This window comes from Allobosea sp., from assembly GCF_035999205.1.
Classification (GTDB): Bacteria; Pseudomonadota; Alphaproteobacteria; order Rhizobiales; family Beijerinckiaceae; genus Allobosea.
The window spans coordinates 56135-111875 of record NZ_DASYHA010000015.1 but is presented as its reverse complement, the minus strand read 5'-3'; the positions used below and the strand labels follow the sequence as shown (position 1 = coordinate 111875).

57 protein-coding genes (1 of these 57 only partly in view) are annotated in these 55741 nt (G+C 66.5%); 25 read left to right on the top strand and 32 right to left on the bottom strand.

Annotated features, from left to right (window positions below; genetic code table 11):
• Together VGN82_RS04890 and VGN82_RS04885 are read left to right on the top strand one after the other, a co-directional pair.
• Positions 1–834, top strand: partial view of a murein L,D-transpeptidase family protein gene (locus VGN82_RS04890; RefSeq protein WP_327525868.1) — the 3' portion only. Its footprint begins 594 nt before the window's first position; 834 of the gene's 1428 nt are visible here — the last part of the coding sequence; the start codon falls outside the window, past its left edge; its stop codon occupies positions 832–834.
• Positions 835–1043: 209 nt separating this feature from the next.
• On the top strand, positions 1044–1961 hold the full coding sequence (locus tag VGN82_RS04885; protein ID WP_327525867.1) for a TorF family putative porin: 918 nt from the start codon (positions 1044–1046) through the stop codon (positions 1959–1961).
• A gap of 101 nt (positions 1962–2062) precedes the next feature.
• Here the strand turns inward: VGN82_RS04885 and VGN82_RS04880 are convergent, their stop codons facing one another.
• Complete coding sequence (locus VGN82_RS04880; protein ID WP_327525866.1) at positions 2063–2518, bottom strand: MarR family winged helix-turn-helix transcriptional regulator; 456 nt, start codon at positions 2516–2518, stop codon at positions 2063–2065.
• 69 nt (positions 2519–2587) lie between these two features.
• Between VGN82_RS04880 and VGN82_RS04875 the strand changes: the two genes are divergently transcribed.
• Positions 2588–3580 carry an alpha/beta fold hydrolase gene (locus VGN82_RS04875; protein ID WP_327525865.1) on the top strand — a complete coding sequence of 331 codons (993 nt, stop codon included), beginning with the start codon at positions 2588–2590 and terminating at the stop codon, positions 3578–3580.
• Here VGN82_RS04875 and hemH read toward each other — a convergent pair.
• Positions 3496–4521: a ferrochelatase gene (gene hemH / locus VGN82_RS04870; protein WP_327525990.1), complete on the bottom strand. Its 1026-nt coding sequence runs from the start codon at positions 4519–4521 to the stop codon at positions 3496–3498. The genes VGN82_RS04875 and hemH overlap by 85 nt on opposite strands.
• Before the next feature lie 199 nt (positions 4522–4720).
• On the opposite strand from hemH, the gene VGN82_RS04865 reads away from it, so the two are divergent.
• From VGN82_RS04865 to ung, 3 genes are all read left to right on the top strand, one after another.
• The gene (locus VGN82_RS04865; protein WP_327525864.1) at positions 4721–5431 is read left to right on the top strand and encodes a hypothetical protein; all 711 of its coding nucleotides are present in this window, start codon (positions 4721–4723) and stop codon (positions 5429–5431) included.
• A gap of 92 nt (positions 5432–5523) precedes the next feature.
• Complete coding sequence (locus VGN82_RS04860) at positions 5524–7044, top strand: bifunctional metallophosphatase/5'-nucleotidase (RefSeq protein ID WP_327525863.1); 1521 nt, start codon at positions 5524–5526, stop codon at positions 7042–7044.
• The gene (gene ung, locus VGN82_RS04855; protein ID WP_327525862.1) at positions 7041–7739 is read left to right on the top strand and encodes a uracil-DNA glycosylase; all 699 of its coding nucleotides are present in this window, start codon (positions 7041–7043) and stop codon (positions 7737–7739) included. The genes VGN82_RS04860 and ung overlap by 4 nt, the downstream gene beginning before the upstream one ends.
• Positions 7740–7773: 34 nt before the next feature.
• Here the strand turns inward: ung and VGN82_RS04850 are convergent, their stop codons facing one another.
• From VGN82_RS04850 to VGN82_RS04815, 8 genes are all read right to left on the bottom strand, one after another.
• Positions 7774–9006, bottom strand: a complete 1233-nt coding sequence (locus tag VGN82_RS04850) for a phenylacetate--CoA ligase family protein (protein ID WP_327525861.1) — start codon at positions 9004–9006, stop codon at positions 7774–7776.
• Positions 9007–9021: 15 nt separating this feature from the next.
• A complete protein-coding gene (locus VGN82_RS04845) occupies positions 9022–9702 on the bottom strand; it encodes a zinc metallopeptidase (RefSeq protein ID WP_327525860.1) in 681 nt (226 codons plus the stop codon).
• A gap of 31 nt (positions 9703–9733) precedes the next feature.
• The gene (locus VGN82_RS04840; RefSeq protein ID WP_327525859.1) at positions 9734–10579 is read right to left on the bottom strand and encodes an ABC transporter ATP-binding protein; all 846 of its coding nucleotides are present in this window, start codon (positions 10577–10579) and stop codon (positions 9734–9736) included.
• Positions 10580–10737: 158 nt separating this feature from the next.
• On the bottom strand, positions 10738–12069 hold the full coding sequence (locus tag VGN82_RS04835; RefSeq protein ID WP_327525858.1) for an ABC transporter substrate-binding protein: 1332 nt from the start codon (positions 12067–12069) through the stop codon (positions 10738–10740).
• Between the two features lie 104 nt (positions 12070–12173).
• Positions 12174–13253, bottom strand: a complete 1080-nt coding sequence (locus VGN82_RS04830; protein ID WP_327525857.1) for a branched-chain amino acid ABC transporter permease — start codon at positions 13251–13253, stop codon at positions 12174–12176.
• Between the two features lie 10 nt (positions 13254–13263).
• Positions 13264–14178: a branched-chain amino acid ABC transporter permease gene (locus tag VGN82_RS04825; protein ID WP_327525989.1), complete on the bottom strand. Its 915-nt coding sequence runs from the start codon at positions 14176–14178 to the stop codon at positions 13264–13266.
• Positions 14179–14395: 217 nt separating this feature from the next.
• Positions 14396–15211, bottom strand: a complete 816-nt coding sequence (locus tag VGN82_RS04820; RefSeq protein ID WP_327525856.1) for an ABC transporter ATP-binding protein — start codon at positions 15209–15211, stop codon at positions 14396–14398.
• Positions 15208–17193 carry an AMP-dependent synthetase/ligase gene (locus tag VGN82_RS04815; RefSeq protein WP_327525855.1) on the bottom strand — a complete coding sequence of 662 codons (1986 nt, stop codon included), beginning with the start codon at positions 17191–17193 and terminating at the stop codon, positions 15208–15210. Before VGN82_RS04815 ends, VGN82_RS04820 begins: the two co-directional genes overlap by 4 nt.
• A 397-nt stretch (positions 17194–17590) precedes the next feature.
• Here VGN82_RS04815 and VGN82_RS04810 point away from each other — a divergent pair, with 397 nt between their 5' ends.
• Entirely contained in the window at positions 17591–17794 is a 204-nt protein-coding gene (locus VGN82_RS04810) for a hypothetical protein (protein ID WP_327525854.1), read from the top strand.
• 76 nt (positions 17795–17870) lie between these two features.
• Here the strand turns inward: VGN82_RS04810 and VGN82_RS04805 are convergent, their stop codons facing one another.
• Positions 17871–18545 (bottom strand): Crp/Fnr family transcriptional regulator, encoded by a 675-nt coding sequence (locus tag VGN82_RS04805; RefSeq protein WP_327525853.1) that lies wholly within the window; start codon positions 18543–18545, stop codon positions 17871–17873.
• Positions 18546–18767: 222 nt separating this feature from the next.
• On the opposite strand from VGN82_RS04805, the gene VGN82_RS04800 reads away from it, so the two are divergent.
• The 4 genes from VGN82_RS04800 (at position 18768) to VGN82_RS04785 (ending at position 23770) form a co-directional block, all read left to right on the top strand.
• Positions 18768–19415 carry a DUF1007 family protein gene (locus VGN82_RS04800; protein WP_327525852.1) on the top strand — a complete coding sequence of 216 codons (648 nt, stop codon included), beginning with the start codon at positions 18768–18770 and terminating at the stop codon, positions 19413–19415.
• Between the two features lie 9 nt (positions 19416–19424).
• On the top strand, positions 19425–20447 hold the full coding sequence (locus VGN82_RS04795) for a nickel/cobalt transporter (protein ID WP_327525851.1): 1023 nt from the start codon (positions 19425–19427) through the stop codon (positions 20445–20447).
• Between the two features lie 142 nt (positions 20448–20589).
• Entirely contained in the window at positions 20590–22083 is a 1494-nt protein-coding gene (locus VGN82_RS04790) for an amidase (protein WP_327525850.1), read from the top strand.
• A gap of 106 nt (positions 22084–22189) precedes the next feature.
• A complete protein-coding gene (locus tag VGN82_RS04785) occupies positions 22190–23770 on the top strand; it encodes an ABC transporter substrate-binding protein (protein ID WP_327525849.1) in 1581 nt (526 codons plus the stop codon).
• 156 nt (positions 23771–23926) lie between these two features.
• Here the strand turns inward: VGN82_RS04785 and VGN82_RS04780 are convergent, their stop codons facing one another.
• The 7 genes from VGN82_RS04780 to VGN82_RS04750 form a co-directional block, all read right to left on the bottom strand.
• Positions 23927–25525 (bottom strand): gamma-glutamyltransferase, encoded by a 1599-nt coding sequence (locus VGN82_RS04780; RefSeq protein WP_327525848.1) that lies wholly within the window; start codon positions 25523–25525, stop codon positions 23927–23929.
• Between the two features lie 187 nt (positions 25526–25712).
• On the bottom strand, positions 25713–25844 hold the full coding sequence (gene cydX / locus VGN82_RS04775) for a cytochrome bd-I oxidase subunit CydX (protein ID WP_327525847.1): 132 nt from the start codon (positions 25842–25844) through the stop codon (positions 25713–25715).
• 20 nt (positions 25845–25864) lie between these two features.
• Positions 25865–27022, bottom strand: coding sequence for a cytochrome d ubiquinol oxidase subunit II (cydB, locus tag VGN82_RS04770; RefSeq protein WP_327525846.1), 1158 nt, complete (start codon positions 27020–27022; stop codon positions 25865–25867).
• 7 nt (positions 27023–27029) lie between these two features.
• Positions 27030–28607, bottom strand: coding sequence for a cytochrome ubiquinol oxidase subunit I (locus VGN82_RS04765; protein WP_327525845.1), 1578 nt, complete (start codon positions 28605–28607; stop codon positions 27030–27032).
• A gap of 70 nt (positions 28608–28677) precedes the next feature.
• Positions 28678–30372, bottom strand: a complete 1695-nt coding sequence (locus VGN82_RS04760) for an amino acid ABC transporter ATP-binding/permease protein (protein ID WP_327525844.1) — start codon at positions 30370–30372, stop codon at positions 28678–28680.
• Positions 30369–32057, bottom strand: coding sequence for a thiol reductant ABC exporter subunit CydD (gene cydD, locus VGN82_RS04755; protein WP_327525843.1), 1689 nt, complete (start codon positions 32055–32057; stop codon positions 30369–30371). The genes VGN82_RS04760 and cydD overlap by 4 nt, the downstream gene beginning before the upstream one ends.
• Positions 32054–32629, bottom strand: a complete 576-nt coding sequence (locus VGN82_RS04750) for a GbsR/MarR family transcriptional regulator (protein WP_327525842.1) — start codon at positions 32627–32629, stop codon at positions 32054–32056. The genes cydD and VGN82_RS04750 overlap by 4 nt, the downstream gene beginning before the upstream one ends.
• A 184-nt stretch (positions 32630–32813) precedes the next feature.
• Between VGN82_RS04750 and VGN82_RS04745 the strand changes: the two genes are divergently transcribed.
• Complete coding sequence (locus VGN82_RS04745; RefSeq protein WP_327525841.1) at positions 32814–34070, top strand: aminopeptidase; 1257 nt, start codon at positions 32814–32816, stop codon at positions 34068–34070.
• A gap of 75 nt (positions 34071–34145) precedes the next feature.
• Here the strand turns inward: VGN82_RS04745 and fliP are convergent, their stop codons facing one another.
• The 11 genes from fliP to VGN82_RS04690 all read right to left on the bottom strand — a co-directional run bounded on the left by fliP (position 34146) and on the right by VGN82_RS04690 (position 41287).
• Positions 34146–34883, bottom strand: coding sequence for a flagellar type III secretion system pore protein FliP (fliP, locus tag VGN82_RS04740; protein ID WP_414644203.1), 738 nt, complete (start codon positions 34881–34883; stop codon positions 34146–34148).
• The gene (locus VGN82_RS04735; protein ID WP_327525840.1) at positions 34880–35389 is read right to left on the bottom strand and encodes a flagellar basal body-associated FliL family protein; all 510 of its coding nucleotides are present in this window, start codon (positions 35387–35389) and stop codon (positions 34880–34882) included. Before VGN82_RS04735 ends, fliP begins: the two co-directional genes overlap by 4 nt.
• Complete coding sequence (flgH, locus tag VGN82_RS04730) at positions 35389–36093, bottom strand: flagellar basal body L-ring protein FlgH (protein ID WP_327525839.1); 705 nt, start codon at positions 36091–36093, stop codon at positions 35389–35391. The genes VGN82_RS04735 and flgH overlap by 1 nt, the downstream gene beginning before the upstream one ends.
• Complete coding sequence (locus VGN82_RS04725) at positions 36090–36623, bottom strand: MotE family protein (RefSeq protein ID WP_327525838.1); 534 nt, start codon at positions 36621–36623, stop codon at positions 36090–36092. The genes flgH and VGN82_RS04725 overlap by 4 nt, the downstream gene beginning before the upstream one ends.
• A 219-nt stretch (positions 36624–36842) precedes the next feature.
• A complete protein-coding gene (flgI, locus tag VGN82_RS04720; RefSeq protein WP_414644202.1) occupies positions 36843–37961 on the bottom strand; it encodes a flagellar basal body P-ring protein FlgI in 1119 nt (372 codons plus the stop codon).
• Positions 37961–38425 (bottom strand): flagellar basal body P-ring formation chaperone FlgA, encoded by a 465-nt coding sequence (flgA, locus tag VGN82_RS04715; RefSeq protein WP_327525837.1) that lies wholly within the window; start codon positions 38423–38425, stop codon positions 37961–37963. The genes flgI and flgA overlap by 1 nt, the downstream gene beginning before the upstream one ends.
• Positions 38426–38438: 13 nt before the next feature.
• The gene (gene flgG, locus VGN82_RS04710; protein ID WP_327525836.1) at positions 38439–39227 is read right to left on the bottom strand and encodes a flagellar basal-body rod protein FlgG; all 789 of its coding nucleotides are present in this window, start codon (positions 39225–39227) and stop codon (positions 38439–38441) included.
• A gap of 12 nt (positions 39228–39239) precedes the next feature.
• Positions 39240–39587: a flagellar hook-basal body complex protein FliE gene (locus tag VGN82_RS04705; protein WP_327525835.1), complete on the bottom strand. Its 348-nt coding sequence runs from the start codon at positions 39585–39587 to the stop codon at positions 39240–39242.
• On the bottom strand, positions 39587–40006 hold the full coding sequence (gene flgC, locus VGN82_RS04700) for a flagellar basal body rod protein FlgC (RefSeq protein WP_327525834.1): 420 nt from the start codon (positions 40004–40006) through the stop codon (positions 39587–39589). The genes VGN82_RS04705 and flgC overlap by 1 nt, the downstream gene beginning before the upstream one ends.
• A gap of 54 nt (positions 40007–40060) precedes the next feature.
• Positions 40061–40441 (bottom strand): flagellar basal body rod protein FlgB, encoded by a 381-nt coding sequence (flgB, locus tag VGN82_RS04695; RefSeq protein ID WP_327525833.1) that lies wholly within the window; start codon positions 40439–40441, stop codon positions 40061–40063.
• Positions 40442–40612: 171 nt separating this feature from the next.
• The gene (locus VGN82_RS04690; protein WP_327525832.1) at positions 40613–41287 is read right to left on the bottom strand and encodes a response regulator transcription factor; all 675 of its coding nucleotides are present in this window, start codon (positions 41285–41287) and stop codon (positions 40613–40615) included.
• Between the two features lie 447 nt (positions 41288–41734).
• Here VGN82_RS04690 and VGN82_RS04685 point away from each other — a divergent pair, with 447 nt between their 5' ends.
• The 13 genes from VGN82_RS04685 (at position 41735) to VGN82_RS04625 (ending at position 52184) form a co-directional block, all read left to right on the top strand.
• Positions 41735–42991 (top strand): flagellar hook protein FlgE, encoded by a 1257-nt coding sequence (locus VGN82_RS04685; protein WP_327525831.1) that lies wholly within the window; start codon positions 41735–41737, stop codon positions 42989–42991.
• 31 nt (positions 42992–43022) lie between these two features.
• A complete protein-coding gene (gene flgK / locus VGN82_RS04680) occupies positions 43023–44525 on the top strand; it encodes a flagellar hook-associated protein FlgK (protein WP_327525830.1) in 1503 nt (500 codons plus the stop codon).
• Positions 44526–44529: 4 nt separating this feature from the next.
• A complete protein-coding gene (locus tag VGN82_RS04675) occupies positions 44530–45579 on the top strand; it encodes a flagellar hook-associated family protein (protein ID WP_327525829.1) in 1050 nt (349 codons plus the stop codon).
• Between the two features lie 143 nt (positions 45580–45722).
• A complete protein-coding gene (flaF, locus tag VGN82_RS04670) occupies positions 45723–46070 on the top strand; it encodes a flagellar biosynthesis regulator FlaF (protein ID WP_327525828.1) in 348 nt (115 codons plus the stop codon).
• Positions 46071–46092: 22 nt separating this feature from the next.
• Complete coding sequence (gene flbT, locus VGN82_RS04665) at positions 46093–46557, top strand: flagellar biosynthesis repressor FlbT (protein ID WP_327525827.1); 465 nt, start codon at positions 46093–46095, stop codon at positions 46555–46557.
• A gap of 63 nt (positions 46558–46620) precedes the next feature.
• Entirely contained in the window at positions 46621–46899 is a 279-nt protein-coding gene (locus VGN82_RS04660; RefSeq protein ID WP_327525826.1) for a flagellar hook capping FlgD N-terminal domain-containing protein, read from the top strand.
• A 10-nt stretch (positions 46900–46909) separates the two neighbouring features.
• Positions 46910–47176, top strand: coding sequence for a flagellar biosynthesis protein FliQ (fliQ, locus tag VGN82_RS04655; RefSeq protein ID WP_327525825.1), 267 nt, complete (start codon positions 46910–46912; stop codon positions 47174–47176).
• A 52-nt stretch (positions 47177–47228) separates the two neighbouring features.
• A complete protein-coding gene (gene flhA, locus VGN82_RS04650) occupies positions 47229–49334 on the top strand; it encodes a flagellar biosynthesis protein FlhA (protein ID WP_327525824.1) in 2106 nt (701 codons plus the stop codon).
• Positions 49334–50083, top strand: a complete 750-nt coding sequence (fliR, locus tag VGN82_RS04645) for a flagellar biosynthesis protein FliR (RefSeq protein ID WP_327525823.1) — start codon at positions 49334–49336, stop codon at positions 50081–50083. The genes flhA and fliR overlap by 1 nt, the downstream gene beginning before the upstream one ends.
• Positions 50084–50089: 6 nt before the next feature.
• The gene (locus tag VGN82_RS04640; RefSeq protein ID WP_327525822.1) at positions 50090–50503 is read left to right on the top strand and encodes a hypothetical protein; all 414 of its coding nucleotides are present in this window, start codon (positions 50090–50092) and stop codon (positions 50501–50503) included.
• Between the two features lie 86 nt (positions 50504–50589).
• The gene (locus VGN82_RS04635; protein WP_327525821.1) at positions 50590–51231 is read left to right on the top strand and encodes a rod-binding protein; all 642 of its coding nucleotides are present in this window, start codon (positions 50590–50592) and stop codon (positions 51229–51231) included.
• A 6-nt stretch (positions 51232–51237) separates the two neighbouring features.
• On the top strand, positions 51238–51732 hold the full coding sequence (locus tag VGN82_RS04630; RefSeq protein ID WP_327525820.1) for a hypothetical protein: 495 nt from the start codon (positions 51238–51240) through the stop codon (positions 51730–51732).
• The gene (locus tag VGN82_RS04625; protein WP_327525819.1) at positions 51729–52184 is read left to right on the top strand and encodes a hypothetical protein; all 456 of its coding nucleotides are present in this window, start codon (positions 51729–51731) and stop codon (positions 52182–52184) included. The genes VGN82_RS04630 and VGN82_RS04625 overlap by 4 nt, the downstream gene beginning before the upstream one ends.
• 212 nt (positions 52185–52396) lie before the next feature.
• Here VGN82_RS04625 and fliI read toward each other — a convergent pair whose 3' ends face one another.
• The 3 genes from fliI to VGN82_RS04610 all read right to left on the bottom strand — a co-directional run bounded on the left by fliI (position 52397) and on the right by VGN82_RS04610 (position 55614).
• Positions 52397–53719 carry a flagellar protein export ATPase FliI gene (gene fliI / locus VGN82_RS04620; protein ID WP_327525818.1) on the bottom strand — a complete coding sequence of 441 codons (1323 nt, stop codon included), beginning with the start codon at positions 53717–53719 and terminating at the stop codon, positions 52397–52399.
• A gap of 78 nt (positions 53720–53797) precedes the next feature.
• Positions 53798–54520: a flagellar basal-body rod protein FlgF gene (flgF, locus tag VGN82_RS04615; protein WP_327525817.1), complete on the bottom strand. Its 723-nt coding sequence runs from the start codon at positions 54518–54520 to the stop codon at positions 53798–53800.
• A gap of 2 nt (positions 54521–54522) precedes the next feature.
• Complete coding sequence (locus VGN82_RS04610) at positions 54523–55614, bottom strand: DUF1217 domain-containing protein (protein WP_327525816.1); 1092 nt, start codon at positions 55612–55614, stop codon at positions 54523–54525.
• Positions 55615–55741: the final 127 nt, after the last annotated feature.

Sequence of the window (55741 nt, the reverse complement as noted above, 5' to 3'; positions counted from 1 at the left end):
GATTCCAACATCGCCTTCTGGAAGAACCTGAAGGAAGGCACGGACTATTTCGAGATCACCAGGGACGAACCGCAGGTCGGCGTCACCGGCGGTCGCTATGTCTTCAATGGGGGCGGCGCGGCCGTCGCCCAGGCTGTGCAGCAGAAGCGCCAGCAGGACGAGTCCGAGATCGCAGCGCTCGTCGCCAAGGGCACGCCTGCCGTCAAGCTGGTCTATGACGATGGCGATCAGCATTCGTCCTTCAAGAGCGCCCTCGTCGCGAACGGCTCCGAGTCCCTGAACCGCTCGGCCTCCTGGGGCTCGCGCGATGTCGGCATCAGCCGTCCGGACGCGCTCACGGTTGGACCGCGCGTCGCCGTTCTCGACGACAAGGGCAAGACGACGGCCACCTTCCGTGCAACCTCGGCCGACAACGACGCCGTGCTTGCCGCCGCCTCGGCGGCTGCCCCCGAGCCGGCAAAGCCCGAGCCTGCAAAGCCGGAGCCGGCCAAGGCGCAGGCCGCGCCCAAGCCGGCCGCTGGCACGGCCGCGACTCAGGTCGCGCGGGTCCTGCCCGGCAATGCCGCGCCGCTCCCCGCCGCCGCCGCGTCCACGGGTTTCGCGACGGCTTCCGAGGAGAGCGTGCCATTCTACCGCCGCGCCCTCAGCTTCGTGCCGCTGATCGGCGGATCGGCCCCCGCCGAGCCCCAGGCCTCCGCGCCGGTTGCTTCGGTCGTGCCGTCCACGCCGACCAATGTCCGCGCGCCCCTGCCGCCGCGCCGCACCGACAAGTTGCGCACGACGCAGCTGGAACAGCCGGATGCAGCGTTCGCCAGTCAGCGGATCACCCGCTAGGAACGACCGCGACGTGACGGAAATGCAACATCACGTCGCTTTGTCGGCTTAGACTATTTCTCAGGCGCAAAGGCCCCGCTCCGCGGGGCCTTTTGCTTAAGAACTATGCATCCTGCCGAAAAGCTTGCCTTGCCGAGAATCAAAATCGCTCGCCTAGATTGTGGCGGAAACGGGCCGGAATTCGCGGCCCGACTGGCACGGAGCATCTAATGGTCTTCGATTTCGTCCGTTCTTCGGTCACTGGCCTAACCCTATCGCTCGCTGCCTTCGCTGGCGCTGCGCAAGCCGCCGATCTTCCCAGCCGCAAGGATGCGCCGGTCGCTCCGATCCCGCCGAGCATCACCTGGATCGATGTCGCCGTCAGCATCAAGGGCATGACGGACTACAACTTCCGCGGTATCTCGCAGACCGATCGCAAGCCCGCCGTCCAGGGCGGCGCCGAGCTGCAGATCTACGACAACCTGTTCTACCTCGGCGTCTATGCCTCGAATGTCGACCTGGCGACCCGTCCGGACGCCGAGATCGATTTCTACGGCGGTATCCGTCCGAAGTTCGGCGATCTGACCGTCGATCTCGGTGTCTGGCAGTATTACTATCCGGCCGAGAAGGCGTTGATCGACGCCGGTGGCGTGCACTGGACCCCGAAGAACACCGACTACACGGAAGTCTACGGCAAGCTCTCCTACACCTTCGGCGGCAGCCTGACGGTCGGCGCCAATGTCTTCTACGCCTGGGACTGGCTCGGTACCGGCGCGACGGGCACCTATGGCTCGATCACCGCGAAATATGCCCTGCCCTTCCTCGAGGGCCTCGCGGTCTCCGGCGAGCTCGGCCGCTACTGGCTCGGCACGACCAATCAGGCGATCTGGTCGACCACGCCGCCGACCAACCTGCCTGACTATACCTACTGGAACGCCGGTATCTCCTACACCTGGAAGAACATCACCGCCGATGTTCGCTACCACGACACCGACCTCTCCAAGGCCGACTGCTTCCTCCTGACGGCGGATCCGCGCGGCATCAACAACGGCACGGGCCGGTCGAAGTGGTGCGGCGCGACCGTCGTCGGCACGCTGTCCTTCGACATCACCGCGAGCAGCGTCGGCATCTTCGCTCCGGCCAAGTAAGCCGCCTGCGCAGCAGGCCGCCTCTCGGCCGAGCCTGCCTCAGGAATCGAAAAGGCCGCTCGCAAGAGCGGCCTTTTTCCATTCTGGCCCGGCTGCCTCAGTCACTTCTCGAGCGCAGCCGCAATCCTGCGCATCATCTCGCCGATCGAATCGCATTCGGCGTCGCTGAGCACGGTCATCATCGCCTCGAGCCTGGCGACATGGATGGCCATCGCCTTCTCGGTCAGCTCATTGCCCTCCGGCGTCAGCCAGAGCCGCCGGACGCGCCGGTCGGTCTCGTCGCTGCGCCGCTCGATCAACCCGCGGCGCTCGAGTTCCGGCAGCAGCATGCTCATGGCGCTGCGGCCGACGAGCAGCTTCTCGGCGAGCGCCTGCTGGGTCAGCCCCGGCACATGCGCGATATTGGCGAGCACGTCGTAATGCGCGAGCTGGATTCCGAGCGGCGCCAGCGCCTCGCCGAACACCTTCTTCCAGAGCTGATGCACCCGTGCGACCGCGATCCAGTTGCGGAAGCGCGGCAGCTCCCAGGGCAGAAGGCGGGCCTTCTCCTGAGGCATAGACGTCTCTTGCTTTTTGTTCATGAATGAACATACTCGTTCATGGCTGAACAAATCAGGGTTGACGCCATGGCCACCTCGCTCCTCCGCTTGCTCAGGCCTATCGTCCACGTCTCGGGCATCGTGGCGCCGGGCCTGACCGGCCGCATAGCCTTCAAGGCCTTCTGCACGCCGCCCCGCCGCAAGCAGGGAACCAATCGCACGCCCGCGGTCAAGCCCGCCGCTAGCCGGCTCGACGCCGCGATGCACATATCGGTGCCGTATCCATGCGGCTCGGTCGCGGCCCACCTGTTCGAGCCGGCTACCGAAGGCCAGGCCGAGCCGGCCCCCAGTGTGATCCTGCTCCATGGCTGGACCGGCGAGGCTGCCTTCATGAGCGCCTTCGTGACGCCGCTGCTGCGCGCCGGCTTCCGGGTCGTTGCCTTCGATCTGCCCGCCCATGGGCAATCGACCGGCGCCGAGCTCAACCTGCCGATCGGGGTGGCGAGCCTCGCCGCCGTCGCCCGAGCCTTTGCCCCCGTGCATGCGATCGTCAGCCATTCCTTCGGCGGCTCGATCGCGCTTGCGGCGCTCGCCGGCACCATCCCCGCGCAGCCGCGCGTCATGGCGGAGCGCCTGGCGATGATCTCGCCGCCCGCGTCGATGGCGGAGGTCACGCGCTGGTTCGGCACGGCGATCGGGCTTGGCCGAACCGGACAGAGGGCGCTGGAGGCACGTATCCATAGCGTCGCCGGCGTGCCCGTCACGGCCTTCGAGGGCGCCGATCAGCTCGCGCGCTTCGGCAAGCCGACGCTGCTGCTTCATTGCCGCGATGACCGCGAAGTGCCCTTCGCCCATGCCGAGGAATTGGCCGGGGCCGGCCCCTTCGTGCGGCTCGAAGCGTTGCAGGGGCTCGGCCACCGCCGCATCCTGCAATCACGCCATGTCGCGGCCGCCGTCGCGGATTTCGTCGCCGGACGGGCCGACCGGCGATCGGGTCAGACCCAGCCCATCAGCTCACGCCTGACGACCGCCTCAATCGTGTCGATGCCCTCTGGCGAAGCGTTCAGGCAGGGGAGATAGGCGAACTTCTCGCCGCCATTGTGCAGGAAGATCTCGCGGTTCTCGCCATCGAGCTCCTCGAGCGTCTCCAGGCAATCGGCCGAGAAGCCCGGCGCGACGATCGCCATCGACTTGGTTCCGGACTGGGCGAGCGCCTTCACCGTCTCGTCGGTATAGGGCTGCAGCCATTCATCAGGGCCGAAGCGCGACTGGAAGGTCATCCGGAAGCGCTCGGTGCTGAAGCCGAGTTCCTCGCGCAGCAGCCGCCAGGTCTTGGCGCATTGGCAGTAATAGGGATCGCCCTTGAGCAGATACTCCTTCGGCATGCCGTGGAAGGAGCACAGGATCACCTGCGGCTCGAAATCGAGCTTCGCGAGCGACGCCCGCATCGAGGCGGCCAGCGCCTTGATATGCGCCGGATCATCGAAATAGGGCGGCGCAACCCGGACCGCCGGCTGCCAGCGCATCGTCATCAGGGCACGGAAGGCCTGGTCGCAGGCCGTGGCCGAGGTCGGCGCCGCATATTGCGGATAGAGCGGGACCATCAGGATGCGGTCGCAGCCCTGTTCGAGCAGCGCCTTCAGCCGGCTCTTCACATCGGGAAAGCCGTAACGCATCGCCCAGTCGAAGACGACGCGATCCCCAAACTCGGGAGCGAGCCGCGCCGCAAGCTGCTCGGTCTGCGAGCGCGTGATCGTCTTGAGCGGGCCCTCATCGCGCTCGGTGTTCCAGATCGAGGCGTAGTCCTTGCCCTTGCGGCCGGGACGCACGGTCAGGACGATCAGATTCAGGATCGGCCACCATTTCCAGCGCGGTTCCTCGATCACGCGCCGGTCGGAGAGGAATTCCTTGAGATAGGCCCGCATTGGCCAGTAGCCGGTGCCCTCCGGCGTGCCGAGATTCATCAACAGGACGCCGATCCGCCCGGCCCGCACCACCGGATGGTCGGCGGGCTTCGGCATCTCGTGTTGCAGGGCGGCCGGCTTGGCCTCGAAGGTCGTGTCCAGGGCTTTCATGGACCTGTGATTTAGACGAGTTCCGGCCTTCGTCCAATGCCGTCGCGGCAGGTGCGACACCGGCGATCGGTCTTGCACAGAGCGGGGAACGGGCAGAGCATCGATCGGTCGCCAGCCCGATACCCGATGCGCAGGGAGGGATGCCATGCCGCCGCCCACAGCCAAGGGCCCCGCTTTCGAGATCAAGAGCCGGATTGTCCACGCAAATACGGTGGTCGTGCCCAAGGGACGCTACGCCATCAAGCCGCCGAAGGGGTTGACCGCCAGTGACCTGCGCCTGCCGAAATTCGTTCGGCGCGAGGACATGATGAAGCTCCTGAGCGGCACGCAGAAGAACAATCCGGGCCAGCTTGCCTCGGTTCACGGTCTGGTCACCGCCGAGTTCGCAGTGGCTTTTCCCGATATCGACAAGCAATGGCTGCGCAGCGTTGGCCCCCAGAACCGCGTCACATGGCGCTTCCAGGGCGGGGAGGTCGTTCTGGAGGTGACGATCTCGGTGCACGTCCTCGAGGATGATCGCCCCCTCGACAAGGACCGCCTGAGCCAGAAGCTCTTCGCCGTCATCTGGGAGCACGAGCTGCTGCACGTGCTCGACGACATCGAGATCGTCCGGGACTGGTTGCCTGGCCAGGTTCGCGAGGATGAATGGAGTCGCAAATACCTGATCGGGGCGCAGGAGCTGCCCGATTCCACCTTCGAGCACTACATCCGCAAGGACAATCTCACAGTCTGGTTCAGGGACGGGCCATGGCTGACCGAGCGCAATCGCCGCGCCGGGATCCGCGACTCGGCCGCGAACTACGCCCACGTCAGCGACGAGATCAACACCATCCGTAGCCAGATGACCAATCGCTAGAGCCGTGCGGCGAGCCGCTTGATTGGAACGGCTCGACACTGCGATATTGCCCGCGACGTCACATCATCGCGCCTTCGCTGGGGAAATCACTCATGACCAAGCTGACTCGCCGCAACGCGCTTGGCGTCATCGCCGCCCCGGCGACACTCGCCGCGACCGCACCAGCCGCGATTGCCCAGACGCCCGCGCCGGCCTTCACGCTGCTGCTGCTCAACGACATCTACAAGATGAGCGACGACAAGGGCCGCGGCGGCTTCGCGCGCGCTGCCGGCATCGCCAGGGCCGAACGCGCCAAGGGCGTGCCGGTCCTGTTCTGCCATGCCGGCGACTGCTACTCGCCCTCGCTGATGTCGGGCTTCGACCAGGGCGCCCATATCGTCGCGATGCAGAACAAGATGGGCATCGACGTCTTCGTGCCCGGCAACCACGAGTTCGACTTCGGCAAGGAAAACTATCTCAAGCTCGTGGCGGCACAAAGCTACCCGACCTTCGCCGCCAACCTGCGTGACGCCGCCGGCCAACCTCTGCCTGGCCACAAGGACAGCCAGATCTTCGAGCTCGGCGGCGTCAAGGTCGGCGTCATCGGCACCGCCTATGACCCGACGCCGCAGATCTCCAATTCCGGCGACCTGAAATTCTCCTCGACCATGGAGGCGCTGCGGCGCGAGGCCCGCACCCTGAAAAGCCAGGGCGCCGACATCCTCGTCGCCGTCGTCCATGCCGACCGTGCCATGGACAACGAGATCGTGCGCTCGCGCGTCGTCGACATCCTGCTCACCGGCCACGACCACGATCTCGCCATCGCCTATGACGGCAAGGTCGTGATGGTCGAGTCGAACGAGGAGGGTAACTACGTCACCGCGATCGACATCGCCGTCAGCGTGCGCGGCGAGGGTGCCGCCCGCCAGGTGTCCTGGACGCCCACCTTCCGCGTCAACGATTCGCGTGGCGCGACGCCTGATCCCGACGTCGCGGCGCTGGTGAAGGGCTACGAGGCCGAGCTGTCGAAGGAACTCGATGTCGACGTTGCGGTGCTCGCCGCCCCGCTCGATTCGCGCACCGGCGTCATCCGCACGCAGGAAGCCGCGATCGGCAACCTGATCGCCGACGCGATCCGTTCCGGCACCGGCGCGCAGCTCGCCATCACCAATGCCGGCGGCATCCGCGCCAACAAGCAGTACCCGATCGGCCACAAGCTGACCCGCCGCGACGTGCTGAGCGAGCTGCCCTTTGGCAACGCGACCGTGATGGTCGAGATCACCGGCAAGGACGTGAAGGATGCGATCGAGAACGGCCTGCGCGACGCTCCGCAGGGTGCGGGCCGCTTTCCGGTGGTCTCCGGCCTGAAGTTCGAGGCCGATCTGAAGCAGCCGCAGGGCTCGCGCGTCACCGCTGTGACGGTCGATGACAAGCCGATCGATCCGGCCGCCAAATACACCGTCGCGTCGAACAACTTCATGCTCGAGGGCGGCGACGGTTACACCGCGCTGGCGCGCGGCAAGACGCTGATCGGTCTCACCGACGGCAAGCTGATGGCCAATGAGGTGATGGTCTATCTGCGCAGGCTGGGCACGATCGACGCCAAGGTCGAAGGCCGGGCCGTCCTGAAGTGAGCAGCTCGACCGCGCTCGCGACCTTTCTCGCGAGCGAGCAGGCCAGGGACTGGCGCCGGCTTCCCGTCTTCGCACCCGGCGCCCAGGCCGAACGTGCCTGCGCGGCCGCCGATGCCGAGCGCGTGGCCGGCCATGTCGTCGCACCGGCCCCCGAACGCGTCTTCGCCGCGCTGGCGCTGACACCGCTCGACGGCGTCCGCCTCGTCATCCTCGGGCAGGACCCCTATCCGACGCCGGGCCACGCCAACGGGCTCGCCTTCTCCTATGTCGGCCCGCCGCCACTGCCGCGCTCGCTGGTCAACATCTATCGCGAGCGCAGCGATGATCTGGGCCTCGCCCCGCCGACCGACGGCGACCTGACAGCCTGGGCGCGACAGGGCGTGCTGTTGCTCAACACCGCGCTGACAGTCCGCGAGGGTGCATCCAAGGCCGGCTCGCACCTCCTGTTGGGCTGGGGCGCCGTGACCGACGCGATCATCTCCGCAGTCTCGCGCGACCGCCCCCACGTCGTCTTCATGCTCTGGGGCAGCCCGGCCCAGGCCAAGCGCGCCCTGATCGACGAGAGCCGGCATCTGGTGATCGCCTCGGCGCATCCCTCGCCGCTCTCGGCGCGGCGGGGCTTCTTCGGCTCACGGCCGTTCTCCAAGGCGAATGCCTGGCTGACGGCGAAGGGGGAGAAGTCGATCGACTGGTGAGGCCGGCGGACAGTGCTGCCGGATCCGCGATCCGTCAGCCCACCGGCCGCTCGTCGGCGATAACCTTGCCGTCGTTCGGCAGTGCCCCGAGCGGCAGGATTTCGACCGCACCGCGCAGCTTGGTGATTTGCTGCAGGCTGGCGGAAACCGCATCGACCAACCCTTCGGGCTCGGCATAGATTTCGGCCTTCAGCGTCATCGTGTCGACCTCGTCGGCCCGACCGACGACGAGCCGGAGCTTGTGGATCTCGCTGTGACGCTTGGCGATCTCCGCGACCTGCTCGGGCCGCACGAACATGCCCTTGATCTTGGCCGTCTGGTCGGCGCGGCCCATCCAGCCCTTGATCCGGGCGTTGGTCCGGCCGCAGGCGCTGGCGCCGGCCATCACCGCCGTGAGATCACCGACGGCGAGCCGGATCTGAGGGTGATGCGGGTCGAGATTGGTGACGACGATCTCGCCGACCTCGCCCTGCTCGATCGGATCGCCGGTGCCGGGCCGGACGATCTCGACGATCAGGTTCTCGTTCAGCACCATCCCCTCCCGCGCCGACGTCTCATAGGCGATGATGCCGACATCGGCAGTTGCATAGAGCTGATAGGCGTCGATGCCGCGCTCGCGCACCCAGGCCTGGAGCGAGGGTGGGAAGGCGGCTCCCGAGACGGCCGCCCGCTTGATGCAGGAGATGTCGATGTCGCGGCTCTCGGCCGCCTCGATCAGGATCTTCAGGAAATCCGGCGTGCCGGTATAGGCGCTCGGCCTGTAGGCGGAGATCACCTCCATCTGCTGTTCGGTATTGCCGGGTCCGGCCGGGATGACGGCGCAGCCGAGCGCCCGCGCACCCGAATCCATGATGAAGCCCCCCGGCGTCAGATGGTATCCGAAGGTGTTGAGGACGATGTCACCGGCCCGGAAGCCCGCCGCGAACAGGCCCCGAGCCGCGCCCCAGGGGTCGCGGCCGGTGCCCTCGGGCTCGAAGATCGGTCCGGGCGAGGTGAACAGCCGCCCGAAAGCGCCAGGCTGGCCGGGAACGAATCCGCCGAAGGGCAGCGCCTGCTTCTGCAAGGCCGGAAGTTCGGCCTTGCGCAGCACCGGCAGGGTCGAGAGCGCGTTGCGGTCGGTGATATCCGCGGGATCGATGCCGGCCAGCCGCTCGGCATAGGCCGGCGCCTGCATCGCGGCAACGAGCACGGCTGGCAGCCTCGCAAAGAGGTCGGCCTCGCGAGCGTCGGGGGAGCGGGTCTCCAGATCGTCGTGATGCGCGCTCATGGGTTTCGTCCCGGTTCAGCGGATAATGCGCGGGAAGCGCAGGAAATTGAGCAGGCCGATCAGTGCACCGGCGACATAGGTGAAGGCCGCAGCGCGCAGCACGCCGCGCGCCGCCGGCACGTCGGCCTGATCGAGGTAGCCCTCGGTCGTGAGGATCGGCAGCGCCTTGCCGAAGCTGGCGTCGAGCTCCAGCGGCAACGTCACCAGATGCACGACGAGCCCGACGCCGAGCATCGCGATCGCGATGCCGAACTGGATCAGCCCGATCGCCGGCACATGGGTGATCGCCATGACGAGCGGGACCGTCAGCAGCACCGCCATCGCGATCTTGTCGAAGACACCGAGGAAGCGCGCCAGCATGGTTCTGAGCGCGAACAAGGTGCTGCCCTGGGCGTGCTGGATCGCATGGGCGACCTCATGGGCGGCAACTGCGACGGCCGTGATCGAGCGCCCGTCATGGTTCTCCGGCGATAGCCGCACCGCCTGCGCGATCGGATCATAGTGATCGCCGGCCGCCGTGCTCTCGACCTTGACCGCGCCAAGCTGGAAGCGGTCGAGCAGATGCCGGGCCAGTTCGCCACCAGTCCCCGGCAGATCGGGGCGAGGGGTTGCGTGTCTGCTCATCTCGTTGCGCACCCAGGCTTGCGGCCCGAAGATCAGGAGAATGACGGCGATGGCGAGGATGGCGTAGAGCATCGCTGCGCTATAGCGCCTGCCGGCCCATCGGTCATGACAGCCAGCGCTTGCGGCGCTTGTAGCTCTTGACCTCGCGGAAGGATTTCTTGTTGCCCTCGGCGACGCCGAGATAGAACTCCTTCACGTCCTCGTTCTCGCGCAGCATCCTGGCCTCGCCATCCATGACGACGCGGCCCGTCTCCATGATGTAGCCATAGGTGGCGTAGCGCAGCGCCATGTTGGTGTTCTGCTCGGCGACGAGGAAGGAGACGTCTTCCTCGGCATTGAGCCTGCGGACGATCTCGAAGATCTCCTCGACGATCTGCGGGGCGAGGCCCATCGACGGTTCGTCGAGCAGGATCATCTTCGGCTTCGACATCATGGCCCGGCCCACCGCGCACATCTGCTGCTCGCCGCCCGAGGTGTAGCCCGCCTGTGAATTGCGGCGTTGCTTCAACCGCGGAAAGAGCTCGTAGATCTTCTCGAGATCGCGCTTGATCGCGGCATTGCCGTCGCGGCGGGTGAAGGCTCCGGTCAGCAGGTTCTCCTCGATCGAGAGATGGCCGAAGCAGTGCCGGCCCTCCATCACCTGGATGCAGCCCCGCCGCACGAGCTCGTTCGGTGACATCCTGTCGACGCGCTCGCCTTCGAACACGATCGAGCCCTTCGTGACCTCGCCGCGCTCGGCCTTGAGCAGGTTCGAGATCGCCTTCAGTGTCGTCGTCTTGCCTGCCCCATTGGCGCCGAGGATTGCGACAATGCCCTTGCGCGGCACCTGCAGCGAAACGCCCTTCAGCACGAGGATGACGTGATCGTAGATCACCTCGATGTTGTTGAGCGACAGGATGTTGTCGCTGGCGGTCGCGGCGGCTGGTTGTTCCAGTGTAGCGGTCGACATCTCGCGCTCCTTCCTTCCCCCCTCGCAGGAGAAGGTGGCCCGGCGTCTGCCGGGTCGGATGAGGGATGGACGGATGAGGGCAGAGCGAGCCGGCCCTCATCCATCTGCTTCGCGGGCACCTTCTCCCCCGAGGGGAGAGGGTTCAGTCTCTCGTCACGTCAGGACGATTTCTCGCAGGACTCCGTCCGCTTCGGCCAGTTGCCGGCCTTGTCGGTGTAGTCCTTGGCGTTGGCCTCGATCAGCGGCCGGACCTCGTCCTTGAGCGGCTCCAGCCACTCGCCGGGCTTGGTCCATTTCGTGCCGTCCCACTCCGCGACATAGGCCTTGCTGTGGCCGGAATGGTCGGAGCAGGAGATCGTCGTCGGCGTGGCGAAGCCCTCCATGCCGATTTCCTTCAGACGAGCCTCGGTGATGTTGAGGGTCTCCAGGCCGCGGCGCATGTCCTCGGCGTTGACGACCTTCTTGCCGGTCAGCTTCTGCGCGTTGCGCATCGCCTCGACCACGAGCATCGAGTTGTAGACGCCGCGGTTGTAGAGGTTCTCGCCGACCTTATCCTTCGCCGCGAGGCTCTTGCCCTTGTCGACGACGTATTTCTGGATGTCCTGGATGACCGGGAAATTGGTGCCGGCCGCGTTCAGGTTGAGCGACTTGTAGCCCTTCGCTTCCGGTCCACCCGCGCGTGCGTCGTCGTCGCCGCCAGCCCACCAGACGCCGACCAGCTTGTTGATCGGGAAGTTGTTCTTGATCGCCTCCTTGACCGCGGTCGGGTTCATCGCGCCCCAGCCCTGGTTATAGAGGTAGTCGGGCCGGTCGCGGCGGATCGAGAGCCAGAGCGAACCCTGGTTCTGCATGTCGGCGGCGGCCACCGGATAGAGCTTGACCTCGAAGCCGTACTTCTTGGCGAGGTTCTCGAGCACCGGAATCGGCTCCTTGCCGAAGGGCGCGTCGAGATGGATCAGGCCGAGCTTCTTGCCCTTGAGCTTGTCCATGCCGCCGAGCTCGGCGGCCATGTGCTTCACCATCAGCGAAGCGCCGTCCCAATAGGTGAAGGGCGGGATGAAGACCCAGGGGAAGCTGTTGCCGTCAGCCGAGGCCGAGAGGCCGTAGGCCATCGACAGGATCGGGATCTTGTCGATATGGGCACGCGGGATGGCGGCGAGCGTCGCGCCCGTCGACCAGGGCGAATAGACGATCGTATTCTTCGACTTGGCCTGCTCGTAGCACTCGATCGACTTCTTGGTGTCGTAGCCGGTCTCGCACTCCTCATAGACGATCTTGACGCCGCCGACGCCGCCATCGCGCTCGTTGATCATGGTGATGTAGTCGCGCATGCCGTCGCCGATCGGGATCCCCGATCCGGCAAAGGGGCCGGTGCGGTAGGCGTTGTTGGCGAAATAGACGCTGTCCTGTGCCGCGGCCGGAGCGACCGCGCCAGCCGCAGCGAGCAGGGCGCCGAGGGCCGCCCCCTTCATCAGATTGCTGGTCTTCATCGAGTTCCTCCGTTCGTTTCCTCCCGATCGGCTTTTGCCGGATCGGTCTTTCAGCGCCGGCGCTTCAGCGTCGCCGGTCGTTTCTTGGGTCGTTACCCTCAGCCTCAATAAGGGAACGGCCACGTCCGCAATTTCTGCTTCCCGATCTGCCAGAGCCGCGCCAGCCCGTGCGGCTCGACGATCAGGAAGATGATGATCAGCGCGCCGACCAGCATGAAGGTGACGTGTTCGGCGGTGGCGCCTGACATCGGAACGCCCAGCGCGGGCAGGCCGAATTTCATGATCGTCGGCAGGCTGGCGATGAAGGCCGCCCCGAAGAAGGAGCCGATCAGCGAGCCGAGCCCGCCGATGATGACCATGAACAGGATGTTGAAGGAGAGGCGGATGGTGAAGACGTCGTTCGCTTCGCCGCCGCCATACCAGAGGAAGATCATCATCGCCCCGGCGACGCCGGCATAGAAGGACGAGACCGCGAAGGCGAGCAGCTTGGCGTTGAGCAGCTTGATGCCCATCAGCTCGGCGGCGATGTCCATGTCGCGGACCGCCATCCAGGAGCGACCGATCTTGCCATGGACGAGGTTCGAAGCGAACCAGGTCAGCGCCACGACCAGGACGAGGCACACGAAGTAGCGCGTCTCGGGCGCAGCCGAGGCACCGGTGACGGGAATGCCGAAGAGCAGGCGTTGCGGCACCTCGATCGCGCCCGATGCGTTGTAGTTGAACAGCCAGGGCACGCGCACGAAGGCCCATTGCAGGAAGAACTGCGCGGCGAGCGTCGCGACGGCGAGATAGAAGCCCTTGATCCGCAGCGAGGGCAGGCCGAAGAGCACGCCGATCCCGGCCGAGAACAGCCCCGACACCAGGATCAGGACGATGATGTTCACGCCAGGAAAGAACGTCGTCAGCTTGTAGCAGGCATAGGCACCGACCCCCATGAAGGCTGCCGTTCCCAGCGAGATCAGGCCGGTATAGCCGGTCAGGATGTTGAGTCCGATCGCCGCCAGCGAAAACACCAGAAAGGGGATCATCACAGAGGTGATGAAGAAGTCATTGGCGAGCATCGGGATGCCGATGAAGGCGATGGCCAGGATGATGGCCAGGCCGATCCGGTCCTGCCGGATCGGGAACACGGCCATGTCGGCCTGGTAGGTGGATTTGAACTGGCCGGCCTCGCGGTAGAACATGTCCCGGCCCTCAGATGCGTTCGATGATCTTGTCGCCGAACAGGCCCTGCGGCCGGAACAGCAGGAAGCCCAGCGCGATGAAATAGGCGAGCCAGCTCTCGATGCCGCCGCCGACCAGCGGCCCCCAGTAGAACTCGCCCATCTTCTCGCCGATGCCGATGATCAGCCCGCCGATGATGGCGCCGGGGATCGAGGTGAAGCCGCCCAGGATCAGCACCGGCAGCGCCTTCAGCGCCACGATCTCGAGCGCGAAGGAGACGTCCGAGCGCGCGCCCCACATGATCCCGGTGATCAGCGCGACGATGCCGGCGGTGAACCAGACGATGACCCAGATCTGGTTCAGCGAGATGCCGACCGAGAGCGCCGCCTTATGGCTGTCCGCGACCGCGCGCAGCGCCCGCCCGATGCGGGTGTACTGGAAGAAGGCCGCGAGCACCGCGATCATCACCGAGGCGATGATCGCGGCAGCAATGTCGATCTTCTGCAGCGAGACGAGCCCGCCGAACAGCTTCAGATCGACCGCGCCCTTGGGCAGCCAGAGCTGGTCCGCGATCATCTGCTTGGGATTGCCGCCGAAGACGGATTCGCCGAGCCCGATCAGGAAATAGGTGATGCCGAAGGTCGCCATGAACAGGATGATGTCGGGCTGGTTGACCAGCGGGCGCAGCACCACGCGCTCGATCGCGACCGCGAGCACGAACATCACGCCGAGCGTCAGGATCACCGCCAGGAACGCCGGCACGCCCTTCTCGTAGAGCCCGACCAGCGTCAGCGCCGCAAACACCACCATGATGCCCTGGGCGAAGTTGAACACGCCCGACGCCTTGAAGATCAGCACAAAGCCGAGCGCGATCAGCGCGTAGAGAACGCCGGAGACCAGCCCCTCCCAGACCGTCTGGGCGAGGAGATCGGGCGCTGCGACCATCTGGTCGAACGGGTCGATGAAGATCTTGTGGAGCGTGCCCGAGCCGTCGAGCCGCGCCCCGAGGATCGCGGCGACGACGATAGCGGCAAGGATCAGCCCGGCCTTGATCCAGCCATTGGCGAGGAGGTTCGGCATGGGCCGCACGGCGACGTCGCTCATGGGTTTGCTCCGTTGCACCCGGCACGGCTGAAAAAGGCTGGCTGCATGGCGGCACTCATCAATGCGCCACTCCCAGATAGGCATCGATCACCTTCTGGTCGGCCTTCACCTCGCTGGGCGTACCGTCGGCGATCTTGCGGCCGTATTCGAGCACGACGACACGGTCGGAGAGGTCCATCACGACCCCCATATCGTGCTCGATCAGGGCGATCGTGGTGCCGAACTGCTGGTTCACGTCGAGAATGAAGCGGCACATGTCCTCCTTCTCCTCGAGGTTCATGCCGGCCATCGGTTCATCGAGCAGGAGCAGTTCGGGCTCCATCGCCAGCGCCCGGCCGAGCTCGACCCGCTTTTGCAGGCCGTAGGGCAGCTTGCCGACCGGGAGCTTGCGGATGTGCTCGATTTGCAGGAAGTCGATGATGTCCTCGACCACCTTGCGATGCTCGATCTCCTCGTTCATCGCCGGACCATGGCGCAGCGCCTGCCAAAAGAAGCCGCGCTTCATCTTCAGCGTGCGCCCGGTCATAATGTTGTCGAGCGTCGACATGCCCTTGAACAGCGCGACGTTCTGGAAGGTGCGGGCAATGCCGGCCGCCGCTGCGCGATGCGGCTTCATCTTGTGCCGGCGCTCGCCCTTGAAGGTGATCTGCCCCTCCTGGGGCTGGTAGAACCCGTTGATGCAGTTCAGCATCGAGGTCTTGCCGGCGCCGTTGGGGCCGATGATGGCCCGCACCTCGCCCTTGCGGATGTCGAAGGAAACGTCCGAGATCGCCTTCACCCCGCCAAAACGGAGCGAGACGTTCTGGACGGCGAGCAGGACCTCGCCCTTCTCGCGGATCGGTTCGCCGGTCACGTTCATCGTTGCCGCGTTCATGCCGCCCTCGCAGGAATCTGGCGCTCGGGCGCGCTCACCGGGTAGGTCTTGGCGTCACGCACCTTGACCCGCGCCGAGATCAGGCCCTTGCGCCCGTCCTCGAAGGTCACCTCGGTCGAGATGTCGGCGGCATCGGAGCCGTCATAGAGGGCGTTCACCAGCGGCGCATAACGCTCGGCGATGAAGCCGCGCCGGACCTTTTGTGTCCGCGTCAGTTCGCCGTCATCGGCATCGAGTTCCTTGTGCAGGATCAGGAAACGCTTGATCTGCGCTCCCCCCATCAGCGGCTCGGCTGCGAGCGAACGGTTCACCTCGTCGACATGCTCCGCGATCATGTCGTAGACGAGATCGTGCCCGGCGAGCTCCTGATAGGAGGCGTAGACGACGTTATTGCGCTCGGCCCAGTTGCCCACCGCCGTCAGGTCGATGTTGAGCGCCACGGTGGCGTAGTCGCGCCCCTGCCCGAAGGCCACGACCTCCTTGATGTTGGGATAGAACTTCAGCTTGTTCTCGATGTATTTTGGCGGGAACAGGTCGCCGCTGTTCAGTTTTCCGACATCCTTGGCCCGGTCGATGATCTTGAGATGGCCTTCGTCGTCGAAGAAGCCGGCATCGCCCGAGCGGACATAGCCGTCGGCGGTCATCGTCTCGGCGGTCTTGTCGGGATCCTTGTAGTAGCCGCCGAAGATCGAGGGCGACCGGTAGAGCACCTCGCCATTGTCGTCGATGCGGATCTCGACCAGCGGCGCCGGGCGACCGACCGTATCGGCCCTGATCTCGCCGTTCGGCTGCATCGTGATGTAGACGCCGGCCTCGGTCTGTCCGTAGAGCTGCTTCAGGTTGACGCCGATCGAGCGGTAGAAGCGGAAGAGCTCCGGGCCGATCGCCTCGCCGGCGGTATAGCCGACCTTGATGTTGGTCAGGCCGAAACGGTTGCGCAGGGGGCCGTAAACCAGCACGTCGCCGAGCATGTAGAGCAGGCGCCCGCCGAGCGGCACGCTCTCTCCGTTCAGGATCTTCTCGCCATGCTTCTTCGCGACGCCGAGGAAGTAGTGGAACATCTTCCGCTTCAGCGCGCCCGCATCCTCCATCCGCACCATGGTCAGCGTCAGCATGGTCTCGAACACGCGCGGCGGCGCGAAAGCGTAGGTCGTGCCGACCTCGCGCCGATCCTCGATCACCGTCTCCGGTCCTTCCGGACAGTTGACGCAGAAGCCGGCGACGATCGCCTGCGCATAGGAGAAGACATGGTCGCCGACCCAGGCGATCGGCAGATAGGCGATGATTTCGTCGCTCTCGTTCAGCCCGTCGAACTGGCAGCCGATCTCGGCCGCCGTGATGACGTTGTAATGGCTGAGCATGACCCCCTTGGGCCGGCCGGTCGTGCCCGAGGTGTAGAGGATGATGCCGAGATCGGAGCCCTTGCCGGCCTGCATCTCGCGCTCGAGCGCAGTGGCGGCCGCTGAATCCGCGGCGAGGTCCTTGCGGCCGGCTGCGATGACCTGGTCGATCGCGTGCAGCTTGCCGTGGTCGTAGTCGCGCAAGCCCCGCGGCTCGTCATAGAGCATATGGCGCAGGTTCGGCAGGCGGTCCGCGATGGAGAGGATCTTGTCGACCTGCTCCTGATCCTGCACCACGGCGAAGACTGACTCGGCATGATCGAGCACATAGGCCATCTCGTCGGCGACGCTGTCGGCATAGACCGGCACCGGCACGGCGCCGAGCCACTGCGCAGCCGCCATCGACCAGTACAGGCGCGGCCGATTGTAGCCGATGATGGCGACCTTCTCGCCGCGTTTCAGTCCGAGCTTCTGCAGGCCCTGCGCGAAACTGCGGATCTGCTCGGCCACCTCGGCCCAGTTCCAGGACTGCCAGATGCCGAGGTCCTTGTGGCGGAACGCCACACGGCCTGGCCGCTCGCGCTCGTTACGCAGCAGCAATTTCGGAAAGGTATCCGCCTGGCCGGCGCTCGCGCTTGCCATCGTCCGTCTCCACCCTGAGCGGCCGGCGTACATTGCACCAGCCTTCGTTCGGGCCATTCGGCCCTTGTCGTTGATGCAAGCCTCGCAGCCGCGCATGAGCTTTGCAAGGGTGGGCTTGACAGACAATTCGCCTTTTGACGACTATTGTCTTGGGTCATTGCGGGCTGACGCTCCGCGCTCGACCAGTCCCCTGACATTGCCGCCCAACGCTCCGGCTCGCGACATCTCGCAGGCGCAACGCCGTGCGGCCCATCGGCAGCCTTCCGGACCGCGGGAGCGGGAGTGCCCGGTCGCCGGCGGCACTCGCGCGCAAACTCACAGGCGCTTGACTTTTAGTTTAGAGTCATTCTAATTCTAATCCAGGCAACGATATGACACCCGCCTTGAGGAGCCCGACATGGCCACCACCGCGCATTGCGAGAGCTGCAAGTTCTTCGACGATCACAAGTCCAACACGGGCTCGACGCAGCGCGCCGAAGGCCTGTGCCGCTACAATCCGCCAGTGTCGCAGCCGGGCCCGGATGCGCGAGGACTCTGGCCGGTGGTCGGCGCGACCGACTGGTGCGGTCACTACACCGTCGAGATGACCCCCGCCGAGTAAGCGGCGCACGGCAGAAGATGCGACGAGGCCGGCCTTTCAGGCTGGCCTTTTTGCTGTGTGGATGAGCGCTCCGGCTTCAGCCTTCGTAACGCGCCAGCCTTTCGACATCGAGGATCGTCACGCTGCCGTGCCCGACCTCGAGCAGGCCGAGATCGGCGAGCTTCTGCAGCCCCTGATTGGCAATCTGGCGCGACATGCCGGCGAGCAGGCCGAGTTCCTCCTGGCTCACCTCGAGCGTGCGGCCCTCGTCGGGATAGAGCGTCGGGTTGAACAACCAGGCGAGATTGCGTGCCAACCGTCCCGTCGAGTCGAGCGTGCGCTCGGTCTCGGCCAGCGCGATGAACTGGGCCAGCCGCTCGTTGAACTGGTGGACGAGGAAGCGGTTGAACGCGGCCGAATGCTCGAACAGCCACAGAAAGGTGGAGCGCCGCATCAGCGCCAGCTTCGTCTCGCGTAACGCCACCAGCTCGTAGCGGCGCAGCTCGCCCTTGATGACCGTGCCCTCGCCGAACCAGGCGCCCGCGCGCATCCCGGCGAGCGTGGCGGATTTGCCGGTCTTCGACGTCGTCGACATCTTGACCAGCCCCTCGGCGACGCCGGTCCAGGCCTCCATCCGGTCGCCGACATGGCAGATATTGGCGCCTTTGCCATAGCTCTTGAAGGAGATCCCGCGCCGCGCCTCCTCGAACTCCTCCCCGGTCAGATCGCGTGACCAGGCGGCGATACGTCGCAATTCCTCGGGCGAGATCACGATCGACGTGTCACCTTTTGCTGGGCCGGGCGGCCAGGGCGAGAGGACACCATACCGGGCGGCCAGAGCAAGTGCGACTTTTGCCGACGGCGCAGTGCCAGCGCCGCGATTTGGCCCAGTTTTCGGGCGACGCAGCCTGGTGCGATAATGCACTGGAGCGGCTTGGTTCATCATCCGTTAACCACGCCGCATCAGCTTTGATGCATGCAAAGGATGTCCGTCTTGACGCTGCGGTCCGCCCGTTCCGCCCTGCTCGCGCTCGTCGGCTGCCTCGGCCTCGCAGCGCCTGCCGCAGCGCATCCGCATGTCTTCGTCAGCGCCCGCGCCGAAATCCTCTATGCTCCCGACGGCACCGTCAGGGCGCTGAAGCATATCTGGAGCTTCGACGAGGCTTACTCGGCCTTCATCACCCAGGGCCTCGACAAGAACGGCGACGGCAAGCTGACGCCGGACGAACTCGCCGAGCTCGCCAAGGTCAATGTCGAATCCCTACCCGATGTCGGCTTCTTCACCACGGCCAAGGCCAACGGCAAGGCGCAGGAATTCGGCCTGCCCAACGAGGCTGGCCTCGTCTTCGAGAACAAGATCCTGACGCTGACCTATACGCTGCCGCTGAAGGTGCCGGCCCATGCCAATCGCTCCTTCGGCATCGAGATCGGTGACCCCAGCTATTTCGTCGCCTTCGACATCGTCGACGCGCCCGATGCCGTGATCACGCGCGATGCCCCGAAGGGCTGCATCGTCCGCATCGCCAGACCGCCGAAGCTCGACCCTGCCGTGCAGCAGAAGCTGGCGCAGGAGGATGTCACCGCCACGCCCGACACCAGCGGACTGCAGGTGACGACGCGCGCACTCGTTGCGTGCCCCTGATCCGGCCTCATGTCCCTGAGCACGCCCCGCCCGACCCTGTTGCCCTGGCCGGCCCTCTCGCGTCGGTTGATCTTGATGGCGCTTGCCCTCGCCGTGGTGGCGGGCGCCTTCGCGCTCCTTGCCGCGGTCATCGCGGCGTGGAGTCCGCCGCCGCCCCCGCCGCCGCGCAATCCCTTCGGCGTTCCGCTGCCGCGTGAGGCCGCTCCCGCGACGACCGGCATCGGCGGGATGATCCTTGCCTGGCAATCTGCGTTCTACCGCGAGCTGACGGCAACGCTGAAGGCCGTCGCGGCGAATCCTGCCGCACTCTGGGGCCTGCTCGGTCTGGCCTTCGGCTACGGCGTCTTCCATGCCGCCGGTCCTGGCCACGGCAAGGCGGTGATATCCGGCTACATCGTCGCCGACGACAGGAGCCTGCGGCGCGGGCTCGGCCTGAGCTTCGCGGCCGCCATCCTGCAGGCGCTGGTCGCGATCGCGCTGGTCGGCACGTTCACGATCGCGCTCAACGCAACCGCGAAGACGATGTCGATCGCCACCGATGTCGTCGAAACCGCGAGCTTTGCGCTGGTCGCCCTGGTCGGCACGTTCGTGCTCTGGCGCAAGGCTGGCGCACTGCTGGCGCTCGGCCATGGCGCCCAGTCGCATGACGCGTCCTGCGACCATGTCCATATGCCCGGCCCCGACGAGATCGCCCGGCTGCGGAACTGGCGCGAAATGGCCGGCGTCGTCGTCGCGGCGGGGCTGCGGCCTTGCGCGGGTGCGCTGATCATCCTGGTCTTCGCGGCATCGCAGGGGCTGCTCTGGGCCGGCATCGCTGCAACCTTCGCGATGGCGCTCGGAACCGCTTTGACGACGGGCGCACTGGCGTCACTTGCCGTCTTCTTCAAATTCGCGGCGCTGAAACTCGCCGGCGGCTCCTCGCTCCGTGCCGCGCGGATCATCGCGACGCTGGAGTTGCTGGCGGCGGCCTTCGTCGCCGTGCTCGGCGCGGCCCTTTTCCTCGGGCTTGCGATGAGCGGACAGGGAAGCTGAAGCTGCCTGCGTCAGGCGCACCCCGCGAGCGCGATCCCCGCACCGTCAGCACTTCACGGCCGCCACCTTTTGCTTAGACTGCCCCAGCCCGAGCGAGGCACGCCTCTTGCGTCGCTCGGCCGTCAGCGAAAGGCCTACCCACTTGACCGAACCCTGCGAACTCAGCGCCGTCGAGGCCCGCGCCTTGATCGGAGCCAAGAAGCTCTCCGCCAGCGAACTGCTCGAAAGCTGCATCCGACGCATCGATGCCGTCGATCCCGCCGTCAACGCCATGGTCGCCCGCGATGACGAGCGCGCCCGCGCCGCCGCCAAGGCGGCCGACGCCGCAACCATGCGCGGCGATCCGCTGCCCGCCCTCCACGGCCTGCCGCTCGGCGTGAAGGATCTGGAGAACGTCGCCGGGTTGCGCACCACCTATGGCAGCCAGCTCTACGCCGACCATATCCCGGCCGAGGACCAGCTCATCGTCGCCAAGACCCGCGCGGCCGGCGCGATCGTTATCGGCAAGACCAACACGCCCGAATGGGGCGCCGGCGCCAACACCCGCAACGCCGTCTACGGCGCGACCGGCAATCCCTTCGATCCAGCCAAGTGCGCCGCCGGCTCGTCCGGCGGCTCCGGTGTCGCGCTGGCGACGAACATGGTGCCGATCGCGACTGGCTCGGACACCGGCGGCTCGCTGCGCAATCCTGCCGCCTATAACGGCATCGTCGGTTTCCGGCCGACGCCGGGGCTGGTCCCCAGCGACAAGCGCCCGCTCGGCTGGAACCCGCTCTCGGTCCTGGGACCGATGGCCCGCACCGTGCCCGATCTCTGCCTGCTGCTCTCGACCATGGTTGGCGACGACGCGGCCGATCCCCTCTCGACGACGATCCACGGCAAGACCGTCCGCCGGCCGGAGGATTTCGCAGTCCCGGCCGCCATCGACCTCGCCTCGCTCAAAGTCGCGGTGACGCCGGATTTCGGCTTCGCTCCTACCGAGAAGCACATCCGCAAGGTCTTCGCCGAGAAGGTCGGCGCCTTTTCCTCGCTCTTCGCGGCCGCAGAGAACGCGACCCCGGACTGTTCGGGCACCGACGAGACCTTCGAGGTGCTGCGAGCGGTCTCATTCCTTGCCAACATGCATGACCGGGTCCGCGACACGCCCGAGCTGGTCGGCCCCAATGTCCGCGCCAATGTCGAGGAAGGCCTGCGCTACGGCGCGCTCGACATCACTCGCGCCCTGAAGCAGCAAACCGCGATCTACCTGCGCTGGCAGAGCTTCTTCGAGCATTACGATGTCATCCTGTCGCCCGCGGTGACGCTGAGCCCGCGGCCCTGGTCGGAGCTCTATCCGGCCGAGATCGACGGCAGGCCGACGCGGACCTATTTCCACTGGCTGGCGCTGGCCTATGCGCCGACGACCGTCGGCCATCCCGCGATCTCGCTGCCCGTCGGTCTCGACGACCACGGCATGCCCTTTGGCTTGCAGATCGTCGGCCCGCGCGGCGGCGACGCCAAGGTGCTGGCGGTGGCGGCCGCTCTCGAACAGGCGCTCGCCGGCGATGCGCTGACGGCACGCCCCGTACCCGACATCGCGAAGCTCATGGCAGGGCCGCGCATCAGCGACACGCCCGGCTTCATGGGTTTCGACTAAGCGATCGGCGCGCGCGCCGGCTCGGACGACCGAAACGTCCAAGACAGCTGTCCCGGCGCGCATGTCCCATGCCGTCATTGAACAAAATGCAGAGGGGTCGACATCAATGAAGCGCCGCACATTCCTGAAGGGGGCGACCGCCCTCACTTTGGCCGGGCCGGCCGCGATCGGGCGCGCCGCCGCGCAATCGGCAACCACGCTGAAATTCGTGCCGCAGGCCAATCTGACGGCGCTCGATCCGGTCTGGACGACAGCGACGGTCACCAGCAATCACGGCTACTACGTCTACGACACGCTCTACGGGCTCGATCTCGCCGGCAAGCCGCAGCCGCAGATGGTCGCGAGCCACGCGGTCGCCGCCGACGGCAAAAGCTGGCGCTTCACGCTGCGCGACGGGCTCGCCTTCCATGACGGCTCCCCCGTCAAGCCCGCCGACTGCCTGCAGAGCCTGAAGCGCTGGGTCCAGCGCGACCCTTATGGCCAACTCCTGGCCAAGGTCATGGAATCCTCGGCCGCCATCGACGACAAGACCTTCGAGATCAAGCTGACGCGGCCCTTCCCGATGATGCTCGACGTGCTCGCCAAGGCGGATTCGCCGCTCTTCATCATGCCGGAACGCCTGGCGCAGACCGACGCGACCAAGCAGATCACCGAGGTCATCGGCTCGGGCCCCTATCGCTTCATTCCGGCCGAGTTCGTCTCTGGCAGCAAGGTCGCCTATGAGAAGTTCGAGGACTACAAGCCGCGCAGCGAGCCTCCCAGCCGCAACGCCGGCGGCAAGGTCGCCAACTTCAAGCGCATCGAATGGCAGATCCTGCCCGATCCGGCGACCGCCGCGAACGCGCTGATCAAGGGCGAGGTCGACTGGTGGGAGCGCCCGCTCAGCGACCTCCAGCCGATGCTGGCCAAGAGCCCAGACATCACCCGCGAGGTCACCGACGAAGGCGGCCGCGGCGCGATCATGCGCCTGAACCACCTGCACCCGCCCTTCAACAATCCCAAGGTCCGCGCCGCCGTCCGCATGGCCGTGAACCAGGAGGACTACATGCGCGCCACCCAGGGCGACGACACGTCGGTCTGGAAGACTTCGCGCAATCTCTGGTTCCGCGGCACGACCTACTACGATGGCGAGCTCGAAGACCTGATGCCGCAGAGCGTCGACAAGGCCAAGGCGGCGCTGAAGGACTCCGGCTACAACGGCGAGAAGGTCGTCATCATCAGCCCGACCGACTTCCCGGACATCGGCCCGCTCGGCGATGTCACCTATGAGCTGCTGAAGCAGATCGGCATGAACGTCGAGTTCGTCGCAAGCGACTGGGGCACCGTGATCCAGCGCCGCAACAGCCGCGAGCCGGTCGAGAAGGGCGGCTGGAGCATCTTCCACACCACCGGTTCCGCACCGGGCTGGAGCAATCCGGCGCTGTCCTATCTCGTCCGCGGACAGGGAGCGAAGGGTTGGTTCGGTTGGTATGAGAGCGCCAAGGCCGAAGCGCTGGCCGAGGAGTGGCTGTATGCCCCCGACGAAGCCGCGCAGAAGAAGGCGGCTGCCGCGCTCGGCAGGCTGGCACTGGAGGAGACCGCGACGATTCCGCTCGGCGTCTTCCAGATCCGCACGGCCTATCGCAAGAGCCTGACCGGCATGCAGAAGGGCTCGGCGCCTTATCCGTGGGGCCTGAAGCGGGTGTGACGACAGCTCCGCGCTGAACCGCACCGTCATCCTGGACAAGCGGCGAAGCCGCGCCGATCCGGGATCCATCGTAGGGAGCTGAGCTTTATGATGGATCCCGGGACGACCTCTGGTCGCCCAGGATGACGACGTGTTTCCTCAGGAAACCAACACCGCCTACCCCTTCGCCGCCACCGCGGCCGACCAGGGCGAGATCACGTCGCTGATGCCCTCGGCGCCATCCCTGTTCACTCTGATCAGGTTCGGGCAGGCGAAGTTGATAGGCAGCACGCCATGCTCGACGACGACGAGCGGGCCAGCGGCCTCGAGCGCGGCAAGCGTCTCCGCCGGCAGGCGCAGGTCGGCACTTGTCTGGTCGGGGCCCGAGACGTCGATGCGCGGCAGATGCGCCGCCTGCTCGAGCCCGAATTCACAATCCACCGTCCAGGCCAGCATCTGGTAGACGCTCGCCAGGATGCGCCGGCCGCCCGAGGCGCCGCCGGCGAAGCGCGGCCAGCTGCCATCCTTCGGGGTCACGATCACCGGGCACATATTGCAGAGCGGCCGGGCGCCGGGCGCGATCGCATTGGCGCTGCCGGGGCGCGGATCGAACCACATCATGCCGTTGTTCATCAGCACGCCGGTTTCGGGCAGCACGACGCGGCTGCCCATCGAGGAGAGCAGCGTCGTCGTCACGGTGACGAGCGTGCCCTCGCCGTCGACGACCGTCAGATGGGTGGTGCAGGTGTCGCCCGGCTCGGTCGCCGCCGTCGCAGCGCCGAGCCCTTCGAGGCGGCTGGCATAGGCCTCGCGCATGACCCGCGACAGGGTCGCGAACCAATCCGCATCCGGACCGGTCGGCGCGGGCTTGGTCGCAGCCATGCCCTCGACGACGGCCTCCAGCGTCGGCGCGGCGGTCAGCCCGCCGGCGGTGTGGACGAGATGGCTGCCACGCCAGTCGATCGTCGGCGCGTCGCGGACAATGGCCTGGCAGCCCGCGAGATCCTCGGCATCGACCACGCCGCCCAACGCCTTGATGTCGGCCGCGAGCCGGTCCGCCAGTTCACCGCGATAGAAGTCGTCGAGCCCGGCCGTGGCGAGGCGCTCCAGCGTCGCCGCCAGATTGCCGAGACGGAAGAAACCGGGCTTGCCCTGATAGGGCGGCACCGGCGGCAGGCCGTTCGGCAGGTAGATCCGTGCGCTCTCCGCATAAAGCCGCAGCACCGATGCCGAGGAGGCGACCTTGAGCGTCGTGTACCAATCCTGCGCCAGGCCGCGCTTCGCCAGCGCGATCGCCGGCGCCAGCAGTTCGGCGACCGGCATCTTCGTGCCGAAGCTCTCCTTCAGCTTGGCATAGCCTGCGACCGAAGATGGGATGACGAAGGAGAGCGGGCCGTGGATGTTCACATCACCCACGACCTCGGGCCAGGTGAACAGATCCTTCTTCATCTCGCCGGTCAGCGGATAGTCGGCCGGGTTGGCGCGGCGCGGCGCGACCGGACCGAAATCCACGACCTTGGCCTGCGTCTCGTTGGCCTTGAGCACGACCGCGAAGCCGATGCCGCCAAGACCGCTGTTCCAGGGCTCGACGGCAGCCAGCGCGAAACAGGCGGCGACGGCCGCGTCAGCCGCATTGCCGCCGGCCTCGAGGATCGCCGCTCCGGCCTCGGCCGCCTCGCGGTTCTGCGAAACGACGATGCCGTTACGCCCGCTCGCCATCGGCTTACCCAGCGTCCAGTTCTGCGTGCGGTACGGCACCTCATCGACAACGGCCATCGGCGATTACTCCCCCATCAAGCGCAAGCATGTCGCGACTCCGCCGACGATCGGCGGAGTCGCGACGCGATTCTAGGAAGATATATGACAGAGCGCCGCGACGAATGCGCCAGCCGGATCGGCCGGGGGCCATGCCGATGGGGCATGTCGGAGCGAACGGCCGGAGCAGTCGGGCGCGGCCCGTGTCTCAGAGCCGCTTTGGCGCCGCAGCCTCCTGCTTGCGCTTCGCCTCATCGTCCATCAGCTCGTACCACATCGCGTTGAGCACCGCGAAAGCGGCGGCGAGCGGCAGGCCGAGCAGCCAGGAAAAGTACCACATGGCGTTCTCGCCCTTTCGGATCAGTAGGCGTGGCCGGATTCGTCGCGGATCGCCTGCTCCTCGACCTTGCCCCACAGCACCCGGTAGACCCAGGAGGTGTAGGCCACGACGATCGGCAGGAAGATAGCCGTCGAGACCAGCATAATGAAGAGAGTCAGATGGCTCGAGGACGCGTCCCACACCGTGAGGCTCGCCTTCGGCTGGATCGAGGACGGCAAGATGAAGGGAAACATCGAGACGCCGACCGTCGAGATGATGCCGAAGATCGAGAGCTTGCTGGCAAGCAGCGTCGGCACCTCGCTGCGCCCGCTGCGCTGGCCGAGGAATGCACCCGCCGCGCCGAGGAAGCCGAGCGCCGGGGCGATCAGCAGCCAGGGCCGGGCGGCGTAGTTCGCGAACCAGGCCTTGCCGTCCAGCGCGACGGTCTTCAACAGCGGGTTGGAAGGGCCGGTCGTGTTGGCGGCGCTGGTGATCCTATAGCCGTCGATGCCGAGCCAGAGCCAGAGCCCGCCGAGCGCGAACAGCACGATCGTCGCCAGCGCCGCGAGGCTGCCATAGCGCCGCGCCTTCTCCGACACCTCGCCCGAGGTCTTCAGCATCAGCCAGCCGGCGCCGTGCATCGTCAGCATTGCCACCGACAGAAGCCCGCAGAGCAGCGCGAAGGGATTGAGGAGGCCGAAGAAGCTGCCGTCATAGAAGATCCGCAGATCGTCCTCGAGCCGGAACGGCACGCCCTGCAGCACATTGCCGACAGCGACGCCGAAGATCAGTGCCGGCACGAAGCCGCCGATGAACAGCGCCCAGTCCCAGCCGTTGCGCCAGGCGGCGCTGTCGCGCTTGGACCGGTACTTGAACCCGACCGGACGCAGGATCAGCGCCATCAGGATCGCGAACATCGCGAGGTACAAGCCCGAGAAGGAGACCGCGTAGAGCGGCGGCCAGGCGGCGAAGATCGCCCCTCCCCCGAGGATGAGCCAGACCTGGTTGCCCTCCCAGACTGGGCCGACGGTGTTGATCACGACCCGCCGCTGAACGTCGTCCTTGCCGACGAAGGGCAGCAGGATGCCGACGCCGAGATCGAACCCGTCCGTGGCGGCGAAACCGATCAGCAGGATGCCGAGCAGCAGCCACCAGATCAGGCGCAGGGTGTCGTAGTCGATGAGCTGATGAAGGATCATGATGGCATCACTCCGCTGCGACGAGATGGGCGGGGGCGAGCGCGGCTTCCGGCTCGTCATCAGGTTCCGGCCCCTTGCGGATGGCCGCCAGCATCAGCTTCATCTCGATGACGATCAGGATCGTGTAGAGCACGACGAAGCCGATGAGGGTCGCGAGTACCGTCCCGGCGCCGAGGCTCGAGACGGCGGCGGCGGTGGGCAGCACGCCCTCGACGACCCAGGGCTGCCGGCCGACCTCGGCGACGAACCAGCCGCATTCGATCGCGACCCAGGGCAGCGGGATCGAGAACACCGCGATCCAGAGCAGCTTGGGGTAGCGGTCGAGCATGCGCCGCGCCGACAGCACGAAGAACACCGCCGTCAGCAGGATGAAGAACATTCCCAGCCCGACCATGATGCGGAAGGTCCAGAACAGCGGCGCGACCATCGGCACCGTGTCCCAGGCCGCCTTGTCGATCTGCTCGGGTGTAGCCTGGCGCGGATCGTCGATATAGCGCTTCAGCAGGAGCCCGTAGCCCAGCCTCGCTCCATTGTCCTCGAAGGCCTTGCGCGCCTCCTCGGGCACGGCACCGGTGCTGCCGGCGGCCCGGATTGTCTGCAGCGCGTCGAAGGCGACGATGCCCTCCTTGATCCGAACCTTCGCGAGATCGACGAGCTCCTTGATGCCGGGCAGTTCCTGGGTCAGCGAGCGCGTCCCGATCAAACCCATGACGGCGGGGATGCGGACGGCAAAATGGGTCTCGCGGGCCTTGTCGTCGGGGAAGCCGATCAGCGTGAAGGCGGCAGGCGCGGGCTCGGTGTGCCACATCGCCTCGATCGCGGCGAGCTTCATCTTCTGGTGCTCGGAGGAGAGATAGCCGCTCTCGTCGCCGAGCACGACGACCGACAGCGAGGCGGCAAGACCGAAGGAGGCGGCCACCGTCATCGAACGCTTGGCCAGTTCGACATGGCGCCCCTTCAGCAGGTACCAGGCGGAGACGCCGAGCACGAAGAACGACGCCGCGACGTAGCCGGCCGAGACCGTGTGCACGAATTTGGCCTGCGCGACGGGGTTGAACAGCACGGCGGCGAAATCGGTGACCTCCATCCGCATCGTCTGCGGGTTGAAGGCTGCCCCGACCGGGTTCTGCATCCAGCCATTGGCGATCAGGATCCACAGCGCCGAGAAGTTCGAGCCGAGCGCCACCGCCCAGGTCGCGGCGAGATGGCCGATCTTCGAGAGCTTGTCCCAGCCGAAGAAGAACAGCCCGACGAAGGTGGCTTCCAGGAAGAAGGCCATCAGGCCTTCGATCGCGAGCGGCGCACCGAAGATGTCGCCGACATAGTGGCTGTAATAGCTCCAGTTCATGCCGAACTGGAATTCCATGACGATGCCGGTGGCGACACCGAGCACGAAGTTGATGCCGAACAGCACGCCCCAGAATTTCGTCATCTGCCGCCAGATCACCCGGCCGGTCATGACATAGACCGTTTCCATGATCGCCAGCAGGACCGAGAGCCCGATCGTCAGCGGCACGAACAGGAAGTGGTAGAGCGCCGTGACGGCAAATTGCAGGCGCGACAGCGCGACGATGTCGAGGTCCATATCCGTCCTCCCCAGCCTCCAATGACCGCCGGCGCAGCGGGCTGCCGCGCCGGCAAACCAAATTGCGTCTTCAGTCCGGCCGCAAGCCGGCGAGCACCACCGCGAACCCAGCTTCGCCACGCCGCGCCGTCGCAACGATCTGCCCGTGTTCCATGACGATCAGCCTGTCGGCGGCCTCGGCCTCGCGCCGGACATGGGTCGCGATGACCACGCAGCGCCGTTGCGCACAGTCGCGCAGCCGGGCCATGACGTCGCGCGCCGTCGCCCCGTCGAGGCCCTCGGTGGGTTCGTCGAGCAGCCAGAGCGGCGTGTCGCGCAGGACCAGCCGGGCGAGCGTCAACCGCCGTGCCTGGCCGCCCGACAGGCCGAGCCCGTTCTCGCCCAGGCGGGTTTCGAGCCCCAGAGGCAGCGCCTCGACATCGGCGCGCAGGCCGGCCGAAGCCAGGGCGGCCATGAGTTGGGCGTCGTTGGCAGCAGGATCCGCCAGCCGCAGATTGTCGCGCAGGCTGTCTTGAAACAGTTCGCTGCGCTGGGTCAGCAGCGTCGCCGGCAGGGCCTCGACATGGCCCGCTGTCAGCCCGATCTCGCCGGCGATGACGCTGAGCAGCGTCGACTTGCCGGCACCGCTCGGCCCGACGATGGCAACGGTCTCAGCCACCTGCAGCGACAGCGAAATCCCGGTGAGAGAAGACCGCGCCGCGCCGTCATGCCTGACCACGACACCATCGAGCCAGGCGGCGACTCCCGGGATCGACGGGGGAGCGCTCACTGGCGCAGCCTCGGTAGGCGCCAGCCGAGGCCCGATCCGCCGCGCCGCGAACAGCGTGCGGCCGAGCTCGAGCGCGCCGCGACGCAGGCCCGCGAAAGGCTCGAGCGCTGCGAGCGCGACCAGGACGCCGAGCGCTGCGGCCGGCGCGCCGATCCGCCCGGCCTCGGCTAGCGCCGTCACCGCCAACAGCGTGCCCGACAGGAGCACGGCCGAGGCCAGGCCGAAACCGATACCCACACCGGTCTCGATCCGGTTGAGCGCGTCGTCGCTCTCCGCCTGCCGTCGATCCGCGCCGGCCAGCGCCGCGCATTGGGCCGCAAGGCGGCCGGCCATGACGAGTTCGGTCTGGCCCGCGACCAGATCGATCGCACGGGCCAGCAGCGCCTCGCTGGCATGAGCCCGTCGGCGCGCCGGCGCGAGCGCCCGGTGGGCTGCGAGGATGGGCAGACCGAGGCCCGCCAGAAGCAGCCAGGCGCCGGCGCCGAAGCCCAGCGCCGGATGCAGGAGCGCCAGCACCAGGGCGACCACGGCCGCCGTGCCAAGCGCCGCCGCCATCGGCACCAGCACGCGCAGATAGAGCGAATCCAGCGCGTCGATGTCGGCGGTGAGGCGGAACAGCAGCCGCGCCGGGCGCCGCAGCAGCTGATGCGCCGCTCCAGGCCCGGCCCAGCCCCGGAAGAGGCGCTCGCGCAGGCCGGCCAGCAGCCGCAGCGTCACGTCATGCGTCACCAGCCGCTCGCCATAGCGCGACGCGGTGCGGCCGAGCGCGAGCAGGCGGATGCCGGCCGAGGGCGCGAAGACGTCGAAGGCGAGCGCCGTCGCCGACGACAGCCCGGCGATCGCAGTCGCGGTGATGAACCAGCCGGAAAGCCCGAGCAGCGCAACGCCAGCCAGCACCGTGACGGCAGCGAGCAGCGCCCCGCCCAGCAGCGCATTGCGTCGTTGGCCGATGAAGAAGGCCAGAACCGGCCGCAGATGCTGGAAGGCAACCGTCATGCCGCACCCTCCAGCCTTTCGAGATCGAGCCTGATGACCCGGTCCATTCGAGCCGCCAGCACCGGATCATGGGTCGCGACGACCAGCGTGCGCCCGGCTGCGAAGGCCAGCAACCGCTCGGTGATTGCGCGCGCCGTGCCGGCATCGAGATGGGCCGTCGGCTCATCCGCGAGGATGAGGCCGGCCCGCGGGTTGGCGGCACCGCGCGCCAGTGCCAGCCGCAGCCCCTCGCCACCGGACAGGCCGGCACCGCCTTCGCCGATCGCCGCCCCGGGCCGCGCGGCGGCGAGCCCGTCCAGCGCCACGATCCGCAGCGCTTCGGTGACGCCCTGGGCGTCAGCTTCCGGGCGGCCCAGTGAAATATTGCCGGCCAGCGTCGCGGCGAAGAGATGCGGACGCTGGCCGATCCAGGCCATGCGCCGGCGCAAGCCGGCCGCGCTCTCCGGCCCGAGTCTCGTCCCTCCGACGCTGATCTCGCCGTTATCCGCAGGCGCGAGCCCGGCGACGAGGGCGAGCAGCGTCGTCTTGCCCGAGCCGCTGGGACCGAGGATCGCGACATGTTCGCCCGCCGCCACCCTGAGGTCGAAGCCATCCAGGACTGCCTCGCCGCTACCGGCGTGGCAGAAGCGTAGACCCTCGATCCGCAGATCGACCGCACCGCTCGCAACAGCGCCGCCCTCCCGATCGGCTTGCGCGCCTCCGACCAACGCGAGACCACCGCGCGAGACGTCGTCCAGTGCCGCAATCGCGGCCTGCCCGGCGGCGCGATCGTGCCAGACCGCCGACAATTCACGCAGCGGTTCGAAGAAGGCCGGCGCCAGCAGCAGGATGAACAGCCCTTCACCCAGGCTGAGCTTTTCACCCCAGGCGCCAAAGGGCAGCGCATCGAGCAGGTGGAAGCCGACATAAACCGCGGCCAGGGCGACGCCGAGCGCCGAGAACAGCTCCAGCACCGCCGAAGACAGGAAGGCGATGCGCAGCACCGTCATGGTTCGCGCGCGCAGGTCTTCCGCATTGGCCCGTAGCCTCAGCGCTGTCGCATCGACGGCGCCGAGCGCGCGGATCGTCGCCAGCCCGCGCAGGCGGTCGAGCAGGAATCCGTTCAGATTGCCGGTCTCGGCGAGCTGTGCTTCGCTCGCGGCCTTGGCGCGCCAGCCGATCAGCGCCATGAAGATCGGGATCAGCGGCGCGGCGAGCAGCAACACCAGCGCCGCGACCCAGGAGAGCGGCAGCACGGCGCCAAGGATGACGAGCGGGACCACCATGGCCTTGAAGCGGGCCGGGCCAAACCGCGCGAGGTAGGACACCAGCGCCTCGGCCTGTTCGGTGACGACGCTCGCCGCCTGGCCCGATGCTGGCCTGGCCCGGTCGAGCGGCGAGCCGGCCGCAAGCGCCGCGACCGCATGGCCTCGACGCCGGGACAGGCTGGCTCGCGCCGCGAGGAAGGCCTTGCGCGCGCCAAGCGCCTCGAACGTCGTACGCACCACGCCGAGCGCCAGCACGCCCGCTGCCGGCAGCAGCGCCTCTCGGAAACCCCTGCCTTCGGCGATGCCACCGATGATGAAGGCGATCAGCCCGGCCTGCGGCAGCCAGAACAAGGCACCCGCCGTCTGCATCAGCATGGCCACGCGGCTGCCCCGATCCCCAGCGATCTCGGCCGGGAGGCTTTCGGCGGCGACCGTCATGATGCCGGTGCCCCCGGGCGCCGCGGACGGCCGATCGAGACGATCTTGTCCTTGACCTCGAGCAGCTTGGTGACGCGCGCGCCCAGGCCCAGCAGCATCGCGAGCCGGTCGGTCTCCAGCGTCTTGACGTCGTCGTACCAGGTGGTGAGCTGCTCGATCAGCCCGTGCATCTCAGCCATCCGGGCCTGGGCATGCCGCTCGGCCTCGTCGGCCGGGTTCTGCATCAGGATCTCGCGCAGCACCGACAACGTCGGGTCGACCTCGCGCTTCTTCCGCTCCTCGGCCAGCGTGCGCAGGATCTGCCAGACATCGTCAGGCGTCGTGAAGAAGTCGCGCCGGTCGCCCGGCAGATGCTTCAGCAGCACGAGGTTCCAGGCCTGCAACTCGCGCAGGCCCATCGAGACATTCGAGCGGGAAACGCCGAGGCTTTCGACGATGTCGTCCGCGCAGAGAGGTTCGGACGACAGATAGAGCAGCGCATAGATCTGCCCGACCGTCCGGTTGATGCCCCAGCGGCTGCCCATCTCACCGAAGTGCAGAACGAAGGCCTGGGTGAGCGGCGAGAGTTTCATCGATGTTCCGGTCGATCTGAATTTTCAGAAATTTCTGAAATTCATGTACGCTCCCAGCTAGCGCTCCGCAAGCGGGAACAGCCATGCGGCTCAGGCATCGCGGCATGTCCGGAACGGGCCAGTGCATTGGCTCACGCCCCGCCCTGCTCTAGATTCGCTCGACATCGTCAGCACGGGCGTTCCCATGACCATTCATCAGCGCAGCATTCCCGCATCGATCGACCCAGAGAAGCTCGACAGGCTGGCGCAGGCCGCCGTCCGCGTCGGGCTGAACCTGCAGCCGGGCCAGGACCTGTTCCTGACCGCCCCGGTCGCGGCGCTGCCGCTGGTGCGCAAGATCGCCGAGCACGCCTACAAGGCCGGAGCCGGCCTCGTCACGCCGATCCTCTCCGACGAGGAGGTCACGCTCGCCCGCTATCGCTACGCCAGCGACAACAGCTTCGACCGTGCCCCCGGCTGGCTGCATGAGGGCGTCGCCAAGGCATTCTCGAACAACACGGCCCGCCTCGCCATCGTCGGCGACGACCCGATGCTGCTCTCAGAGCAGGATCCCGCCAAGGTCTCGCGCGCCAGCAAGGCCAATTCCGTCGCCTATCAGCCGGCGCTGGAAAAGATCGCCGGCTTCGACATCAACTGGAACATACTGGCCTATCCGACCGCCGCCTGGGCGCGCCGGGTCTTCCCGGGCGATTCCGAGGATGTCGCGGTGGCCAAGCTGGCGGATGCGATCTTCGCCGCCTCTCGCGTCGCCGGCGGCGACCCCGTCCCGGCCTGGACCGCGCATAACGCGAGCTTGCGCACCCGCACGCAATGGCTCAACGGCCAGCGCTTCCAGGCGCTGCATTTTTCGGGGCCAGGCACCGATCTGACGGTCGGCCTCGCCGACGGCCATGAATGGCAGGGCGGCGCCTCGACGGCCAAGAACGGCGTCACCTGCAACGCCAACATCCCGACCGAGGAGGTCTTCACGACGCCGCATGCCCGCCGCGTCGAGGGCCATGTCTCCAGCACCAAGCCGCTCTCCTATCAGGGCACGCTGATCGACCAGATCCAGGTGCGCTTCGAGGGCGGCCGCATCGTCGAATCGAAGGCGGCGCGCGGCGCGGACGTGCTGGCCAAGGTGCTCGACACAGATGAGGGTGCCCGCCGGCTCGGCGAGGTGGCGCTTGTGCCGCATTCCTCACCGATCTCGCAGAGCGGCATCCTGTTCTACAACACGCTCTTCGACGAGAACGCGTCCTGCCACATCGCGCTCGGCCAATGCTATTCGAAGTGCTTCCTCGATGGCGCCAAGCTGACGCCGGAGCAGATCGCGGCGCAGGGCGGCAACAAGAGCTTCATCCATATCGACTGGATGATCGGCTCCGATCAGGTCGATATCGACGGCGTCCACGCCGATGGCAGCCGCGTCCCGGTCTTCCGCAAGGGCGAGTGGGCCTGATGGCGCCGACGCAAGGTCATTCCGGGGCGTTCGCAGGGCGAGCCCGGAATGACCGCGGCGCAACCATCGAACGCTTCAACTGAATGATCTCACCAGCCCGCCGATCAGCAGGTTCCAGCCGTCGATCAGGACGAAGAAGATCACCTTGAACGGCAGCGAGATCACGGTCGGCGGCAGCATCATCATGCCCATCGACATCACGATGGTCGCCACGATCATGTCGATGACCAGGAAGGGCAGCGCGATCAGGAAGCCGATCTCGAAGGCGCGCCGCAGTTCCGAGATCATGAAGGACGGGATCAGCACGCGCAGATCCACAGCCTGCGCCGGGTCGACCGGGCGGATGCTCGGCGGCGCGATGTCGGCGAAGAGGCGCAGATCCTGCGGCCGCGTCTGCGCCAGCATGAAGTCGCGGAATGGCGCCGTGATCTTGGTGTAGGCTTCGCCCTCGCTGATCCGGCTCTCGACCAGTGGCAGCACTCCGTCCTGCCACGCCTTGTCGAAGGTCGGCGCCATCACGAAGAAGGTCATGAACAGCGCCAGGCTGATCAGGATCAGGTTGGCCGGCGTGCTCTGCAGGCCGAGCCCCGAACGCAGGAAGGACAGCGCGATCACGAAACGGCTGAAGCTGGTGACCATCATCAGCAGGCCCGGTGCGACCGAAAGCACCGTGAGCATCGCCACGATCTGGACGATGCGGCCCGAGGCCGAGGCGCCGCCCTGCGGCAGCAGGCCGTCCAGCCCGAAGGACTGTGCCTGCGCGCCGGCGACGCTGGCCAGCAGGATAAGGAACGCGGAGAGAAGCTTGGTCACTGCACAACCAGGGTTTCGATGACGATGTCGCGCACGAGGCCCTTGGAGCGGATCGCGACGCGTTCGAGCAGGTCCTCGCGCAGGTTGCGCAGGCCGGCCGCGCCTTCCATCTGGCGCGCCGTGACGCTGCGCAGGAAGCCGAGGATGTCCTCGGTGATGGCGCCGACCAGCGGATCGGCTGTCGCTGCCGCCTTCTGCTCAAGCAGCAGCGCCGCTTCGAGCCGCACCCAGGTGTTCGCCGGCGCGGCGAGGTTGGTGACGATCGGCGAGAGCTTCTTCAGCACCAGCGTCCCGGTCATCTGCGCGTTGACGGCAAGGTCGGGCGTCGCGGCTTCCATCCGCTTCATCACGGTGCTTTCGACCGTGCCGATGACGCGCGTGCCCCAGAGTGTGCCAGCGCCAGCGGCCAGCGCGGTCAGGATCACGAAGGGCGCGACCGCCAGCAAGGTGCGCCGCGAGGCGCCGCGACGCTTGCGCGGGCCCGGCAGTTTCGGGGTTGCCGCCATTAGAAGGGGGTGACCTTGTCGTAGATCTGCTGCCCCCAGGCCGGCTGCTGCACTTCCATCCCGCGGCCCCGTCCGCCATAGGCGATCCGTGCCTCGGCGATCTTCTCATAGGACACCGTGTTGTTGCCGGTAATGTCCCGCGGACGCACGATCCCGGTGACGTTGAGCACGCGCATATCGTAGTTCACGCGCACCTCCTGCGAACCATTGATCACGAGGTTGCCGTTCGGCAGAATCTCGGTGACGACGGCGGCGACCGACATCTCGACCTCTTCCGAACGGTCGGTCATGCCCCTGCCGCGCGACGAGGAATCCGAATTCGCGCTCGCGCTCATGCCGGCATCGCCGGAGGCGCCGTTGAAGTTCGCGAGGAAATCCAGGCCGAACTTCGCGGCCGAGTTGCGCGAGCGGTCCGACTTGTTGTCGAGCTTGGCCTTGTCGTTGATCGAGATCTTCACCGTGACGACATCGCCGGTCTTCATCGCGCGGTTGTCGCGGAAGAGATCCTCGCTCTGGCGCGTATAGATCGAGTTGAAGGCGACATCGACCCCGCGGCCGGGAGGCGTGCCGAGCGGGATGGCGTCACGCTGCTTCACCAGGCCGCTGCCGACGCGCGAGAGCTGCGGCTCGCGATTGAGCTCCGACATATCCATGCCGCAACCGGCAAGGGTGACGGCGCAAGCTGCGAGAATGATGGCCTTCATCGGGTCTGGGCTCCGGTTGTGGGCATTCCGTTGTTGAGTTGAGGCCGCCGGCCGCCCATCACTTCGGCGAGCTGGGCGGCACGGGAGGCCTCCATCTCGTTGAGGACGGCGCTGGCCGCGCGGGGCGGCAGCTTGCCGAGCACGGCGACCGCGGTCGCCTGGTCCATCGCGGCGAGCTGAAGTGCGGCGGCGTCCGGGCGCATCCGCGCGAAGATGTCGGTCATGCGCGCCTCGGCCTGCTTGACCTCGGCGGCGCGCTGGTCGGTCAGGAGCTGGAGCTCGGCCTTGCGCTCCTCCAGCTTCTTGAGCGTATCCGCGAGCTTGGTTTCGAGCCCCTTCAGCGTATTCGCCTGCCAGGCGAAGCGGGCCTCCGCCGCGGGATCGCGGAGCGCCGAGCAGAAGCTCGCCGCATCCGAGGTCGAGGCCACGGCTACGGTCGGCGTCTGGGTCTGTGCCCCGGCCTGCCCCGCACCCAGCATCAGCAGCAGAACGAGCAGGGACCTTGAAGCGAAAGGATTTTTCGGCAGCATTCTTGGCAACTCGCCTGGATGATGTTCTGGAAATCTACTTGGCGTTGCTTTCGCGAGGCTGACGTCTGCTCGACCGCTCGCGGTCCTCAGCGCTCGTCCAGTGAAGCCATCGGCGAGACCATGGGTCAGGGAATGCGGACCACAGGGAACCGCTAAGTCGTCACAACAGCTTTCGGCCGGCCTGCCCCCGTGGGAGCGGCCGGCCGGAAGGGATCGGCGCTACTGCACCACGAGGTCGGCCTGCAGCGCCCCTGCCGTCTTGATCGCCTGCAGGATCGCGATGATCCCCGCGGGTTTCAGGCCGATCTGGTTGAGGCCACGAACCAGCGTGTGCAGGTTGGCGCCGTTGATGATGGCGAGCCGGCCATTGCCCTGCTGCGCCTCGATCGTGGTACGCGGAACCTCCGCCGTCTGTCCCCGGGCGAAGGGCTCGGGCTGCGAGACCACCGGCGCCTCCGTGACCCGCACCGTCAGATTTCCGTGCGTCACCGCCACCGTGGAGATCTTGACGTCGCGACCGATCACGACCGTGCCGGTGCGCTCGTCGACCACGACCCTGGCCGGCGCATCCGGCTCCAGCGTCAGTCGCTCGATCTCCGCGATGAAGCGCGCGGTCGACATGTTCGCCGGTCGCGTCAGGCTGATGGTGCGATGGTCGAGCGCGAAGGCGACGGTCGACTTGTAGCGATCGCGGGTGAAGGCGTTGATCGCGCCCGCGACCCGCTCGGCCGTGACGAAATCAGGATTGCGCAGCTCGAGCGAGAGCACGTGGAGGTTCGAAAGCTGATCGGCGATCTGGCGCTCGACCAGGGCGCCGCCGGGAATGCGTGCCGCAGTCGCGACACCCTGCGTCAGACGTTCGGCCTCCCCCTGGGCCGAGAACCCCGAAACATTCAACCGTCCCTGCGCCAGCGCGTAGGTCTGCCCGTCCGCCGCCAGCAGCGAGGTCACGACCAGCGTGCCGCCGAGCAGCGAGGTCGCATCACCCATCGAGGCGACGCTGACGTCGATGCGGCTGCCGCGCCCAGCGAAGGGCGGCAGATCCGCCGTCACGATGACCGCCGCGACATTGCGCGTGCGCAGCGCCGAGTTGCGGACGTTGACGCCGAGCCGGTCGAGCATCGACTGAAGCGCCTGCCCGGTGAAGGGCGAATTGCGGATGCTGTCGCCGGTTCCCTGCAGGCCGATGACGAGGCCATAGCCGACGAGCTGGTTGTCGCGCACGCCCTGGAGGCCGGCGATGTCCTTGATGCGCACCGACGCCTGGGCCGGCGCGACGCATTGAAGCGCCATCGCCAGCGCGCAGGCGAATACGAGCAGTCGCGGGATCAATTTCATCATTCGCTCCCGACGCGGATGGTGCCGTCCGCCTGGACGACGCCGACGACCATGAGCCCGGTATCGGGATTGCGCGCCTTGACCATTTCGTTGACCGAGGCCGACTGCATCGGCTCGACGATGCCCGTGATGACGAGATCGTTCTCGCGGAACACGACCTGCGTCGGCACGCCGCGCCGCACCACCTTGGCGTCGTCGACCGCATTCAAGGGAATCGGCTGGCCCGGCAGCAGCGTGCGCCGCACCACCTTGCCGATGATCGCCAGGCGGTTGTCGATCGACACCCGCGCGGCCGTGCGGAAGGCGCGGTCGACCAGATGGGCGTCGCTGATGACGTCGCCCGGATAGAGCGTGACCGCCGGCACCGGCAGCATGACGGCTTCCGACGCGGCCTGCGCCGGGCTGAAGGCGCACAGCCCGAGCCAGATGGCGAGCAGCGCGGAGCGGACCGACGGAGAGGCCATGGCGCGAATTCCCTTAGCGAATGCCGGTGGAGACGGTGCCGGCCATCTGGTCGGCGGCGCTGATGACCTTGGCGTTCATCTCGTAGGCGCGCTGCGCCGCGATCAGCGCCGTGATCTCCTTGACCGGATCGACGTTCGACGCCTCGAGATAGCCCTGGCGCAGCTTGCCGAAACCGATGCTGGTCGGGTTGCCGTCCGTCGGCTGCCCCGAGGCCACGGTCTCGCGGTAGAGATTGCCGCCGAGCGGCTCGAGGCCGGCATCGTTGGCGAAGTTCGCCAGGGTCATCTGGCCGAGCTGGCGCGGCTGGACCTCGCCCGGGATCTTGGCCATCACCAGGCCGGATTCATTGACCGTCACATCGACGGCATCGGCCGGAACGCGGATCGCCGGATCGAGCAGATAGCCATCCGCCGTGACGATATCGCCATCGGCATTGGTGTTGAAGGTGCCGGCGCGGGCATAGAGCGTCTCGCCCTCCGGCGCCGTGATCTTGAACCAGCCACGGCCGTCGATCGCGAGGTCGAGCCGGTTGCCGGTCTGGGTCATCGCGCCCTGGATGTGCAGGTTGCGGATCGCCGCGGCACGCACGCCGAGACCGAGCGAGGCACCCTCCGGAATCGAGCCGTCGCCGCCGCGATTGGGCACGCCGCGCGAACGCTCGGTCTGGTAGAGCAGATCGGTGAATTCCGGCCGCGCCCGCTTGAACGACGTTGTGTTGATGTTGGCGATATTGTTGGCGATGACTTCGACATTGAGCTGCTGCGCAGTCATGCCGGTCGAGGCAATGGCAAGGACTTTCATGGGAATGCTTCCTCAGACCTGCATCTGAACGAACTGCTGGTAGGCAGCGACGACCTTGTCGCGCATCGCCATCGCCAGCTGCAGAGATTGCTCGGCCGACATCACGGCCTGGACCACGTCCTGCACCGCGGCCTTGCCCTGGACGCCGGCAACGGCCTGGGCTTCGCCCTGCGCCAGGTTGTCGACGAAGTTCTGGGCGACGCCGGCAAAGACCGAGCCGAAATCGGCGCCCGGATTGGCGGAAGCCGCACTGGCACCGAGGCCGGAGCCGACGCCGGCGGCGCCGAGACCCTGCAGACCCTGCAGTCCCTTGGTGACCTGGCTCGCGACAGGGGCGAGAGCGGAAATCGCGTTGAGCATCAGCCGTTCCTCAAAAGATCGATGGTCATGGATTGCATCGAGCGCGCCTGCTTGATCATCTGCAGGTTGGCCTCGTAGGAGCGGTTCGCCTCGCGCATGTCCGCCATTTCGAGCAGCAGCGAGACGTTCGGCATCTTGACGTAACCCTTGTCGTCGGCGGCCGGATGGCTCGGCTCGAATTCGACGCGGAATGGCGCCTTGTCGACGCCGACGCCCTTGATCTTGACCAGCGAGGCGCCAAGCGCCCGGTCCATCGTGTTCTCGAAGGTCACGGTCTTGCGACGATAGGGATCGGCTCCGCGCGTTGTGCCCGTGGCCTGCGCGTTGGCGAGGTTCTCCGAGACGACGCGCACGCGCGTCGACTGGGCCTGGAGACCAGCGCCTGCGATCCGAAGCGAAGCATTGAGCGGGTCGATCATCGTCTATACTCACCTATGGCAAGAATTCGCCTGACAAGATTTGCGTGGAGCTGGTCAGCCCCTGATCGCCGTCATCATCATGCGGTGGAAGCTTTTCACGATGTTGGTCGTGAAGGCGTAGTTGCGGCTGATGTCGCCGGCCTTGAGCATTTCCTGCTCCAGGCTGACCGAATTGCCCGAATGCACCGTGCCCCAGCCGTCAGATTTGCGCGGCCGGGCCGTCAGCGTCTCGGCCGGCGTCGAGGTGATGTGGTTCGGTGCGGTCGCCGCGACCGACAGGGTCGTCTTGCGGACGATGGCCTCGAAGGGCTCGACATCGACAGCCGTGTAGCGCGGCGTATTGGCATTCGCGATGTTCTGCGAGACGGCGTTCTGACGAACGGCGAGCCAATGCGATTGCTTGGCGGCTAGATCGAAGAGATGTATCGGCTCCACCCGAAGCCTCCGTGGTTGTTGCAACACAACACTAGGAGGATTGACTTGCGCGAAGCTGTTGTCGGCAATTGTAGTAATGATCTCTTAGCGAATTGCCTGCGCGCTGAGAACACAAAGCAGCCGCCATGCAGGCGGCTAGGCGCTCCCGGCATTTGTGCCGGGACCGGAGCGTCAGGAGATCGTGTAGCCGAGATAGCGCTTGGATTCGATCGGATCATACCCCAGCTTCGCGCGCAGCTTCTTGCGCAGCTTGCTGACATGGCTCTCCACCACAGCCTCGTCGACTTCAGCGTCGAACAGGCCGTAGACCGCGTTGAAGACCTGGGTCTTCGTCACCCAGCGGCCGCGGTTGCGCATCATGAATTCGAGGATGCGGCGTTCGCGGCGCGGCAACGGCATCAGTTCGCCGGCGATTTCCGGATCGCTGCCGTCGAAATGGACCTTGATCTCACCGACCGTGACCTCTTCGTCGCTCGAGCGGCGCTTCTCGGCGCGGCGCTGCATCGCGTTCACGCGGGCCAGGATCTCGCGGACATGGACCGGCTTGCGGACCACGTCGTCGACGCCAGCCGCGAACAGCTCCAGCGTCTTCTCCAGCGAGCTGGCCTCGTTCATCGCGATCACCGGCGCCTGCGAGCGGCGGCGGATCATCGTCGGGAAGGTCGACCGCTCGGCACAGTCGCCAATCAGGAATGCTTCAACGGTCTTGAGATGATCGACCGGCGTGTCCTCGACCCACTCCTGAAAGCGCGACGGGGTGAAGCCGATGGCAGGAACGCCTTCGCCAGTAAACAGGGACTGATAGCCCTCCGTCACCAACGCACGATCATCGATCACGATATACATAACTTCCCCCAACTCCGGAATTGCTCCGCCTCGGACGAGTTGGAAGCAGAATAACGCTATGGAGCGCCATCGTCAGGGTCAACACTGAAATGCTGCAGCGCGTCGCGAGATAAAACACTGCGGAAACCTGAATTAAAGACCCGTATACGGATTTATTTGAATAGATATACTTTTTGTTTACCATAAAAAATTAGCCGAAATTGGAATCCATTTTTGAGGAGCTGAGGCAGCCTCGAACGCAACCGGATTTGTGGTCGCCGACGTACCGTTTCAGGACGCCAGAGGAGCTTGATCGTGATCCCTATAGTATAATGAGTGGAATCACGGCCGGATGGGCATTCGCCAAGATAGAAATTTTACTAAACGTTTACACGACGTATTCCGACAGCTTCACGCAAGCAAATCGCTGTCGAATGCCAATCGAAAGCTTAGGTTGGAGATTGGCAGATGAGCATTTTCGGTATCATGCGAACCGGTGTCTCGGGCATGGCTGCCCAGGGAAGCAAGCTGGGCGCGGTCAGTGACAACATCGCCAACGTCAATACGGTCGGCTACAAGCGCGCCTCGACCGAGTTCTCGTCGTTGATCTCCGAAGGAAATCACAGCGAATACAATTCCGGCGGCGTCGAGACGACGACCCGCTACGCGATCTCCGACGAGGGCCTGATCATGGGCTCGACCTCGAAGACCGACCTCGCGATCAAGGGCAACGGCTTCTTCGTCGTCACCGACGCCGGCGGCACGCCCTACATGACCCGCGCCGGCGCCTTCGTGAAGAACGGCAGCCAGGAACTGGTCAATTCCGCCGGCTTCTATCTGATGGGCTACCCGATCCAGAACGGCCAGCCGACCGTCGTCGCCAACAGCCTCGACGGGCTCGAGCGCATCAACCTCGCCAATGTCGCCTATGAAGCCAACCCGACCGTCTCCGGCTCGTTCAAGGGCGTGCTTGATTCCAATTCGGCGGTGATCGCCGCGGGTACGCTGCCATCCGACAACGTTGCCGGCAGCACCTATTCGAGCAAGGCCTCGATCGTCACCTACGACAATCTCGGCAACAAGAAGATGCTCGACGTCTACATGGCGAAGACCGGCACTGGCCCGGATACCTGGCAGGCCGTCGTCTTCGACCAAGCGACCGCGACAGCGGGCGGCTTCCCCTATGCCGGCGGCCCGTTGGCGACCGCGACGCTGGCCTTCGGGCCCACCGGCCAGCTCACCACCGCGCCCGCGACCTTCACCGTGGCGATCCCCGGCGGCTCGACCGCGACCATCGACTTCGGCCAGGTCTCGCAGGTCGCCACTGGCGAGACCGCACTCGAACTCGCCGTCGACGGCAACGCGCCGAGCGCGGTCGAGACGGTCGAGATTGCCGACGACGGCACGGTCTATGCCGTGTTCGAGAATGGCGCCCGCCGCGCCACCTACAAGATCCCGCTCGCCACGGTGCCGAGCCCCGATCAGCTGACGCCGCAGTCGGGCAACGTCTACTCGGTCAACAACAAGTCCGGCGACGTCATCGTCGGCTTTCCCGAGACCGGCAGCTTCGGGTCGATCCGGGCTGGCGCGCTGGAGCAGTCGAACGTCGATCTCGCGACCGAGCTGACCGCGATGATCGAGTCGCAGCGCAGCTACACCGCGAACTCGAAAGTCTTCCAGACCGGGTCCGAAATTCTCGACGTCCTGGTCAACCTGAAGCGCTGAGTCAGGGCGCGAGAGAGACGGGGACGATCCCATGAGCCTTTCATCAGCCCTGAACGTGGCGCAGTCCTCGCTGACGGCAACCTCGACGCAGACCTCCGTCCTCTCGCGCAACGTCGCCGGCGCCGACGACCCGAACTACAACCGCAAGTCCGGGACCGTGATCACGACCTATGGCGGCGCGGTCAAGGTCGCCTCGATCAGCCGGGCGATGGATTCGGTCCTCTTCGCCGCCAAGCTCGGCTCGACCGCGACGACCTCGGGCCAGCAGGCCATCGTCGATGCGCTCGACCAGCTTGAGGCGACCGTCAACGACCCCGAGCTCGACCAGTCCCTGGCGGCCAAGCTCGGCGACCTGACCAATGCGCTGCAGCAGTACGGCGTGACGCCGGACGATCCCCTGCTGGCCCAGAACGTCCTGACCAAGGCGACGGAACTGGCGCGCACGCTGAACGAGGCGAGCGAGACCGTCCGCACCGTGCGTCAGCAGGCCGATGCCGACATGAAGCTCGGCGTCGACCGCGTGAACAGCCTGCTCGCCGAATTCGAGGTCGCCAACCAGGCGATCGTCAAGGGCAGCCAGTCGGGCGCCGACATCACTGACCAGCTCGACACACGTGACCGCGTTCTCTCCCAGCTCTCCGAGGAGATGGGAATCAGCGTGGTGACCAGGCCCAACAACGACATGGTCATCTACACCGATGGCGGCGTGACCCTGTTCGAGACCGTGCCGCGCAAGGTCTCGATGGCGCCGAACTACGCGCTTGGCGCCGGCACGGCGGGCAATGCCGTCTATGTCGACGGCGTGCCGGTCACCGGCCCGAACGCGATCATGCCGCTCAAATCCGGCCAGATCTACGGCTCCTCCATCGTCCGCGACGAGATCACCGTCACCTATCAGAGCCAGCTCGACGAGATCGCGCGCGGGCTGATCGAGGTATTCGCCGAGCAGGACCAGTCCGGCGGCGGCGGTCCGGCACAGGCCGGTCTCTTCACCTACGGGGCGGCCCCCATCCCTCCGGCCGTGGACCCGCCGATGGGCGTTCCCGCCACGGGCACGCTCTCGAATGGGCTGGCGAGCTCGATCCGGATCAACCAGAACGTCAACCCGTCGACGGGCGGCGATCTCGATCTGCTGCGGGACGGCGGCATCTCGAACCCGGCCGACCCCGACTACAACTACAACGCCTCGGGCGCGGCCGGCTTCCCGGACCGCATCCAGGGCCTGCTGACCGAGTTGGGAACCGGCCGCAGCTTCGACCCCGTCACCGGCTCGGACCCGACCGACACGCTCGTCGGCTTCGCCGGCTCCTCGGTCGGCTGGCTCGAGGCCAAGCGCCAGACTTCGACGCAGACGCTCGGCTACGAGACCGCTCTGCTGCAGCGGACGACGGCGGCGCTCTCCAACGTCACCGGCGTCGACATCAACGAGGAGATGACGCTGATGATGGAGCTGGAACGCTCCTTCAACGCCTCCTCGACCCTGATCACCACCATCGACCGGATGCTGGCGGCATTGCTCGACGCTGTGAGGTAACGCCATGAAGACGAGCTTCATTTCCAACTATTCGCTTTCGGGCACGCTGCGGAATGCCGTGGCGAAGGCGCGCGACAGCCTGGCCGATGCCACCAAGGAATCCGCGACACTGCGCCATGCCGATGTCGGGCTGACGCTTGGCGGCAGCACCGGCAAGACCGTCGGCCTGCGCGACCAGTACAACCGGCTGAACGGCATCGTCGATACCAACGGCCTCGTCTCTTCCCGCCTCGAGGTCACGCAGAAGGCGCTCGACGGCATGCGTGAGACGGCGGAGAAGTTCTTGGCCACGCTGATCAGCATCCGCGACGGCGACAAGGGTGCGGATGTCCTGAAATCGGAGGCCAAGAACAACCTCCAGGCGATGACCGCCTCGCTCAACGCTTCGGCCAGCGGGCAGTTCATCTTCGCCGGCATCAACACGCAGGACCGGCCGGTCACTGATTATTTCTCGACACCGGCCGCCACCAACAAGGCCGCGATCGATGCCGCCTTCCTCGGCCATTTCGGCTTCGCGCAGAATGCACCCGCCGCTGCCAGCATCACGCAGGCGGACATGACGACCTTCCTGCAGACGGTGCTGCCGGCTGAGTTCGCCGACCCGGCCTGGGGCACGAACTGGTCCTCTGCACAGAACCAGAACATGACCAGCCGGATCTCGCTGAGCGAGGTCGTCGAGGTTTCGACCAACGCCAACACCCAGGCGATGCGCGACCTGGCCCAGGCCTACACGATGGCTTTCGAGCTCGGCGACAACCTGAACTCGAACGCCTTCCGGGCAGTCGTCGACGCCAGCATCGACAGCATCAACAAGGCGATCCTCGGCATCACCGCGACGCAGGCGCAGCTCGGCTCGACCGAGGAACGCGTCAAGGTCTCGAGCGAACGGCTGACGATCCAGCGCGACATCACGGCCAAGCAGATCAAGGCCTTCGAGGATGTCGATCCCTACGAGGCGAATGTCCGGGTCACCGACCTCACGACCCAGCTCGACACCGCCTACGCGCTCACCGTCAGGATCCAGCAGCTGAACATCCTGCAATACATGCGCTGACGACGATCCCCGGCCGCGACCGCCGCCGGGGCACCCCGCTCATCGTGCCGCATCGAACCACCGCCCGGCCATGCGCCCGTGCGACCGGGCAGGCGCGCGCCCGTTCCGACCGATCCCGTTCCAACCAGTCCGGAGACGCTTCCATGTACCAAAGCTCCTATGCGGCCGTCGCCGAGGACGATTTCGCCCTGGCGCGCGCCAATGAATGGCGTGCGCTCGACCACGCCGTCGGCCTGCTCGAGGAGGCCCGCCCGACCGGCTCCGCATCGCCGGAGACGATCGAGGCCGTGACCTTCCTTCGCCGGCTCTGGACCCTGTTGATCGAGGACCTCGGCAGCGCCGAGAATGCGCTGCCGGAAGCGCTGCGGGCCTCGCTGATCTCGATCGGCATGTTCGCGCTGAGGCAGGGCGAGGCGCTTCGCCTGGGCCAGTCCGACGACTTCGAATCGGTCATCGACGTCAACAAGATGATCCGCGACAGCCTGGCCTGATACGCAAAGGACAACCACGACGATGAACCTTTCCCTTCGCGCCAACGAGAAGATCTACATCAACGGGGCGATCTTGCGATTCGACCGCAAGGTCAGCCTCGAACTGATGAACGATGCGACCTTCCTGCTCGAGACCCATGTCCTTCAGCCCGACCAGACGACGACGCCGCTGCGGCAGCTCTACTTCGTCGTCCAGACCATGCTGATCGAACCGAGGAATGCCGGCACGGCACGGCTGCTCTTCGACCGCATGCTGCTGACGACGGCCTGCATTTTCGAGGACGAAGCCATTCTCCTCGGTCTCCAGCACATCGACAAGCTGATCGCCGAGGAACGCTATTTCGAGGCGCTCAAGCAGCTGCGCGCGCTCTACCCGGCCGAGGCCGCGATCCTCGCAAGCTCCGGGCAGGCTCGGGAGCCTATGTTCGAGAAGACGAGCCCGAACCTGCCGATCGTACCGATGCGGCTCGAAGCTCACGTCGCTTAAGGCCTGGCGCCGAACGCCGTTACCGGTGGCAGGCGCCTGGCCCCCAACATTGCAGAGGCGATCATGGACGTGACCAGCATCCCGAGCACGACGAGCACCAGCAGCAGCAGCTCGTCCGGCACCAGCAGCACCAACGGCGCCATGGGCGACTACAACACCTTCCTGCAGCTGCTGATCGCACAGGCCAAGAACCAGGATCCGACCAATCCGACGGACCCGGCCCAGTATGTTCAGCAATTCGCCGCCCTCTCCCAGGTCGAGCAGTCCGCGAAGGCCAATGCCAAGCTGGACCAGATCATCGCCGGCATCGCCGCGCTGAAGCCCACGACGACCGAAGCCTGAGCACCCGGCCATGAACGAGGCCGATGCTCTCGACATGATGCGCGACGCCGTCTGGGCGATCGTGCTGGGCGCCGGACCGGCGGTGGCCGCCGCCATGGCGATCGGCATCGCGATCGCCCTGATGCAGGCCCTCACTCAGATCCAGGAAGCGACGCTGACCTTCGTGCCGAAGATCCTCGTCATCCTGATCGTGATGGCGACCACCGGCACCTTCACCGGCGCGCAGATCTTCGCCTTCACCGAACGCGTCTACGCGCGGATCGAGCGCGGCTTCTAGAGCACGCGCACCGCCCTCGCCGCATTTTCCGACGATAGGACACAAGCTCAGCATGGCGACGCAGAACGTCATCACCGGCAAGGTTGCAGCCAACGCCGGCGGCCCGCCGGCGAGCCGCCGCGACATCGGCTTCGCGATCGGCATCGTCGCCATCCTGTCGATCCTGTTCCTGCCGATCCCGGCCTTTCTGATCGACCTCGGCCTGGCGCTCTCGATCGCGCTGTCGGTGCTGATCCTGATGGTCGCCCTCTGGATCAACAAGCCGCTCGAATTCTCGTCGTTCCCGACAGTCCTGCTCGTCGTCACGATGCTGCGGCTCTCGCTCAACATCGCCACGACCCGCGTCATCCTCTCGCATGGCAACGAGGGCTCGCATGCGGCTGGCTACATCATCGACGGCTTCGCCCGGCTGGTGATCGCGGGCGACTTCGTCATCGGCCTGATCGTCTTCATCATTCTCGTCACGGTGAACTTCATCGTGATCACCAAGGGCGCGACCCGCATCGCCGAGGTCGGCGCCCGCTTCACGCTCGATGCCATCCCCGGCAAGCAGATGGCGATCGACGCCGACCTCTCGGCCGGCCTGATCGACGCCTCCGAAGCCCAGCGCCGCCGTCACGAGCTGGAGGAGGAGAGCTCCTTCTTTGGCGCCATGGACGGCGCCTCGAAATTCGTGCGTGGCGATGCCATCGCCGGCTTGATCATCACCGCCGTCAACATCCTCGGCGGTATCATTATCGGCGTGACCCGCCACGGCCTGTCGCTCGGCCAGTCCGCCGACGTCTTCGTCAAGCTCGCCGTCGGCGACGGCCTCGTCACCCAGATCCCGGCCCTGATCGTCTCGCTCGCCGCCGGCCTGCTCGTCTCGAAGGGCGGCACCCGCGGCACGGCGGAGCAGGCGATCCTCGGCCAGCTCGGGAACTATCCGCGCGCGCTCTTCGTCGCCGCCGGCCTGATGTTCCTGCTGGCGCTGATGCCCGGCCTGCCGCTCCTGCCCTTCGCCATGCTCGGCGGCATGATGGCCTTCGTCGGCTACACGATCCCCAAGCGCAACGCCGAGCGCGCCGCCGCCGCTGAGGAGATGCGGGCGATGGAGGCCGAGGAGGCCGCCCGCGAAACCCAGGACACGATCAAGGAATCGCTCCGGACCGCCGAGATCGAGCTCGGCCTCGGCAAGCAGCTCGCCGCCGAGATGCTCAACTCCCACAGCGAACTGGCGCATCGCGTCAGCAAGATGCGCAAGAAGTTCGCGCAGCAATACGGTTTCGTCGTTCCCGAGATCAAGCTGACCGACAGCCTGCGGCTGCCGCCCAAGAATTACGAGTTCCGCATCCACGGCACCGTCGCCGCCACCGGCGAGATGCGTCCGGGCAGCATGCTCGTCGTCGTCGGCGACGGCCGCATGCCGGATCTTCCGGGCGAGGAGGTCCGCGAGCCGGCCTTCGGGGTCAAGGCGATGTGGGTCTCCGAAAGCTATGCCAACGAGGTCAAGCGCGAGGGCATGCAGCCGGTCGACCGTCTCTCGGTCCTGCTGACCCATCTCAGCGAGACCATCCGCAAGAATCTCGGCCAGCTCCTGTCCTACAAGGACATGCGCGCGCTGCTCGACCGGCTGGGGCCCGAATACAAGAAGCTGCTCGACGAGATCTGCCCGGCGCATATGTCGCTGTCGAGCCTACAGGCCGTGCTGCGCCTGCTGCTCGCCGAGCGGGTCTCGATCCGCAACCTGCACCTGATCCTCGAGGTCATCGCCGAGATCGCCCCGCATGTCCGCCGTGCCGAGCAGATCGCCGAACACGTCCGCATGCGCATGGCCCAGCAGATCTGCGGCGACCTGACCGAGGGCGGCGTGCTCAACATGCTGAGACTCGGCAATCGCTGGGACCTCGCCTTCCATGAGAGCCTGAAACGCGACTCCAAGGGCGAGGTCATCGAGTTCGACATCGACCCGCGCCTGATCGAGGAGTTCGCGGCGGAAGCGACGACGGCAGTGCGCGCCCGCATGGACCAGGGCCAGAGCTTCGTGCTCGTCACCAGCCCCGATGCGCGTCCTTACGTCCGCATGATCGTCGAGCGCATCTTCCCGGCGCTGCCGGTGCTCTCGCATGTCGAGATCGCGCGCGGGCTCGAGGTCAATCTTCTGGGCACCATCTCCTGATGCCGGTGACGCCCGATACGCTGCTGCACGCCTTCCTGATCTTCTGCCGCATCGGCGCCTGCCTGATGCTGATGCCGGGCTTCTCGAGCCCGCGCGTACCGGTCCGGTTCAGGCTCTTCATCGCGGTCGGCGTCACCCTGGCGCTGGCGCCCTTCGTCCTGCCGGCCTTCGCGCCTTTTGCTGAGCCAGGCCCCGCCACCCTTTTGCGGGTCATCGTTTCGGAGACGATGACCGGCGCCCTGATCGGGCTGATGGCGCGCTTCTTCTTCCTCGCCTTGCAGACGATCGCGACCGCCATGGCGGCGACAGCGGGGCTCGGCCAGCTGCCGGGCCTGCCGATCGACGAGGCCGAGGCCTCGGGCCCCTTCGTCACGCTGATCACCATGACGGCGGTCACGCTGATGTTCGTGACCAATCAACACGCCGAGGTCATCCGCGCCCTCGCCGGATCCTACACGCGCATCGCGCCGGGTACGGCGCTCGATGCCCAGGCCGGGCTGATCCAGATCGCCGACCGGGCCTCGGAGACCTTCACCCTGGCGCTGCGCATCGGCAGCCCCTTCATGATCTACGGCGTGGTGGTCAATCTCGCGATCGGCATCATGAACAAGCTCACGCCCCAGATCCCGGTCTATTTCATCTCGCTGCCCTACGTCATCGCCGGCGGGCTGTTCCTGCTCTACTTCACCGGCCCGGAGACGCTGCGGTTGTTCATCACCGCCTTCTCGTCCTGGCTCGCCCGAGGCTGACCCGCCATGCCGGGCAACCACCTGAAATCGATCGAGCGGATGCTGGCGATCCAGTCGCGTATCCGCAAGCTCGCCGAATGGCGCCAGAAGGCGATCGAGATCAAGGCCAACGCCGCCCGCGAGGAATCCCGCGCACTTGTCGTCTCGCTCAATGGCGACGGGCCGACAGGCGGGTTGTTCTCCGACATGACCGCCAGGCGCCTGCACCGCGTCGCCGTCTCGATCGGCGAGCTCGACGCCGCAGCGGCCGAACAGGCCAGGCATGTGCTGACCGAAACCGGGCGCGAGAAGCGTACCGCCCGGCTGGTCGACCATGTCCGCAAGATCAAGCTGCGCGCCGACCAGGATGGCGCGCTCGTCGAGATCATGGACGCGCTCGAAGGCAAGCGCGCGGCCGGGCGCGAGACATCGGCCCTCTGAGCGCAAGCCTGGAATAAGCCTGATCGGGCAAGCTGATACTAGATCGTTCGACGACCCGTCTCATCCCTCGAACATGGCAGGTGACAATGGCGATTTCCCCTCCGTCGGACATTGTTCTCGACGTGGCGCGCGCCGCCGACCCGAACCGTCAGCAGGTCGCGTTCGAGCGGCTCCAGCGCATGGGCTCGGGCGTCGCCGGAACCCAGTTCGCGGCTGCCGTGGACGAGGCCGCGCCGACCTCGGCCGCCCCCGGCCTCGCCGGTGCTCGCGAGAAATTTGCAAGCCTTGCGCCGGCTAAATTGAGTAATGCCCCCGATGCGGCGCAAACCAAGAGCGCCAAGACGGCACAGCAGTTCGAGGCTCAGGTGATCTCGACCTTCATCGAGCAGATGATGCCGGAAGCCTCGGCGAACAACTTCGGCAGCGGTACCGCCGGCGGCGTCTGGCGCTCGATGCTGTCTGAGCAGATCGCCAACCAGATCGCCAAGGCTGGCGGCCTCGGTATCCGCGAGAAGGTCGAGGCCGCGATCGCCGGGCGCAACAACACTGGCGCGACCGCCACCTCCGGCAGCGCCGTCGCCGCCGCTCACAAGCTGCTCGACGGCAAGATCGCCGGTGCCAATGCCCGCGATCTCGGCATCCCGCTCGCGGCCGAACAGCGCTTTCTCAACCTGACGCGGCCCACCACCACGGGCGGAGTGACGCGTTCCAACTTCCGACAGGCCTGATCGATCATGAGTGACCACAACGACCTTCCGAGTCCCAGCGAGGCGCCGCCATCGGGCCTGCCGGCCCTGGTGCCCCCGCTCGTCACCATGGTGGAAGAACACCCTGTTGAGCCGGACGTCCCATCGGGCGCTTCGCGCGCGATGTGGTCCGTTCTCGACCGCCTTGAACAGGCGCTGGATCACGAGACCGCCGAACTGATGGCGCTGCGCAGCGCCGATTTCAACCGTCTCAACGAGATCAAGAGCCGCCTGCTCCTTGACGCCAGCCGAGCCATGCGCGCCATGCGCGACGAGGTCGCGGACGGCAGACTGATCGCGCGTCTTTCGACGCTGCGCCTCAAGCTGGAGCACAACCGCCTCGCTATCGGCATGCATCTCGATGCGGTGCGCGAGATCGCCTCGGCCATGACGAGCACGCTGATCGATGCGGAATCGGACGGCACCTATTCGGCGAACTCCCGCATCGCCGGCGCCCGGAACGCCAAGGCCCAGGCCTCATGACGACCGCACGGCTCCTCGTCCTCGGCGTGTGGGTCTGTGGCGTCACCCTGCTCTCGGGGCATCTCGCCCTGACCTGGCGCGCCGAGACCCCGCCGGCCCCGGAGGCCGCGTTCTTCGAGGGCCTCGAATATGAGGAGACGCCCCTTCTTCATGTGCCGATCATCGCCAATGGCGAGGTCCAGGGCTATGTCGCCGCCCAGTTCGTCTTCACGGCCGATGCGCGCACCCTGCGCCAGATGACGGTGAAACCTCATCCCTATGTGCGCGACGAGGCGCTGCGGGCGATCTATTCGAACGCGAATGTCGATTTCTCGCGCCTCGAGCGCGCCGACATCGACGCGGTGCTGAAATCCGTCAAGGCCGGCGTCAACGGTCGTCTTGGCGGCGATCTGGTCAAGGACGTGCTGGTCAAGGAATTCAACTACGTCCGCAAGGACCAGCTCCGCGGTTGACGCTCCGGTTCGGCGAAGAACTCTCGCTCGCCTCCCCACCTTGACCAAGTCACTCGGAAACACGCCGTCATCCTGGACCAGCTGCGAAAGCGGCGCAGCTCCGGGATCCATCGCAGGCCACGCGCCCTACGATGGATCCCGGCGCTCCGTTGCGCTTCGGCGAGGATGACGGCGCGTTTCGATGCGCCAGCAACTGACGGGAGCGAGCGGACTCAACCCTGCAGCGTGCTCGCCAGGTCCTTGAAGGCATCCTGGCTCAACGGCGCGCTCATGTCCTGGTGCAGCGCCTCGTAGATCTTCGGCACCAGCACGATCGCCTTGTCGAGTTCGGCATCGGCGCCCGCCTGATAGCCGCCCATCAGGCGCAGATCGCGCGTGTCCTCGAAGCGTGCGACGAGCGATTTCATCCGCGAGGCCAGACCGCGCTGCTCCGGTGTCCAGACATGATGCGCCAGGCGCGAGACCGAACCGAGCACGTTGACCGCCGGATAGCGGCCCTGATCGGCGATGGCGCGATCGAGCACGAGGTGGCCGTCGAGCGTGCCGCGGATCGAATCCGCGACCGGGTCGTTGTGGTCGTCGCCATCGATCAGCACCGAGAAGATCCCGGTGATCGTGCCCGTGCCGTCGACACCGGGCCCGGCACGCTCGAGCAGCTTCGGCAAGGTGCTGAAGACGCTCGGCGTGTAGCCGCGCGCCACGGCCGGCTCGCCCGCCGCCAGGGCAACGTCGCGGGCGGCATGGGCGAGGCGGGTGACGGAGTCGATGATGAGCAGGACGTCCTCGCCCTGGTCGCGGAAATACTCGGCCACCGCCATTGCGGTGTTCGGCGCGAGCCTGCGCATCATCGCGCTCTCATCGCTCGTCGAGACGACGGCGACGGAATGGGCCCGCATCGGACCGAGCGTGTCGTCGAGGAATTCGCGCACCTCGCGGCCGCGCTCGCCGACCAGGCCTATGACGATCGTCGTGAAGCCGGGCGCCCGCGCCAGCATCGAGAGCAGGCTCGACTTGCCGACACCGGAGCCGGCGAAGACGCCGATGCGCTGTCCGGCGCAAAGCGGGGTGAACAGGTCGATCACCTTGACGCCGGTGCGGATCGGCCGCGTCACCCGCGCCCGCTTCATCGCCTCCGGCGGCGCTCCCTCGGCCGGCATCGCCACCTCGCCGGGGAACAGCGGCCCAGCCTCGTCGATCGGCTCGCCGAAGGCGTTGATGACGCGCCCCTTCCAGCTCTGGGTCGGACGCAGGCTCAGTGGCCCGGCGACGCTGGCGCGCGCCCCCAGGCCGACGCCGACCGTGGTCGCGAAGGGCTTCACCAGCACGCCGTCGCGGTCGATCCGGATCGCCTCGCCGAGCTCCTCCCGGCCATTCGTCGAAAGCGCGATGCGTTCGCCCAGCCGGATGAATCGCGAGAGGCCGCGCACGCGCAGCGCCGCCGGCGTGACCTCGGAGACGCTGCCGCTGACCTGAACGAGATCATGAGGCAAGGGGCCGCCGGCAAGCGAGTGTTCGAGACGTGTCAGCGCGTTCATCGCGATCCAGTCAGATCATGGTGGGTGGCGGCCCGCGGACGATGGCGGAACGGCCGGATGGCGGGAGCGGACGGCGGCTTAGCTCTCGCCAAGCGAGCGGATCGCGCCATCGACGGCCTTCTCGCCCTTGTCGATCGCATTGGCGGCACTTTCGAAGGCGCGGGTCACCGCGATCAGCTTGGTCATCTCGCGGATCGGGTTGACGTTCGAGCCCTCGACAAAGCCCTGGCGCACGCCATTGACGATGAAATCGAGGATCGGCGTCGCGGGCCGGTCCGGAATGACTCCGGAATTGTCATGGCGCTGCAGCTTGGCGGCCGGATCGATCGCGAACAGGCCGATCGCGCCGACCTGCTGGTTGCCCTGCCAGATCATGCCGTCCTTCGCGATCGTTGGCGGGCCGCCCTCGGGGTCGAGCTGCATCGGCGCACCACCCGCATCGAGCACCGGGTGGTCCGACAGGGTCCGCAATTCGCCCTGCGCCGTCATCTTCATGCGGCCGTCGCGCGTGTAGACGGTCCCGGCCGGGGTGCTGATCGCCAGCCAGCCATCGCCCTCGACGGCGACGTCGAGCGGGTTGCCGGTCTTGTCGAGCCCACCCTGGACCCGGCTGACGAAGGTCTCGCCGGCCGATGCGAAGTTGACGGCGTCCGCGCCCTTCTTCGAGAGGAAGGTGCTGAACTTGACCTCCTCGGCCCGGAAACCCGCCGTATTCATGTTGGCGACGTTGCGGGCCAGAGTCTCCATCCGCTTCTCGAGCACGAGCTGCGACGACAGGCCGACATAGATGGATGGCTGCATGGTCAAAGGCCCCCGAGGCGCAGATTCTGAATGCTGAAGAGGACGTCCATGCTCACCCCTGCCGCCGTCGGCGGGCCGACGAGGATCGAGACGGCAGACGCCGCGACGGAGCTGCCGTTCTGGGCGTCGGCCAGGGCAGTGAAGCGCGAAATGAACGCCTGCAGCTTCACCGGGTCCTTGAAGTCGGCGAAGTCGATCCGCTTCTTGTAGATTTCGGCCTGCTGATCGAGATCGATCGCGCCGACCTCCTTGGGCAGGCCGAGCGCCGTCTGCACGACCTTGAGCAAGGCGGGATCGGCCATGATCTGGAAGGGATCGGTGATGTCCGGCGCCTTACGCTGGAAATACAGCGCGAGCCGGACGCTTTCGTTGCTGGCTCCAGCGTCGAGCTCCATTTGCTGGCGCGTGAATTTCTCGACTGTAACCTTCGTCTGATCAGCCCTGACGACGCTGTTATGCCGATCGACGGTCTGCTGCATCATCGCCCTGTCGGCGGTTGTCTTCAGGCCCTTGCCGGCGAAATCGAAGGCCTCCAGGAACGCACGAAAGCGAGTGTCGATCGCCGGGTCGTCGAAGCGCAGCGGCGTCTTCGATCCGACATGCAGAGCCTCGGTGAGGGCCGCCTTTTCCTTCGGCGTATCGACGATCGACTCCAGCCCGAACGCCTCGATGGCATAGTCGAACATCCGCGAGGCGCTTTCGGAGGTGAAGGCGGTGACCGTCTTCACCTTGGCGATGTTGGCCTGGAAATAGCTCGTCTCGGTCTGCTCGGCAGCAAAGTCGAACGCGGCCGCGAATTCGCGATAACGCTTGTCCGAAAGCTTGTTGGCGAAGCTGTTGGGATCGCTGACGCCACCCTCCAGGACCTTGCGCATGAAGGCCTTGGCATAGGCCATCTCGCCCAGGCCGAACGCATCCACCGCATAGCGGTAGAGCCGATCGTCCTTCATGAAGTCGTCGAGCGTCTTCACCTTGGCGATGTTCTTCTCGAAATAGGCGGTGTTCGCCGCGACGGCGGGCTGCGCCGCCGTGCGCGCCAGCGATTGCGTGATGTTGCGCGTGACCGCCTGATAACTCATCAATGTCGTGGTCATCGCTGCCCCCGCTGCAACAAGATCGATCCCAATCTTCTTTGGCCATGCTCCCGCGCAAGGCTTGCGCGGACCTGACGCGGTGCCGGATCTGACCTTTCAGCTTCGCGCAAGCCAGCTCGTCTAGCTC

Bases quoted from the DNA above. Each gene is read 5' to 3' on its own strand.
- VGN82_RS04795 (WP_327525851.1), top strand. From the start codon at position 19,425: ATGTCCCTGAGCACGCCCCGCCCGACCCTGTTGCCCTGGCCGGCCCTC.
- cydX (WP_327525847.1), bottom strand. From the start codon at position 25,844: ATGTGGTACTTTTCCTGGCTGCTCGGCCTGCCGCTCGCCGCCGCTTTC.
- VGN82_RS04840 (WP_327525859.1), bottom strand. From the start codon at position 10,579: ATGTCGACCGCTACACTGGAACAACCAGCCGCCGCGACCGCCAGCGAC.
- VGN82_RS04630 (WP_327525820.1), top strand. From the start codon at position 51,238: ATGAGTGACCACAACGACCTTCCGAGTCCCAGCGAGGCGCCGCCATCG.
- VGN82_RS04690 (WP_327525832.1), bottom strand. From the start codon at position 41,287: ATGTATATCGTGATCGATGATCGTGCGTTGGTGACGGAGGGCTATCAG.
- VGN82_RS04785 (WP_327525849.1), top strand. From the start codon at position 22,190: ATGAAGCGCCGCACATTCCTGAAGGGGGCGACCGCCCTCACTTTGGCC.
- VGN82_RS04875 (WP_327525865.1), top strand. From the start codon at position 2,588: ATGGCCACCTCGCTCCTCCGCTTGCTCAGGCCTATCGTCCACGTCTCG.
- VGN82_RS04845 (WP_327525860.1), bottom strand. From the start codon at position 9,702: ATGCTCTACGCCATCCTCGCCATCGCCGTCATTCTCCTGATCTTCGGG.
- VGN82_RS04780 (WP_327525848.1), bottom strand. From the start codon at position 25,525: ATGGCCGTTGTCGATGAGGTGCCGTACCGCACGCAGAACTGGACGCTG.
- VGN82_RS04885 (WP_327525867.1), top strand. From the start codon at position 1,044: ATGGTCTTCGATTTCGTCCGTTCTTCGGTCACTGGCCTAACCCTATCG.
- VGN82_RS04865 (WP_327525864.1), top strand. From the start codon at position 4,721: ATGCCGCCGCCCACAGCCAAGGGCCCCGCTTTCGAGATCAAGAGCCGG.
- flaF (WP_327525828.1), top strand. From the start codon at position 45,723: ATGTACCAAAGCTCCTATGCGGCCGTCGCCGAGGACGATTTCGCCCTG.
- flgH (WP_327525839.1), bottom strand. From the start codon at position 36,093: ATGAAGGCCATCATTCTCGCAGCTTGCGCCGTCACCCTTGCCGGTTGC.
- VGN82_RS04625 (WP_327525819.1), top strand. From the start codon at position 51,729: ATGACGACCGCACGGCTCCTCGTCCTCGGCGTGTGGGTCTGTGGCGTC.
- VGN82_RS04850 (WP_327525861.1), bottom strand. From the start codon at position 9,006: ATGAGCGCGCATCACGACGATCTGGAGACCCGCTCCCCCGACGCTCGC.
- VGN82_RS04750 (WP_327525842.1), bottom strand. From the start codon at position 32,629: ATGAAACTCTCGCCGCTCACCCAGGCCTTCGTTCTGCACTTCGGTGAG.
- VGN82_RS04880 (WP_327525866.1), bottom strand. From the start codon at position 2,518: ATGCCTCAGGAGAAGGCCCGCCTTCTGCCCTGGGAGCTGCCGCGCTTC.
- VGN82_RS04725 (WP_327525838.1), bottom strand. From the start codon at position 36,623: ATGCTGCCGAAAAATCCTTTCGCTTCAAGGTCCCTGCTCGTTCTGCTG.
- cydD (WP_327525843.1), bottom strand. From the start codon at position 32,057: ATGACGGTCGCCGCCGAAAGCCTCCCGGCCGAGATCGCTGGGGATCGG.
- VGN82_RS04745 (WP_327525841.1), top strand. From the start codon at position 32,814: ATGACCATTCATCAGCGCAGCATTCCCGCATCGATCGACCCAGAGAAG.
- VGN82_RS04675 (WP_327525829.1), top strand. From the start codon at position 44,530: ATGAAGACGAGCTTCATTTCCAACTATTCGCTTTCGGGCACGCTGCGG.
- fliI (WP_327525818.1), bottom strand. From the start codon at position 53,719: ATGAACGCGCTGACACGTCTCGAACACTCGCTTGCCGGCGGCCCCTTG.
- VGN82_RS04820 (WP_327525856.1), bottom strand. From the start codon at position 15,211: ATGAACGCGGCAACGATGAACGTGACCGGCGAACCGATCCGCGAGAAG.
- flgK (WP_327525830.1), top strand. From the start codon at position 43,023: ATGAGCCTTTCATCAGCCCTGAACGTGGCGCAGTCCTCGCTGACGGCA.
- flgG (WP_327525836.1), bottom strand. From the start codon at position 39,227: ATGAAAGTCCTTGCCATTGCCTCGACCGGCATGACTGCGCAGCAGCTC.
- flgC (WP_327525834.1), bottom strand. From the start codon at position 40,006: ATGATCGACCCGCTCAATGCTTCGCTTCGGATCGCAGGCGCTGGTCTC.
- VGN82_RS04835 (WP_327525858.1), bottom strand. From the start codon at position 12,069: ATGAAGACCAGCAATCTGATGAAGGGGGCGGCCCTCGGCGCCCTGCTC.
- VGN82_RS04825 (WP_327525989.1), bottom strand. From the start codon at position 14,178: ATGGTCGCAGCGCCCGATCTCCTCGCCCAGACGGTCTGGGAGGGGCTG.
- hemH (WP_327525990.1), bottom strand. From the start codon at position 4,521: ATGCCGAAGCCCGCCGACCATCCGGTGGTGCGGGCCGGGCGGATCGGC.
- VGN82_RS04765 (WP_327525845.1), bottom strand. From the start codon at position 28,607: ATGGACCTCGACATCGTCGCGCTGTCGCGCCTGCAATTTGCCGTCACG.
- VGN82_RS04610 (WP_327525816.1), bottom strand. From the start codon at position 55,614: ATGACCACGACATTGATGAGTTATCAGGCGGTCACGCGCAACATCACG.
- VGN82_RS04635 (WP_327525821.1), top strand. From the start codon at position 50,590: ATGGCGATTTCCCCTCCGTCGGACATTGTTCTCGACGTGGCGCGCGCC.
- flgF (WP_327525817.1), bottom strand. From the start codon at position 54,520: ATGCAGCCATCCATCTATGTCGGCCTGTCGTCGCAGCTCGTGCTCGAG.
- flhA (WP_327525824.1), top strand. From the start codon at position 47,229: ATGGCGACGCAGAACGTCATCACCGGCAAGGTTGCAGCCAACGCCGGC.
- VGN82_RS04815 (WP_327525855.1), bottom strand. From the start codon at position 17,193: ATGGCAAGCGCGAGCGCCGGCCAGGCGGATACCTTTCCGAAATTGCTG.
- flgA (WP_327525837.1), bottom strand. From the start codon at position 38,425: ATGGCCTCTCCGTCGGTCCGCTCCGCGCTGCTCGCCATCTGGCTCGGG.
- VGN82_RS04685 (WP_327525831.1), top strand. From the start codon at position 41,735: ATGAGCATTTTCGGTATCATGCGAACCGGTGTCTCGGGCATGGCTGCC.
- fliQ (WP_327525825.1), top strand. From the start codon at position 46,910: ATGAACGAGGCCGATGCTCTCGACATGATGCGCGACGCCGTCTGGGCG.
- VGN82_RS04830 (WP_327525857.1), bottom strand. From the start codon at position 13,253: ATGTTCTACCGCGAGGCCGGCCAGTTCAAATCCACCTACCAGGCCGAC.
- VGN82_RS04660 (WP_327525826.1), top strand. From the start codon at position 46,621: ATGGACGTGACCAGCATCCCGAGCACGACGAGCACCAGCAGCAGCAGC.
- VGN82_RS04810 (WP_327525854.1), top strand. From the start codon at position 17,591: ATGGCCACCACCGCGCATTGCGAGAGCTGCAAGTTCTTCGACGATCAC.
- flbT (WP_327525827.1), top strand. From the start codon at position 46,093: ATGAACCTTTCCCTTCGCGCCAACGAGAAGATCTACATCAACGGGGCG.
- VGN82_RS04760 (WP_327525844.1), bottom strand. From the start codon at position 30,372: ATGACGGTTGCCTTCCAGCATCTGCGGCCGGTTCTGGCCTTCTTCATC.
- flgI (WP_414644202.1), bottom strand. From the start codon at position 37,961: ATGAAATTGATCCCGCGACTGCTCGTATTCGCCTGCGCGCTGGCGATG.
- VGN82_RS04735 (WP_327525840.1), bottom strand. From the start codon at position 35,389: ATGGCGGCAACCCCGAAACTGCCGGGCCCGCGCAAGCGTCGCGGCGCC.
- cydB (WP_327525846.1), bottom strand. From the start codon at position 27,022: ATGATCCTTCATCAGCTCATCGACTACGACACCCTGCGCCTGATCTGG.
- VGN82_RS04640 (WP_327525822.1), top strand. From the start codon at position 50,090: ATGCCGGGCAACCACCTGAAATCGATCGAGCGGATGCTGGCGATCCAG.
- VGN82_RS04860 (WP_327525863.1), top strand. From the start codon at position 5,524: ATGACCAAGCTGACTCGCCGCAACGCGCTTGGCGTCATCGCCGCCCCG.
- fliR (WP_327525823.1), top strand. From the start codon at position 49,334: ATGCCGGTGACGCCCGATACGCTGCTGCACGCCTTCCTGATCTTCTGC.
- VGN82_RS04705 (WP_327525835.1), bottom strand. From the start codon at position 39,587: ATGCTCAACGCGATTTCCGCTCTCGCCCCTGTCGCGAGCCAGGTCACC.